At 71.7% G+C, this 56,289-nt stretch carries 52 protein-coding genes (2 of these 52 cut by a window edge); 33 read left to right on the top strand and 19 right to left on the bottom strand.

Annotated elements, in window-relative coordinates; all coding sequences use genetic code 11:
• Window positions 1-112: the end of an SCO2523 family variant P-loop protein gene (locus R6Y94_RS40440; RefSeq protein WP_318402143.1), read on the top strand. The gene continues 806 nt to the left of window position 1, outside the view; the window shows 112 of its 918 coding nt (coding positions 807-918); its start codon lies off the left edge, out of view; the stop codon is at window positions 110-112.
• On the top strand, window positions 112-1,071 hold the full coding sequence (locus R6Y94_RS40435) for an SCO2522 family protein (RefSeq protein ID WP_318402141.1): 960 nt from the start codon (window positions 112-114) through the stop codon (window positions 1,069-1,071). The genes R6Y94_RS40440 and R6Y94_RS40435 overlap by 1 nt, the downstream gene beginning before the upstream one ends.
• Window positions 1,072-1,175: 104 nt before the next feature.
• Here the strand turns inward: R6Y94_RS40435 and R6Y94_RS40430 are convergent, their stop codons facing one another.
• Window positions 1,176-5,537: a HEAT repeat domain-containing protein gene (locus R6Y94_RS40430; protein WP_318402139.1), complete on the bottom strand. Its 4,362-nt coding sequence runs from the start codon at window positions 5,535-5,537 to the stop codon at window positions 1,176-1,178.
• Window positions 5,538-5,778: 241 nt separating this feature from the next.
• Here R6Y94_RS40430 and R6Y94_RS40425 point away from each other — a divergent pair, with 241 nt between their 5' ends.
• Window positions 5,779-6,711 (top strand): SCO2521 family protein, encoded by a 933-nt coding sequence (locus tag R6Y94_RS40425; protein ID WP_318402137.1) that lies wholly within the window; start codon window positions 5,779-5,781, stop codon window positions 6,709-6,711.
• Window positions 6,712-6,739: 28 nt separating this feature from the next.
• On the opposite strand, the gene R6Y94_RS40420 is transcribed toward R6Y94_RS40425, so the two are convergent.
• From R6Y94_RS40420 to R6Y94_RS40410, 3 genes are all read right to left on the bottom strand, one after another.
• Complete coding sequence (locus tag R6Y94_RS40420) at window positions 6,740-6,976, bottom strand: hypothetical protein (RefSeq protein WP_318402136.1); 237 nt, start codon at window positions 6,974-6,976, stop codon at window positions 6,740-6,742.
• Between the two features lie 79 nt (window positions 6,977-7,055).
• On the bottom strand, window positions 7,056-7,517 hold the full coding sequence (mscL, locus tag R6Y94_RS40415) for a large conductance mechanosensitive channel protein MscL (RefSeq protein ID WP_318402134.1): 462 nt from the start codon (window positions 7,515-7,517) through the stop codon (window positions 7,056-7,058).
• Window positions 7,518-7,613: 96 nt separating this feature from the next.
• A complete protein-coding gene (locus R6Y94_RS40410; protein WP_318402132.1) occupies window positions 7,614-7,967 on the bottom strand; it encodes an STAS domain-containing protein in 354 nt (117 codons plus the stop codon).
• A 163-nt stretch (window positions 7,968-8,130) separates the two neighbouring features.
• Here R6Y94_RS40410 and R6Y94_RS40405 point away from each other — a divergent pair, with 163 nt between their 5' ends.
• A complete protein-coding gene (locus R6Y94_RS40405) occupies window positions 8,131-9,123 on the top strand; it encodes an NAD-dependent epimerase/dehydratase family protein (RefSeq protein ID WP_318402131.1) in 993 nt (330 codons plus the stop codon).
• 66 nt (window positions 9,124-9,189) lie between these two features.
• Here the strand turns inward: R6Y94_RS40405 and R6Y94_RS40400 are convergent, their stop codons facing one another.
• Window positions 9,190-10,266, bottom strand: a complete 1,077-nt coding sequence (locus R6Y94_RS40400) for a DUF4352 domain-containing protein (protein WP_318402130.1) — start codon at window positions 10,264-10,266, stop codon at window positions 9,190-9,192.
• Window positions 10,267-10,421: 155 nt separating this feature from the next.
• Between R6Y94_RS40400 and R6Y94_RS40395 the strand changes: the two genes are divergently transcribed.
• From R6Y94_RS40395 to R6Y94_RS40355, 9 genes are all read left to right on the top strand, one after another.
• Window positions 10,422-11,378 (top strand): threonine/serine dehydratase, encoded by a 957-nt coding sequence (locus R6Y94_RS40395; RefSeq protein ID WP_318402129.1) that lies wholly within the window; start codon window positions 10,422-10,424, stop codon window positions 11,376-11,378.
• A gap of 54 nt (window positions 11,379-11,432) precedes the next feature.
• A complete protein-coding gene (locus tag R6Y94_RS40390; protein ID WP_318402128.1) occupies window positions 11,433-12,197 on the top strand; it encodes an IclR family transcriptional regulator in 765 nt (254 codons plus the stop codon).
• Between the two features lie 207 nt (window positions 12,198-12,404).
• Window positions 12,405-12,848 carry a hypothetical protein gene (locus R6Y94_RS40385; RefSeq protein WP_318402126.1) on the top strand — a complete coding sequence of 148 codons (444 nt, stop codon included), beginning with the start codon at window positions 12,405-12,407 and terminating at the stop codon, window positions 12,846-12,848.
• 149 nt (window positions 12,849-12,997) lie between these two features.
• Window positions 12,998-14,254 carry an Ldh family oxidoreductase gene (locus R6Y94_RS40380; protein WP_318402124.1) on the top strand — a complete coding sequence of 419 codons (1,257 nt, stop codon included), beginning with the start codon at window positions 12,998-13,000 and terminating at the stop codon, window positions 14,252-14,254.
• Window positions 14,220-15,647, top strand: a complete 1,428-nt coding sequence (locus R6Y94_RS40375) for an MFS transporter (protein WP_318402122.1) — start codon at window positions 14,220-14,222, stop codon at window positions 15,645-15,647. The genes R6Y94_RS40380 and R6Y94_RS40375 overlap by 35 nt, the downstream gene beginning before the upstream one ends.
• The gene (locus R6Y94_RS40370) at window positions 15,644-16,411 is read left to right on the top strand and encodes an SDR family oxidoreductase (RefSeq protein ID WP_318402121.1); all 768 of its coding nucleotides are present in this window, start codon (window positions 15,644-15,646) and stop codon (window positions 16,409-16,411) included. Before R6Y94_RS40375 ends, R6Y94_RS40370 begins: the two co-directional genes overlap by 4 nt.
• Window positions 16,412-16,510: 99 nt before the next feature.
• Window positions 16,511-17,686, top strand: a complete 1,176-nt coding sequence (locus tag R6Y94_RS40365) for a DUF418 domain-containing protein (protein WP_318402119.1) — start codon at window positions 16,511-16,513, stop codon at window positions 17,684-17,686.
• Between the two features lie 617 nt (window positions 17,687-18,303).
• Window positions 18,304-19,086 carry a helix-turn-helix transcriptional regulator gene (locus R6Y94_RS40360; protein ID WP_318400831.1) on the top strand — a complete coding sequence of 261 codons (783 nt, stop codon included), beginning with the start codon at window positions 18,304-18,306 and terminating at the stop codon, window positions 19,084-19,086.
• Window positions 19,083-19,274 carry a DUF397 domain-containing protein gene (locus R6Y94_RS40355; protein ID WP_318400833.1) on the top strand — a complete coding sequence of 64 codons (192 nt, stop codon included), beginning with the start codon at window positions 19,083-19,085 and terminating at the stop codon, window positions 19,272-19,274. Before R6Y94_RS40360 ends, R6Y94_RS40355 begins: the two co-directional genes overlap by 4 nt.
• Here the strand turns inward: R6Y94_RS40355 and R6Y94_RS40350 are convergent.
• Together R6Y94_RS40350 and R6Y94_RS40345 are read right to left on the bottom strand one after the other, a co-directional pair.
• A complete protein-coding gene (locus tag R6Y94_RS40350) occupies window positions 19,271-19,564 on the bottom strand; it encodes a nuclear transport factor 2 family protein (RefSeq protein WP_318400834.1) in 294 nt (97 codons plus the stop codon). The genes R6Y94_RS40355 and R6Y94_RS40350 overlap by 4 nt on opposite strands.
• Window positions 19,565-19,712: 148 nt before the next feature.
• Window positions 19,713-20,933: a family 16 glycosylhydrolase gene (locus tag R6Y94_RS40345; protein ID WP_318400836.1), complete on the bottom strand. Its 1,221-nt coding sequence runs from the start codon at window positions 20,931-20,933 to the stop codon at window positions 19,713-19,715.
• Window positions 20,934-21,205: 272 nt separating this feature from the next.
• On the opposite strand from R6Y94_RS40345, the gene R6Y94_RS40340 reads away from it, so the two are divergent.
• Window positions 21,206-21,406, top strand: a complete 201-nt coding sequence (locus R6Y94_RS40340) for a hypothetical protein (RefSeq protein ID WP_318400838.1) — start codon at window positions 21,206-21,208, stop codon at window positions 21,404-21,406.
• On the opposite strand, the gene R6Y94_RS40335 is transcribed toward R6Y94_RS40340, so the two are convergent.
• Both R6Y94_RS40335 and R6Y94_RS40330 read right to left on the bottom strand, forming a co-directional pair.
• Window positions 21,384-21,860, bottom strand: a complete 477-nt coding sequence (locus R6Y94_RS40335) for a DUF488 domain-containing protein (RefSeq protein WP_318400840.1) — start codon at window positions 21,858-21,860, stop codon at window positions 21,384-21,386. The two genes, R6Y94_RS40340 and R6Y94_RS40335, sit on opposite strands and share 23 nt — an antisense overlap.
• Before the next feature lie 28 nt (window positions 21,861-21,888).
• Window positions 21,889-23,976, bottom strand: coding sequence for a S9 family peptidase (locus tag R6Y94_RS40330; protein WP_318400842.1), 2,088 nt, complete (start codon window positions 23,974-23,976; stop codon window positions 21,889-21,891).
• Between the two features lie 81 nt (window positions 23,977-24,057).
• On the opposite strand from R6Y94_RS40330, the gene R6Y94_RS40325 reads away from it, so the two are divergent.
• The 3 genes from R6Y94_RS40325 (at window position 24,058) to R6Y94_RS40315 (ending at window position 27,590) form a co-directional block, all read left to right on the top strand.
• A complete protein-coding gene (locus tag R6Y94_RS40325) occupies window positions 24,058-25,599 on the top strand; it encodes an FAD-binding oxidoreductase (RefSeq protein ID WP_318402117.1) in 1,542 nt (513 codons plus the stop codon).
• 102 nt (window positions 25,600-25,701) lie between these two features.
• A complete protein-coding gene (locus R6Y94_RS40320) occupies window positions 25,702-26,391 on the top strand; it encodes a class I SAM-dependent methyltransferase (RefSeq protein ID WP_318400846.1) in 690 nt (229 codons plus the stop codon).
• 44 nt (window positions 26,392-26,435) lie between these two features.
• The gene (locus tag R6Y94_RS40315) at window positions 26,436-27,590 is read left to right on the top strand and encodes a glycosyltransferase (RefSeq protein ID WP_318400848.1); all 1,155 of its coding nucleotides are present in this window, start codon (window positions 26,436-26,438) and stop codon (window positions 27,588-27,590) included.
• 121 nt (window positions 27,591-27,711) lie between these two features.
• Here R6Y94_RS40315 and R6Y94_RS40310 read toward each other — a convergent pair whose 3' ends face one another.
• Window positions 27,712-29,814 carry a SpoIIE family protein phosphatase gene (locus tag R6Y94_RS40310; RefSeq protein WP_318400850.1) on the bottom strand — a complete coding sequence of 701 codons (2,103 nt, stop codon included), beginning with the start codon at window positions 29,812-29,814 and terminating at the stop codon, window positions 27,712-27,714.
• 342 nt (window positions 29,815-30,156) lie between these two features.
• On the opposite strand from R6Y94_RS40310, the gene R6Y94_RS40305 reads away from it, so the two are divergent.
• Entirely contained in the window at window positions 30,157-34,527 is a 4,371-nt protein-coding gene (locus tag R6Y94_RS40305; protein WP_318400851.1) for a HAMP domain-containing protein, read from the top strand.
• Window positions 34,528-34,570: 43 nt separating this feature from the next.
• The gene (locus R6Y94_RS40300; protein ID WP_318400853.1) at window positions 34,571-35,125 is read left to right on the top strand and encodes a two-component system response regulator; all 555 of its coding nucleotides are present in this window, start codon (window positions 34,571-34,573) and stop codon (window positions 35,123-35,125) included.
• Between the two features lie 225 nt (window positions 35,126-35,350).
• Here the strand turns inward: R6Y94_RS40300 and R6Y94_RS40295 are convergent, their stop codons facing one another.
• On the bottom strand, window positions 35,351-35,686 hold the full coding sequence (locus R6Y94_RS40295) for an STAS domain-containing protein (RefSeq protein ID WP_318400855.1): 336 nt from the start codon (window positions 35,684-35,686) through the stop codon (window positions 35,351-35,353).
• A 164-nt stretch (window positions 35,687-35,850) separates the two neighbouring features.
• Here R6Y94_RS40295 and hemL point away from each other — a divergent pair, with 164 nt between their 5' ends.
• The 7 genes from hemL (at window position 35,851) to R6Y94_RS40260 (ending at window position 42,714) form a co-directional block, all read left to right on the top strand.
• The gene (gene hemL, locus R6Y94_RS40290; RefSeq protein ID WP_318400858.1) at window positions 35,851-37,188 is read left to right on the top strand and encodes a glutamate-1-semialdehyde 2,1-aminomutase; all 1,338 of its coding nucleotides are present in this window, start codon (window positions 35,851-35,853) and stop codon (window positions 37,186-37,188) included.
• A gap of 5 nt (window positions 37,189-37,193) precedes the next feature.
• Window positions 37,194-37,844, top strand: coding sequence for a histidine phosphatase family protein (locus R6Y94_RS40285; RefSeq protein WP_318400859.1), 651 nt, complete (start codon window positions 37,194-37,196; stop codon window positions 37,842-37,844).
• 1 nt (window position 37,845) lies between these two features.
• Window positions 37,846-38,442: a TlpA disulfide reductase family protein gene (locus tag R6Y94_RS40280; protein ID WP_318400860.1), complete on the top strand. Its 597-nt coding sequence runs from the start codon at window positions 37,846-37,848 to the stop codon at window positions 38,440-38,442.
• A 94-nt stretch (window positions 38,443-38,536) separates the two neighbouring features.
• Window positions 38,537-39,379 carry a cytochrome c biogenesis CcdA family protein gene (locus R6Y94_RS40275; RefSeq protein ID WP_318400861.1) on the top strand — a complete coding sequence of 281 codons (843 nt, stop codon included), beginning with the start codon at window positions 38,537-38,539 and terminating at the stop codon, window positions 39,377-39,379.
• On the top strand, window positions 39,379-41,112 hold the full coding sequence (locus R6Y94_RS40270) for a cytochrome c biogenesis protein ResB (protein ID WP_412102988.1): 1,734 nt from the start codon (window positions 39,379-39,381) through the stop codon (window positions 41,110-41,112). Before R6Y94_RS40275 ends, R6Y94_RS40270 begins: the two co-directional genes overlap by 1 nt.
• On the top strand, window positions 41,112-42,152 hold the full coding sequence (gene ccsB, locus R6Y94_RS40265) for a c-type cytochrome biogenesis protein CcsB (protein WP_318400862.1): 1,041 nt from the start codon (window positions 41,112-41,114) through the stop codon (window positions 42,150-42,152). The genes R6Y94_RS40270 and ccsB overlap by 1 nt, the downstream gene beginning before the upstream one ends.
• 139 nt (window positions 42,153-42,291) lie before the next feature.
• Window positions 42,292-42,714 (top strand): VOC family protein, encoded by a 423-nt coding sequence (locus R6Y94_RS40260; protein ID WP_318400863.1) that lies wholly within the window; start codon window positions 42,292-42,294, stop codon window positions 42,712-42,714.
• Here R6Y94_RS40260 and R6Y94_RS40255 read toward each other — a convergent pair.
• The 4 genes from R6Y94_RS40255 to R6Y94_RS40240 all read right to left on the bottom strand — a co-directional run bounded on the left by R6Y94_RS40255 (window position 42,680) and on the right by R6Y94_RS40240 (window position 45,534).
• Complete coding sequence (locus R6Y94_RS40255; RefSeq protein ID WP_318400864.1) at window positions 42,680-42,862, bottom strand: hypothetical protein; 183 nt, start codon at window positions 42,860-42,862, stop codon at window positions 42,680-42,682. The genes R6Y94_RS40260 and R6Y94_RS40255 overlap by 35 nt on opposite strands.
• Window positions 42,863-42,964: 102 nt before the next feature.
• Window positions 42,965-44,257, bottom strand: a complete 1,293-nt coding sequence (locus R6Y94_RS40250) for an RNA polymerase sigma factor (protein WP_318400866.1) — start codon at window positions 44,255-44,257, stop codon at window positions 42,965-42,967.
• A 131-nt stretch (window positions 44,258-44,388) separates the two neighbouring features.
• A complete protein-coding gene (locus tag R6Y94_RS40245; RefSeq protein ID WP_318400868.1) occupies window positions 44,389-44,760 on the bottom strand; it encodes a YciI family protein in 372 nt (123 codons plus the stop codon).
• Window positions 44,761-44,790: 30 nt separating this feature from the next.
• Window positions 44,791-45,534: a DUF998 domain-containing protein gene (locus tag R6Y94_RS40240; RefSeq protein ID WP_318400870.1), complete on the bottom strand. Its 744-nt coding sequence runs from the start codon at window positions 45,532-45,534 to the stop codon at window positions 44,791-44,793.
• Between the two features lie 199 nt (window positions 45,535-45,733).
• On the opposite strand from R6Y94_RS40240, the gene R6Y94_RS40235 reads away from it, so the two are divergent.
• The 4 genes from R6Y94_RS40235 (at window position 45,734) to mqnP (ending at window position 49,724) form a co-directional block, all read left to right on the top strand.
• Window positions 45,734-46,084 (top strand): LysE family transporter, encoded by a 351-nt coding sequence (locus R6Y94_RS40235; RefSeq protein ID WP_318400872.1) that lies wholly within the window; start codon window positions 45,734-45,736, stop codon window positions 46,082-46,084.
• Between the two features lie 505 nt (window positions 46,085-46,589).
• The gene (locus R6Y94_RS40230; protein ID WP_318400873.1) at window positions 46,590-46,994 is read left to right on the top strand and encodes a hypothetical protein; all 405 of its coding nucleotides are present in this window, start codon (window positions 46,590-46,592) and stop codon (window positions 46,992-46,994) included.
• Window positions 46,995-47,193: 199 nt separating this feature from the next.
• A complete protein-coding gene (locus R6Y94_RS40225) occupies window positions 47,194-48,657 on the top strand; it encodes a menaquinone biosynthesis decarboxylase (RefSeq protein ID WP_318400875.1) in 1,464 nt (487 codons plus the stop codon).
• A gap of 164 nt (window positions 48,658-48,821) precedes the next feature.
• Complete coding sequence (gene mqnP, locus R6Y94_RS40220) at window positions 48,822-49,724, top strand: menaquinone biosynthesis prenyltransferase MqnP (protein WP_412102957.1); 903 nt, start codon at window positions 48,822-48,824, stop codon at window positions 49,722-49,724.
• A gap of 95 nt (window positions 49,725-49,819) precedes the next feature.
• Here the strand turns inward: mqnP and R6Y94_RS40215 are convergent, their stop codons facing one another.
• Entirely contained in the window at window positions 49,820-51,106 is a 1,287-nt protein-coding gene (locus R6Y94_RS40215) for a terpene synthase family protein (RefSeq protein ID WP_318400879.1), read from the bottom strand.
• A gap of 189 nt (window positions 51,107-51,295) precedes the next feature.
• On the opposite strand from R6Y94_RS40215, the gene R6Y94_RS40210 reads away from it, so the two are divergent.
• Window positions 51,296-51,925 carry a UbiX family flavin prenyltransferase gene (locus tag R6Y94_RS40210; RefSeq protein WP_318400881.1) on the top strand — a complete coding sequence of 210 codons (630 nt, stop codon included), beginning with the start codon at window positions 51,296-51,298 and terminating at the stop codon, window positions 51,923-51,925.
• Window positions 51,926-52,052: 127 nt separating this feature from the next.
• Here R6Y94_RS40210 and R6Y94_RS40205 read toward each other — a convergent pair whose 3' ends face one another.
• A complete protein-coding gene (locus R6Y94_RS40205) occupies window positions 52,053-52,334 on the bottom strand; it encodes a BldC family transcriptional regulator (RefSeq protein WP_318400883.1) in 282 nt (93 codons plus the stop codon).
• A gap of 248 nt (window positions 52,335-52,582) precedes the next feature.
• On the opposite strand from R6Y94_RS40205, the gene R6Y94_RS40200 reads away from it, so the two are divergent.
• The gene (locus tag R6Y94_RS40200) at window positions 52,583-53,035 is read left to right on the top strand and encodes an Lrp/AsnC family transcriptional regulator (RefSeq protein WP_318400885.1); all 453 of its coding nucleotides are present in this window, start codon (window positions 52,583-52,585) and stop codon (window positions 53,033-53,035) included.
• 38 nt (window positions 53,036-53,073) lie between these two features.
• A complete protein-coding gene (locus R6Y94_RS40195) occupies window positions 53,074-54,165 on the top strand; it encodes a PLP-dependent cysteine synthase family protein (RefSeq protein WP_318400887.1) in 1,092 nt (363 codons plus the stop codon).
• 21 nt (window positions 54,166-54,186) lie between these two features.
• On the opposite strand, the gene R6Y94_RS40190 is transcribed toward R6Y94_RS40195, so the two are convergent.
• Both R6Y94_RS40190 and R6Y94_RS40185 read right to left on the bottom strand, forming a co-directional pair.
• Entirely contained in the window at window positions 54,187-54,807 is a 621-nt protein-coding gene (locus tag R6Y94_RS40190) for a putative glycolipid-binding domain-containing protein (RefSeq protein WP_318400889.1), read from the bottom strand.
• A 333-nt stretch (window positions 54,808-55,140) separates the two neighbouring features.
• On the bottom strand, window positions 55,141-56,289 hold the 3' portion of the coding sequence (locus R6Y94_RS40185; RefSeq protein WP_318400891.1) for a DEAD/DEAH box helicase. 798 nt of this gene lie beyond the right edge of the window; the window shows 1,149 of its 1,947 coding nt (coding positions 799-1,947); its start codon lies beyond the right edge, outside the window; the stop codon is at window positions 55,141-55,143.

Genomic DNA, 56,289 nt, shown 5'->3' with positions numbered 1-56,289 from the left:
CATCTCCGACAACGACGTGTACGCGCGCAAGATCGCAAACCTGGAGACCGTGGAGGCCTTCTCGGCTCTGGCAAAACTCATCGTCGACGACGCGGCCTGGGAGATGCTGTGATGAGACCGGATGTGACCTTCGAGGAGACGGCGGCCAGACGCAGCGTCGAGTCCGTTCCGCTCTCGCACCTCTCCGTCGAGCTGGGCCACCTCTACATCGAGGAGTTCGCCGGCGGTATCGACCAGCTCCGCCGGCACTTCGCCCGGGTCGCGCCCTGGGCGGCGGCGGCCCGAGCGGCCTGCGCCGACCGGCTGCCGAGCGGCCGGCCCCGGATCAGCACCTGTTTCCTGATCGACGACTACTTCACCCGGTTCAGCACGCCCCGGGTGGTGATGGAGCAGGTACGCGAGGCCGCGCAGGACACCGGGCTGGTGATCGACTACTTCGCCCGGGAGGCCGGCTGCGCCCAGGCCGACGACATCCCGCTCGCCGAGCTGGTGCTCACCCAACTCGTCTCCGATCCGGTCCCGGAGACCACCGGGGATCGCCCGCCGACCACGGAGACCGGCTGGCTCTGCAACGGCAAGCGGTCGCCGGTCTCCGGCCCCGGGCAGGCGATGAGCGCCGGCCGGGCCTGGCAGCCGCCGGTGCAGAACGCGGCGAACCGGCACTCCATCTTCATGGACGTCGAGCTGTGGGACTACGAGGAGAACGGCCAGCGGCGCTGGTCCTGCCCGTTCCTGGCGGCCGTCTGGCAGCTCATGCGGCTGGGCCTGCTCCGGCACGAGGGCGAGGGCGTGACCAATCCCTACCAGCTCGACGACTGGCCGGACGACTGGGACGAGATGCCGGCGGTGGTTAAGCTCAACCCGCACGCCGCGCCGTTCAGCGCGTACCGGACCTTCTCCGTGCTCGGCTCGCGCTTCCTGCCGATCGAGCATGCCGTCCGGACGATCCTGAGCCAGGTCTCGATCAGCCCTGCGGTGCTGGACCAGATACAGACCCGCAGCCGCAACGAGCACATCGACCTGCCCAAGGACCTGGTCGAGCGGACGGAGTACGTCTTCGTCGGCGACTGAACCTTTTTCAATCTCCCCTTGCGGTCGGGAGGACCGCAAGGTTGGACGCGGTGCGAGGGCGCCGCGCGGTTCAGGTTGAAAAAGGTTCACTGACCTCACGCCGCTCACCGCCGTACGTCCGGCAGATGGTCGGGGTCCGCGTCCGGCAGCCAGGTGAGCACCTGACCGGCCCGGCGCCGGAAGCCCGGATCCGGGTCGTCCCGGGCCAGTTCGGTCAGCAGTTCCCGGGTCTGGTGGTCGTCGCCGAAGTGGGTGCCGAGGGCCTGCACGGTGGCGGCGCGCACCGACCAGTCCTGGTCACGCAGCCGCTCCACGAAGAGGGTACGCACCTCCGGATGCTCGGCGAGGCGTTCACCCAGCACCCGCAGCACCTCCCGGCGTACCTGCACGTCCTTGTCGTGGCCGGCCCGCTCGATCAGCAGCTCGCGTACCGCCCGGTCGGCGCCGTAGTGCTCGCCGAGGATGCGTACCGCCACGGTGCGGATCTGCGGATCCTCTCCGGTGGCCCGGGCCATCAGCACCTCGCACTGCTCCACGTCGGTGCCGAGCCGGGTGGCGAGTTCGACGGCGGCCTCGTGCACGAGTTCGGCGTCGGGGTCGTGCCGGATCCGTTCCAGCAGTGCCTCCCGGACGTCGGCGTCGACGCCGACCCGCTGCACCAGCAGGCGTACGGCGGCGAGCCGGACCCGGGCGTTGCTGTCCCCGTGCACCCGCCCGGCGAGCAGGTCGTGCACGTCGTCCCGGGAGGCGCCCCGCTCCACCACCGCCGTGGCGGCGAGCGCGAAGACGCCGGCGTCCGGATCATGGTGCGCCCGGTCGACCAGCACCTGGTAGACCTGTTCGGACAGTTGCGGCTCCCGGGTCAGCGCCCGGAGCGCGGCGAGCCGCACCTCCGCGTCGGAGTCGTCCCGGGCCCGGTCGAGCACCACCTCCCGGGTGGCCGGATCCCGGCGTACGGTGTCGGCGAGGGCGTTGACGGCGGCGAGCCGGACGGCCGCGTCGGAGTCGTCCCGGGCGAGCCCGGCGAGCACCTCGGAGACGGCGGAATCCATCCCGACCCGCTCGATCAGGGCCCGGGCGGCGACCAGCCGGATCCGGGCGTCCCGGTCCCGCAGCGCCAGTTCGCCGAGCGCCGCCCCGACCGAGGCCTCGGCGCCGATCTCGTCGGTCAGCGCCCGGGCGGCGAGCAGCCGTACGTCGGCGTCCCGGTCGTGCCGGGCGGCGGTGACCAGCAGCTCGATCAGTGCGGTGTCCCGCTCGAAGTGCTCGACCAGCATCCGCAGCGCGACCAGCCGGATCGTCTCGTCGGTGTCCCCGCCGGTGCGGCTGACCAGCAGGTCCCGGGTGGCGGTGTCCGGGCCATGCTGGTCGATCAGGGCGCGGGCGGCGGCCCGGAGCACCCCCGGGTCACGGTCTACCCGGACCCGGTCGATCAGCACCGCCCGGACCTTGGCGTCGCCGGCCAGCCGCTCGCCGAGGACCCGCACGCTGGTGCGCCGGGTCACCGGGTCGGTGTCGTCGCGGGCACGATCGATCAGCAGGTCCCGGACGTGCCGGGTGGCGGCGAACCGCTCGACCAGGACGTGCGCGGCGGTACGGGTCACCTCGGCGTCGGTGTCGGTGCGTAGGCACTCGACGAGCACGTCCCGGAGTTCGTCGTCGCCGCCGTACCGGTCGCCGAGGGTCTGGATCGCGGTACGCCGTACGCTGGCGTGCTCGTCGGCGTGCGCGCGTTCCCGGAGCAGGTCGCGGACGTTCGGCTCGTCCCGGAACCGCTCGCCGAGCGCCTGCACCGCGGCGAGCCGCACCCCGGCGTACCCGTCGGCCCGGACCCGTTCGATGAGCAGGTCGCGCGCCTCGGGGTCGGTGCCGAACCGCTCCCCGAGAGCCTGCACGGCGGCCAGCCGCACCCCGGCGTGGTTGTCGGCCCGGGCGCGCTTGATCAGCCGGGTCCGGGCCCGCGCGGCGGCGGCCTGGTGGGCGGGGCTGTCCACGGCGGTGGTGGCGAGCTGGGCCAGCTCGGCCAGGCCGGCGACGGAGGCGTAGGAGGCGGGGCTGTCGTCCATGGTGGCGAGCACGTCGTCGAAGAGGTCGTCGATCCGCTCGGCCGGGGTGGAGAGCATCGCGGCCAGCCGGGCGGCGTGGGTGGAGACCGGGTTCCAGACGACCCGGACACCCCGGCGCCGGTACCAGGAGAGGTAGATCTTGCGGCCGGGCCAGTTCGCCCCGATCGCCTTGGCAGCCGGCAGGATCTCCTCGTCGATCAGCCGGGCGGTCTCCCGGTCGTCGATCGAGACGCAGTGCTCCAGCAGCAGGATGAGCTGCCGCAGCAGCGTCTCCGCCGGCTTGGCGGCGGCGCTGTGCAGGTTGCGCACCTCGGCCAGGCACTGCACGGCCAGCGCCAGGTTCCACGGCGGCGGGGCGAAGTCGGCCGGCGGCCAGGGCTGGTTGACCTCGGTGGTGAGCAACTGGATGAGCTGCGCGGTGTGGTTCTGGTGCAGTGCGCCGGCGAGCAGCCGGAGCACCTCCCGCCAGGACAGGTCGGCCCAGTGCTGCCGGAAGAGCTCCTTGAGCTGCTCGAAGGAGAGCACCTGGTCGTGCTGGAACTTGGCCAGGATGGCATCGGCGCAGAAGAACTCCAGGAAGGTGCGGTGCACGAAGCCGTAGACCTGCGGGCCGTACCGGCTGAGGATGAAGTTCCGCTCCCGGAACTGGTCGATCATCGCCAGTGCGATGGTCCGGGCGGTGGCGGCGTCCCGCCGGTAGCGCTCGACGAGGTATTGCTCGAAGACGTCGCTGAGTTCCGTCCGGTCGATGTAGTTGACCGTCAGCCCACGGTCGGCCGACTGCATCCGGTACGCCAGCCGGCGCAGCAGTTCCTTCTTGTCCTCCGGGTCCAGGAAGCCGGCGGCCGGAGACTCCTCCCGCAGGTGCCGGTCGGTGTCCCACTGCGCCACCAGCACGGTGGCGGCGTGGTCGTAGAGCTTCCACCGCTCCCGGGGCAGCGGCTGGTGCTTGCCGATGATCGCCAGGATGGTCAGCAGCAGCGGGTTGCCGGCGAGTTCCCGGATGGCGTGCGAGTGCCGCATCGCGTCCAGCAGCCGGGCCCGCTGGGCGTGCGCGTCCTCCGGCCGGTCCCGGATCGCCAGCCGGTACCAGCTCGACAGGAAGTCGCCGGTCTGCTGCTCGTCCAGGTCCTGCAACGTGTAGTGCACGAACCCCACGCTGGTCAGGATGCGGCGCGAGTAGCCGATGATCCGGGACGTGACGATCATGCGTACCTGCGGGTGGTTGGCGGCGAACCCGGCGATCTGCCGGGCCACCTCCTCCCGGCGGTGCCGGTCGAAGACCTCGTCCAGGCCGTCCAGGATCATCACCGCCCGGCCGCCGACCCCGAGGTGCCGCAGCAGCGCGGCCCGCTCGATGCCGAGCCCGTCGGTGCCGGCCCGGTGGTCGAGGTAGTCGACGAAGTTGTCGCACTTGCCCTCGGCGGCCAGGGTGATGAACGAGCGCAGCTCGATCAGCAGCGGCAGGTGGTCGGCGAGCGCGGTCAGCCGGTCGTCGACCGGCCCGCCGGTGAGGCTGAGCGTGACGTACCGGGCTGCGGTCGACTTGCCCGAGCCGGGGTCGCCGAGCAGCACGATCGCCCGCTGGTCCGGCGCGCCGAGTACGTCGAAGAGGCGCTGCAACGGCTTCGCCCGGTACGACTCGTGCAACTGCACCAGCTCCCGGGGATCCACCTCCTCCGGCACGTCCTCGGTGCCGATCCGCCCCTCGGACTGCATCCGGCGCAGCCACTCCCGGGGCAGCTCGGCCGGGGGCGGGTCCTCGCGTACCCACTGCTCGACGAAGACCGACATCAACTGGATCCGGAGATAGTCCTCGGTCTGCTCCGGGGTCAACGCGTCCAGGTCCAGCACCCCGTAGTGCTGGCGCAGCCGCAGCATGTACTGCTTGAGGGTGTCCCGGCTCAGCGTGTGCATGCCACCGCCGGCCGGCACCCCGGCGTCGGTGAGACAGTTCGCCACCGCCGCGGTCACCATCGCGGCCAGGTCGGCCGGGTCGCGGAAGGTGCTGCACATGTGCCGGTCGGCCAACTCCGCCCGGAGCGCCTCGATCCGCTCCGCGTCCCGGCCCCGGTCGACGAAGCTGCGCGGCCAGGGCGCCTCCTCGTCCAACAGGAAGATCAGGCAGGGCTTGCCGCCGGTCAGCGCCTCCCGGTATTCGAGTTCGGTGATCGAGCGGTCGTAGCCGGCCGGGATGAAGCCGTACCGCCAGGCGAAGATGCCGACGTAGACGTCACACTCGGCGACGTCGGCCAGGCAGCGTTCGAGCGGGCGCCGGTCCTCGGCCACGTACGACTCCATGGCCATGTCCTCGACCCGTAGCCGGCGCAGCGCCAGTTGGACGGCGGCCCGGCACTCCTGGAGATCCCGGAAAGTAGCCGAGACGTAGACCTTGGTCACGGCGGCTCCTAGGGGGCGGCTGAGCGGCGCGTAACGCAACCGTATCAATAGGACGCAAGGACGTGGTTTCCGCTGGTGGAAGGGGCCGATCGTCGCGTACCCGACGGGCCCGGCGTACCATCGCGAATTGCCGGTCGCCGATCACCGTTCCCGTCGCGGACATCGGTTACGGTGACGCTGTCACGGCGACGCGGCCCCGGTGATGCCGGTCACGGTGCCCAAGAGGTTGCGGAGGAGCGCAATGCTGACCCTGGGCGAGGTCCACACCGGACTCCTACAGAACTCCAGCTCGCTCTCGCTGGAGAACACCGCCCAACTCCTCGACTTCCTGGTCGGCCAGCGGGTCCGCCGGTCCGAGCGCCCGATCGCGTACGCGGTCTCGCCGGACCAGCTCACCGGGGTGGACTGCCGGCTGCCGACCCGCTCCGGAAGCCGTACCCGGGGCGTCGGGACGGTGGTCTCGCACGCGGCGGTGACCGGCGGGCACGTGTTGCAGGGCTCCACATACACCCGGCTGGACCGGGCCGCCAGCAACCGCCGGCTGATCTGGTCGCACTACCTGTCCCGGCCCGGCTGGGTGGAGACGATCGGCAAGGTCGACATCCGGGACGTGGCCCAGGGCTTCCTCGGGCCCACCTACCAGTCGCAGACGCTCAACCTGGGTGCGATCAGCGCCCGGCTGATCGACACGGTGCAGAGCTCGTCCCGGCTGGACCGCCGCCCGCCGTTCCGGACCAAGCGCACCCGGCTGCGCTGGGCGGTGCTGCCGGCCGCCGACCCGGGGACCGAGGCGCACGGGAAGTTCCGGATCGAGTCCGACACGCTGCGCACCCTGGAACTGACCGCGCCGCAGGAGACCGTACCGGCGCTGGTGGAGTTCTGCGAGGACCTGGCGCTGCACGACTGGCTGCTCACCACGCTGCTGTCGCTGATCGAGTTCAGCCTCACCGGGCCCGGCACCCGGACGCAGAAGATCGACCGGCTCCGCCCGGCGATCGACTGCCTGCTGCACCTCTGGATGCCGGCCGCCCGGCTGGACGAGTCGGTGCTGCCGGTCTGGCGGGACCTCGAACACCGGCCGGGGTTCACTCGGCAGTGGCAGACCTCGGTGACCCGGATCCGCGACCAGGTCACGCTCAGCACCATCGCCCTGCTGGAGGCTTCGCCCCGCTGACCGCCGGCGCCGCCTGCCGCCCGGTCGGTCAGTCGGCGCCGGGCGGCCGGGCGGAGAGTTCCCGCCAGGTGTCCGGCCCGGCCAGCAGGGTCCGGACCACGTCGTACGCCGCGTCCTCGCTGTCGAACTCGTAGAACCGGGAGATCCCCTCGGCCCCGCCGGCGCGCTGCTCCACGTGCCACTGGTCGGCATCCGCCCGGAGGTAGACATCGCGCCGTGCCAGGCGCCCCCACTTGCCGTTCCACCAGTGCTTTCGTTGTTCCATGCCGGGACCTTATCGAACGTACGTTCGAGAAGATCGCCGGGTGTCGGACCCGTCACCCGGGCAGGTGACGCCGCCGGGCTCAGGGGCGACGCGGCGCCGGCGGGTACTGCTGGCCGAAGCGCTCGTCCGGGCCCTCGAGGTGCCGGTTCGGCGCCCGGCCGGCGGCGACCAGCGCGTCACGGATCTCGGTGAGCAGCTTGATCTCCTCGCTCGGCGCGGCCGGCGCCGGCTCCTCGCCCCGCTGACGCCGCTCGGCGAGCTTGTTCATCGGGAAGACCACCAGGAAGTAGAGCACGGCGGCGGTCATCAGGAAGGTGATGACGCCGTTGATGAAGGCCGCCCAGTCGATCACGGCGTCGTTGGGCAGCTCCCAGGTGCCCGCCTCGATGCCTTTGCCGTCGCCGAACATGCTGATCAGCGGCTTCAGGAACGAGTTGGTGAACTGGTTGACCAGGCCGGTGAAGGCCGCACCGATGACCACGCCGACGGCGAGGTCGACGACGTTGCCCCGCATGATGAAGTCTTTGAAGCCCTTGAGCATTGGCGTCTCCAGGTTGCCGGATTCGTGTCGGTCGACAACCTAGTGCCCAGTGCGGGGCGGGCGGAAAGCGGTGGCGGACGCCGGCCGGCGGAGCGCTCAGTCAGTGCGGGCGGGGCCGCCGGCCACCGCCTCGTCCACCGTGGCGTGCGTCTGGAGTACCTCCACCAGGCCACTCACCTCAAGGATGCGCAGCACCCCCCGGCGCGGCGCGGCCAGCCGGACCATGCCGCCGGCCTCGTCGGCGCTGTTGCGGGCGCGGACGAAGACGGAGAGCCCGGTGGAGTCGCAGAACGTCAGTTCGGCCAGGTTGAAGACCAGCCGGGTGTGCCCCTTCTCCAGCAGGTCCGTGATCTGGTCCTGAAGTTTCGGCGCGGTGGCCATGTCGAGTTCGCCCGCGACCGACACGACGACGACGTCGGCCCGCTCCTCGGTGTGCACCGTCAGGGACATTCGCGACCTCCTGGGATATCGGTCGAACCGTACTCCACAACCGGCCCGGTACGCATGACGGGCGGCGGAAGTCAGCCGTCGGCCCGATGCCCGGGCGGCGGAGATGGTCCGCTCTGCGCGAACAGGGGTTACCGGACGCCCCCGATCCGGGCACCATCGCCGGATGCGAACCCTCGTCCTCGGCGGCACCGTGTTCCTCGGCCGGGCCGTCGCCCGGCAGGCCCTCGCCGCCGGCCACGACGTCACCTGCGCCGCCCGGGGCTCGTCCGGGGACCCGGTGGACGGCGTCCGCTTCGTCCGGGTGGACCGTACCGACCCGGCCGGGCTGGCCGCGCTCACCGGCGAGTTCGACGCGGTCGTCGACGTGGCCCGGCACCCCGACCAGGTCCGGCACGCGGCGACCGCGCTTGCCGGCCGGGTGGGGCACTTCACGTTCGTCTCGACCGGCTCGGTGTACGCGGACACCGCCACCGTCGGCCAGCGGGTCGACAGCGCCCCGGTACTGGCACCCGCGCCCCGGGACGCGGAGGACCCGGAGCTGTCCGCGGAGTCGTACGGCGCCTGCAAGGTGAGCTGTGAGCAGATCGTGACGGAGGCGTTCGGCGCCGACCGGGTCTTCGTCTGCCGGGCCGGGCTGATCGTCGGGCCGGAGGATCCGAGCGGGCGCTTCGAGTACTGGGTCCGGCGGGCGGCCCGGGGTGGCGAGGTCCTCGCGCCCGGCTCGCCGGACGACGCGGTGCAGCTCGTGGACGTACGCGACCTGGCCGCCTGGATCGTCGCGGCCGGTGAACGCGGACTCACCGGCACGTACGACGGCACCGGCGCGCCGATGACCCGGGCCGGCTTCCTGGCCGACGTACTCCCCGACGGCGCCGCCCTGAGCTGGGTGGCCCAGGAGTTCCTGGCGGAGCAGGGGGTGGAGCCCTGGTCCGGCCCGCGGTCGCTGCCGCTCTGGCTGCCGGTGCCCGAGTACGCCGGCTTCCTGACCCGGGACGTGACTCCCAGCCTGGCGGCCGGGCTGCGGCCGCGGCCACTTGCCGAGACGGCTCGGGACACCGCCGCCTGGCTCGCCACGGCCGGCCCGGAGGCGGGCCGGCGGATCGGCCTCACCGAGGCCGAGGAGGCCGAGGTCCTCGCCGCGTGGCACGCCCGCTGACCCGGCCCGGTTCACCACTCCGGCACGCCCGCTGACCGGTCGGCCCGCCACGCCGGTCGCCCCGGACTATCCGGTGCGAACCTGGATTCCGGGTGAGGTGGCGGAGGCACGGAGCCGGAGCCGGACGATCCGGGCGTCGGGCGGGATGTCGTAGACGACCGCCCCGGTGACGCGGTTGCCGGGGTTGATCTCGCTGAGGAAGCCGAGCTGGTCGGCGTTGGCGAGCAGCCCGGCCGAACTGTCCACCCCGAACCGCTGCCCCGCCGGCCCGTACGCGATCTGCAGGCTGTCCTGGAACGTCACCGGTCGCAGGCCCAGGTTGCGCACCGCCAGGTCGGCCACGCAGAACTGCCCGATCGCGAGTTGGCTGACCAGCGGGTCGCCGATCTCGGTGAGCCCGCAGCGCACCTCCTGCACCTGGAACTCGAGATCGCCGTCCCGGGCCGGCTGGTTGAGGCCGACGACCCGGGATTCCCGGTCGCGCAGCCCGGTGTAGAAGTCCGGCCCCCAGGTCAGCGCGACCACGGCAGCGGCCACGCAGCAGCAGGAGAGGACGGCGGCGACGAGGCCGAGTAGGAACCACCACCGCCGGTCGGTCGGGCGCAGGAACTCGGGAACCTTTGCGGTGCCGCCCGGCGATGGGCGGCCCGGCTCCGGCCCGGCCCCGCCCTCCGGCCCGGTCGGTCGGGGCGCCCAGATCGGCGACTGCGGTGGCGGGTAACCGCTCAGGGGCGGTGTGCTGACCCGCGTCTCCGGCGTGGACCAGTCCGGCGCCGGTGCCGCCGTAGTCCCGGTCGGCCCCGTCCCGGCGGGCGGCTCGGCAGGCGGCGGCTCGGCAGGCGGCGAGGACTGCGCTGCGGCGGGCCGTTCAAGGGGTGGCGGGGAGGGCGGGCCCGCGCCGGGCGCGACGGTGTCCGGGAAGCGGCCGGTCAACGGGAGCGGATCCGGTACCTCGTCGATGGTCGGTCCGGCCGCCGGATCCGGGGTCGGCTCCCGGGTCGGCCCTTCCGGCGGCGGTGGGTCGATCGCCCAGTCCCACGACTGGGGGACCGGCTCGGTCGGCCGGTCCCCGCCGGTCGGCGGGTCGCCGAAACCGGCGTCGGGCCGGTACGGCTGCTCGCCGGGCGGGTCGGCGCTGGTCATCACGATCCTCATATCGTCCGGGGCCTCTGGAAAATAGTAGGCTTTAGCCGTATTCATCCCGGTGGGATCGTCATCTTCGTACCCGACGGCGAGGCGGGGAGGGTCCGACCGCACCGCTCCGGACCGGCGGGTGAGCGCAGTGGCAGGATGATCCGGTGGATCTCGTTACCGTCGACGACGTACGGGCCGCGGCGGGGGACCTGACCGGTGTGGTGCTGCGTACGCCCCTGCTGCCCTGCCGCTGGGACGACCGGCTCTGGCTGAAGCCGGAGAGCCTGCAACCGGTCGGCTCGTTCAAGCTGCGTGGTGCGATGCACGCGGTGGCCCGGCTCGACGCCGACCGGCGGGCCCGAGGCGTGGTCACGCACTCCTCCGGCAACCATGGGCAGGCGCTTGCCTATGCCGCCCGGGCCCGGGGCGTGCCGTGCACCGTGGTGATTCCCGAGGGTGCTCCGGCGGCAAAGGTCGACCGGGTACGCGCTCTCGGCGCCGAGGTACGCATGGTCGCCCCGGCCGATCGGCTGGCGGTCGCCGAGTCGATCGCCGCCGAGCAGGGGCGGACCCTGATCCCGCCCTTCGACGACCGGCGGATCATCGCCGGCCAGGGCACCATCGGACTGGAGGTGCTCGACGACCTGCCCGAGCTGGACGTGCTGCTGGTGCCGGTCGGCGGGGGCGGACTCGCCTCCGGAGTCGCCACCGCGGTCAAGGCGCTGCGTCCGGGTGCCCGGGTCATCGGGGTCGAGCCGGCACTCGCCGCCGACGCCGCCGAGTCGTTGCGCGGCGGCGAGCTGCGCCAGTGGGAACCGGCCCGCACCTATCGGACCAGCGCGGACGGGCTGCGGACCAACCTCTCCGCGCTGACCTTCGCACACCTGCGCGCCCGGCTGGACGGCATCGTGACGGTCAGTGAGGAGGAGATCGCCGCCGCGACGACCCGGTTGGTCCGGGACGCCCGGCTGGTGGTGGAGCCGAGCGGCGCGGTGGCCACCGCCGCCCGGATGTTCCACGCTGCCGAGCTGCCCGCCGGGCGTACGGTGGCGGTGGTCAGCGGCGGCAACGTCGACCCGGCGGTACTGGTGGCCGCCGCCGGCCGCCCCGACGCGGGCTGACGCCGCGGATGCGGCCCGAGCGAGCCGACCGGCGGCATTCCCTACATTGGAACCATGGCTGACCGGACCGGTGCGAGCGCTTCGGACAAGACGTTCGCGGTGTTGGAGGCACTGGTCGAGCACAGCCGGCTGACCGACATCGCGGCGGCGACGAACCTGCCGAAGGCGACCGTGCACCGGATTCTCCAGGTGATGGTCGAGCGCGGGCTGGCCCGGCCCACCGGCAACGGGGACTACTTCACCGGCCCCCGGATGCTCGCGCTGGCCGGCCGGGTGATGCACCGGCTGGACCTGCCCGCCCGGGTACGCCCCGAGTTGGAGGAGCTGCAACGGCGCACCGGCCGTACGGTGCACCTGGCGCTGCTGCACGGTGACGAGGCGGTCTACGTGGCCAAGGTGGAGGCGGGCAAGCCGTACCAGCTCGCTTCCCGGGTCGGGATGAGCCTCGACCTGCACAGTACGTCGATCGGCAAGGCGGTCCTGGCGACCCTGGACGACGACCGGGTGGTGGCGCTCGCCGAGCGGACCGGGCTGCGCCGGCACACGCCGGGCACGATCGTCGAGGTCGGACCGCTGCTCGCCGAGCTCGCCACGGTCCGGTCCCGGGGCTGGGCCGAGGACCACGAGGAGAACGAGTCCGGGGTCTCCGCGACCGGCGCGGCGGTGTACGACCACGCCGGGCACGTGATCGGCGGGGTGAGCGCGGCGACGCTCAGCTACGAGGCGGCGGACCAGTCGGCGGACGAGGTGGGCCGGCAGGTGGTCGAGGCCGCCGGACAGGTCTCCCGGGCCCTCGGCGCCCGCACCGTCCCGAGCTGACCTGGCCGATCGGGCCCGGCCCCTGTCCCTGGCCGATCGGCCCGGCGCCCGCCTCTGGTGATTCGGCGCCCCGGGGCCTGTCCCGGGTCGATCGGCTGTCGGGCCGAGCAGGAGCACCGCCATCGGCCGGGCCACCCGCGTCGACCGGCCGGAGTAGAGTGCACGGACGGCTCGAACGCGCTGACGGACATCCTTCCGGAGGAGACGTTGAGCGATCATCCAGCGGACCGGTTCTCCGCCCGGCAGAACGATCGGCGGCTGCCCCGGGCTCTGGTCTTCGCGCTGTTGGGGCTGGCGTCGATCGTCGCGGTGGTCGTGATCTACCAGAGCTCCGACCTCGACCGCTCCGGGGTGTACTCGGCGGCCCGGAACACCGCGTACGAGTTGGAGCGCACGCCGGTGCACGGTCTGGTCGTCGACGTCCACGAGGCGGCCTCGGCGGGCAACCGTGGCGGTAGCGGCAAATACTCCCGGAACATCCTCTCCGAACTGCGGATCGAGGACGCCGGGGAGGACTCCCGGGGGGACCTCTACGAGTTCACCAACGCGGACGGTGACCACCCGGTCTGCCTGGCGGTGCGGCTCGAACGCAACTTCTCCGACCAGTCGCCCTCGTATCCCACCGTCACGGTGACGGAAGGCGCCTGCTGACTCCAACCCCCGGCCCCGTCCGATCCTGTTGAGTACCGAATTGTTTCCGTCCGGTTGCGCTGCTCGGCGTTACGGGCCAGACTGTGACGAAGGTAACTGTGGAACACCGTTCCGCAGGGCGGAACGGTGTGCTCCGGAGGTGACCCCAGATGGCGCGCGGCGAGGACCGGAACCGGGTCGACGACAGCGCGGCGCATCGTCCGCCGTCCTGGTCGACCGTGCCGAGCGGCCACGCGCCGGACCATCCCGGCCGGCCGGCCGACGACGAGATGCCGCCGGTCGCCGTACCGGCGGACGAACTGGTGGAGATCGCCGCCCGGATCCTCACCACCGCCGGCAGCCCGGAGCCGCCCGCCCGGGCCGTCGCCACCTCGCTGGTCGAGTCCGACCTGGTCGGGCACGACTCGCACGGGGTACGCCGGCTGGTTCCGTACGTCGACGCGGTACGTGGCCGCATGATCGATCCGTCGGCCGACCCCGTCATCCGCCGCCGGCACCGGGCTACCGCGGTCGTCGACGGCCGGCGCGGGTTCGGCCAGCTCGCCGCCCGGCTGGCCGTGACCGAGGCCCGCGAACTCGCCCGGGAGTACGGCGTCGGCGTGGTGACGATCGGCAACTGCAACCACATCGGCCGGCTCGGCGAGTACGTGCAACTGCTCGCCGAGACGGACGCGATCGGGCTGGCCTTCTGCAACATCGACCCGACCGTCGCCCCGTACGGCGGCCGGCAGCGCCGGCTCGGCACCAACCCGCTCGCCTGGTCGGCGCCCCGGGCCGAGGGGCGGCCACCGGTGGTGGTCGACTTCGCCACCTCGGCGATCGCCGAGGGCAAGCTCGCGCTCTCGCTGGTCCGGCAGGAACGGGTCGGCGCCGGCCTGCTGGTCGACGCGGAGGGCCGTGACTCCACCGACCCGTCCGACTTCTACTCCGGAGGCGCGCTGCTGCCGTTCGGCCAGCACAAGGGCTACGGCCTCAGCGTGATGATCGAGATCGTCGGCGGGCTGCTGTCCGGCGCCGGAATCTCCAGTCTGCCCGGCTACGACAACACCAACGGCACCGTACTGATCGCCATCGACATCGGGACCTTCCTGCCGGTGTCCGGGTTCCGGACCCAGTCGGAGGGGTTCTGCCGGCTGCTCGGCGACACCGCGCCCGCCGTCGCGCGCGACCCCGGCCCGGACGGCGTGCTGGTCCCCGGCGAGAAGGAGGCGCGCACCCGCGCCAGCCGGATCTCCGACGGGATCCCCCTGGCCCCGTCCACCTGGCGCGAACTGGCCGAACTGCCGGGCGGGCCCGAACTGCCCGGCGTACCCGTACCCCACCCCCGAAGCCGCGCGGACCGCGCGGCCCCCTCGCCCGAGGAGGATCGTGATGACATCGCCGGTGGACCCCGCGCCCCCGCCTGAGCCCGAGACCGCCTCCGCGCCGTCCGACCAGGAGACCACCCCGCCCGCCGAGCTGCGCCGGGTCGTCTCGGCCTCGCTGGTCGGCACCGCCCTGGAGTGGTACGACTTCTTCATCTACGGCACCGCCGCCGCACTGGTCTTCAACGACATCTTCTTCCCGGACGCCGAGCCGGCGGTCGGCACGCTCGTCGCGTTCGCCACCTTCGGGGTGGCGTTCCTGTTCCGCCCGGTCGGCGGCTTCTTCTTCGGCCGGCTCGGTGACCGGATCGGCCGGCGCTCCACACTGATCATCACCACCCTGGTGATGGGCATCGCGACCGGGCTGATCGGCCTGCTGCCGACGTACGACCAGATCGGGGTATGGGCGCCGATCCTGTTGGTGCTGATGCGGATCTGCCAGGGCCTCGGCGCCGGAGCCGAGTTCGGCGGCGCGTCGACGCTGCTCGCCGAGCACGCCCCACCGGACCGGCGGGGCTACTACGCCTCGTACGCCCAGACCGGGGTGCAGATCGGTCTGGTGCTCGGTACCGTCTCGTTCCTGCTGGTCGGGATGCTCCCCGACGACCAGCTCGAATCCTGGGGCTGGCGGATCCCGTTCCTGGCCAGCTTCCTGATGATCTTCGTGACCATCTACGTACGGCTCCGGGTCACCGAGTCGCCGGTGTTCCGCCGGATGGAGCGCAGCCGGACGGTGGTGCAGACGCCGATCCTGGACACCCTGAAGATGTATCCCCGCAACTTCCTGGTCGGGATCGGGGCGCACATCTGCGACACCGCGATCGTCTACATCTTCGCCACCTTCAGCGTCGCCTACCTGACCAACGAACTCGACCAGCCGCGCTGGGTGGCGCTGACCGGCGTGATCCTGATGGGCCTGGTGGTGATCGCGGTCCAACCGGTCTACGGCGCGCTGTCGGACCGGATCGGCCGCAAGCCGCTGAACGTGTTCAGCGTGGTCTTCACCGCCGCCTTCGCCTTCCCGTACTTCTGGCTGCTCGACACCGAGGTGCCGGTGCTGATCTGGCTGGCCCTGATCATCGCCGGTGGCATCGGCTTCGCACCGATGATCGCCGTACAGCCGGCGTTCTACGCGGAGCTGTTCGGCGCCGGGGTCCGGTACACCGGGTTCGCCGCCTCCCGGGAGATCGGCGCCGCCATCTCCGGCTTCTCCCCGCTGGTCGCGGCGGCACTGCTCAGCACCGCTGACGGCTCGCCCTGGCTGGTCGCGCTCTGGATCATCTTCACGGCGGTCGTCTCGCTGGTGGCGTTCCTGGTCGCCCGGGAGACCCGGACGATGGACATCGGCGCCGTGCACGCGTACCAGGAGGAACCGGGCGGGAAGGCGGCGGACGGGCCGCCGACGGCCTCGACTCCGATGGAGACCGCGCGATGAAGCTGGAGAAGACCGTCGCGGTGGTCACCGGCGGTGGCACCGGGATCGGCCGGGCGGTGAGCCTGGCGCTGGCCCGGGCCGGCGCGGACGCCGTGGTGGTCAACTTCAGCCGGTCGCGGGCGGAGGCCGAGGAGACCGCGGCGCAGGCCCGGGAGTGGGCCGGCCGGTCCTGCGCGGTCGCCGCCGACGTCACGCACGACACCCAGGTTCGCACCATGGCCGAGCAGGTGCTCGGCACCTTCGGCCGGGTCGACGTGCTGGTCAACAACGCCGGCGGCACCCGGGCGGTGGAGCACCCCGACCTGGACGGCCTGACCGACGAGATCTGGCGGGATGTGCTCGACGTCAACCTGCTCGGTGCGTTCCGCTGCGCCCGCGCCTTCGCCCCCGCGCTGCGCTCCTCCGGCGGCGCGATCGTCAACATCTCGTCCATCTCCGGCTACCGGGCCGGCGGCTCCTCGATCGCCTACGGGGTGAGCAAGGCGGCGATGCTCCAGCTCACCCGCAACCTGGCGGTGGCGCTCGCCCCGGAGGTACGGGTCAACGCGGTGGCACCCGGCACGGTGCAGCACACCCGCTGGCAGCCCGGCCTGCACGGCGAACAGGGCTTCGCGCAGCGCAGTGCCCGGGAGCGCGAGATGGTGCCGCTGCGCCGCACCGCCGACCCGGAACACGTGGCGCAGGCGGTGCTCGGGCTGCTCGGCATGGACATGGTCACCGGTGAGACGGTCATCGTCGACGGCGGCAAGCACGTCGTCTACTGACCGGTTCCGGACCGTTACGGGGCGGGGTGGCGTTAGCTCCACCCCGCCCCGGGACCTGGCGCTCCTGACCGGCCGGCCCGCCGCTGGTGTGCTCGACTGGTGAGCACAGCGACCGCCGCAACGGCCTCCCGGACCCGCATCCCCGACCTCGACGCACTACGTGCCTTCGCGCTGCTCGGCATCCTGGTCGTAAACATCACCTTCGCCGCCACCGGCTACAGCATGACCATCACCGACCCGGCGTACGACTCGTGGCTGGACGACGCGGTGCGCTGGCTCAACTCCAGCTTCTTCGGGATGAAGTTCTACCTGCTCTTCTCGTTCATGTTCGGCTACAGCTTCGTGCTCCAGGCGGAGGCGGCGGCGCGGGCCGGGGCGGCGTTCCGGCCCCGGATGGTACGCCGGCTGCTCGGCCTGCTCGTCCTCGGCGCGGTGAACATGGTGTTCCTGATCAGCGGGGACATCCTCACCGTCTACGCGCTGCTCGGCGCGGTCCTGCTGGCGATGCGCGGGGTACGGGACCGCACGGCGCTGATCGTCGCCGCCGCGCTCTACGGCTATCTGCTGCTGGGCACGGGGTCGAGCATCCTGTTCCTGGACACGTCGAGCTACTTCGAGCACGCCAGTCAGGTCGCCGCCGCCCAGGAGTCGGCCGCGAACCTGGCCGGCGGATTCGGCTCGGTGGTCCACGAGCACATCGCGATCCTGCCGCTCTACGGCCTCTCCCAGTTGACCGTGCAGGGTCCGACCACTCTGGCGATGTTCCTGCTCGGCATGGTCGCCGCCCGCCGAGGGCTGCTTGTCGGGCTCACCGGCCGGGAGCGGTGGCTGCGGATCGTCCAACTCGTCGGTTTTCCGGTGGGGATCGTGGGTGGCGCGGTCTACGCCTCGCTCGGTGGCAACGGCGACACCCTCGGCGTACTCGTGAGTGCGATGACCGCGCCGCTGCTGGCCGCCGCGTACGCCGCCACGCTGGTCCGGGTGGTGCACAGCGATCGTGGCCGGTGGCTCGGCACGGCGTTGGCCCCGGCCGGCCGGATGGCGCTGTCGAACTACCTCGGCCAGTCCGTCGCCACGCTGCTGATCTTCACCGGTGTCGGCCTCGGCCTGGTGGGTCAGGTGTCACCGCCGGAGATGATGCTTTTCGCGGTCGCCATCTTCGCCGGCCAGGTGGTGGTCAGCCGATGGTGGCTCGCGCGGCACGGGCAGGGCCCGGCCGAGTGGCTGCTGCGCTGGTTCACCAACGCGGAACGCCCCGCCTGGTCCGTCCGCTGACCTCTGTCTGGTACGGGCCAGCCTCGGCCTCGCGGCTGGCCTGTTCCCGTTGGGGCGACACCGGTTGCCGTTGACGGGTCAGATGCGACGGGTCGGGAGGCGGGGGCAGCGTCCGGAGCCGGGCCGGCCGCTGCTCCCGTCCGGAGCCGGACCGGTTGGCGCCGTCCATGCCGCGAATCTGGTGTTGCTGCCCCGGGGCGGGGTACGGGCGGGTGTCGGTCGACCCCCGGCCGTCGGGCCGGACGCGTCGGGGCAGCGCCAGCGGAGTCCGCACCGGCAGTAGCGCCAGAGCCGCCGCCAGTCGGGGCGGTGTCGAGGCGCCAGTGGTACCGGTCGAGGTGCGCGTCGTGGCCAGTTCATGGCTCGGTCTCCAATCGCCGCTGCTGTCCTGGCTGGAAGCGGGGACCGTCCCCGAGGCGGGGGAGGCGTTCCGGGGACGGTCCCCGCGCGGTTCCGCCCGAGCCGGGCCAGCATCGAACGGTTCCGCTGCCGACACTCTGGACGGATGGTGCCTACGTTCGGTAGACATTGCGGGACACTGGGCGACCGTCCGACTTGTCGGGTGTGGTCGGGTAGCCCCGAGCCGGATGTGGAGGGAGCGTGGGCAGGTCATGGGCATGCTGGCAGACTTCTTGATCGCGGAGCTTCGGGCGGCTCGGGCGACCCGGAAGATGAACCAGGACGAGTTCGGCAAGATCGCGAACTACTCCGGCTCGCACGTGAGCGCGGTCGAGACCGGTGGCCGGCCACCGACCGAGGACTACGTCGCGGCGGTCGACGAAGGGCTCCAGACCGGCGGCATCTACACCCGGCTGCTCGCCAAGGTCACCGCCTTCGACGACGCACCCGTCTGGCTCCGCCCCTGGCTGGAGTACGAGCGCGAGGCGGTCGCCCTGCGCGCCTGCAACCCGCTGCTCGTCCCCGGCCTGCTCCAGACCGAGGCGTACGCGCGGGCCGTCATGTCCACCGGCCTGCACACCATCGAGGAGGTGGAGCGGATCGTCACAGGTCGGCTGGAGCGGCAGCGGGCGATCCTGGACCGCGACGACCCGCCACTGGCCACCTTCGTCATCCCCGAGGCAGTGCTCCGCAGCGGCGAGTCGAAGATGCTCCGGGAACAACTCGAAAATCTGCTCAACCTGAGTGAGCGTCCCCGGCTCTTCATACACGTGGTCCCGGCAACGGCCGGACTGTGGCTCGGCCAGTCAGGTCCGTTCATCATTGCCTCGTTCGACGGCAGCGACGACGTGGCATTCATGGACGACCAGTTGCAGGGGCGGGTCGTGACGGACCCGACGCAGGTTGCTCGGCTCAACCGGATATGGGAGGTTGTGAGGGCGGTTGCGCTGCCGCGTGACCTCTCGCGTGACCTGATTCTGAAGCTGGTGAACGAGTTGTGAGCACCGAGCCGCGCTGGAAGAAGTCGAGCCGAAGCAACGCTGGCTCGGCCGAGTGCGTGGAGGTTGCCGACGATCTGGGCGGGGCGGTCGGCGTACGGGACTCGAAGGATCCGGGCGGTCCGGTGCTGGCCTTCGCGCCTGAGGCGTGGCGCGCGTTCGTCGCTCAGGTACCGGACCGGCGGCCCTAGCTCCGTCCCGAGCCGGTACCTCGGCCGCGCAGGTGGTGGCTGGCGTCGCCGAGGAAGTCCGTGCTGACCCACCGCTCCACGAAGCGCCATCCGGCGTCGCGCCGCTCGAATCGGTCCCGGCACCGCCCACTCGCCACCGCCTGGAGCGGAAATTCGGGCAGCGCCTGGAAAACGGTGACGTAGCAGCGGGATTCGGCGGTACCGGCCGCCTCGTCGACCTCGACGGCGAGGTTGCTGGTGACATGCCTGGTACGCGGAGCCGGCGGTCCGGGTGGGACGGACCGGGCCATGCCTGCGGGCTAGCCATGCCTGCGAGCTGGCAATACCTGTGGACCGGGTCATGCCGGTGGACCGGGCGTACCAGCGACCGGCCCCGCACCGGGTTCGGTGCGGGGCCGGTGTCGCGGCGGGTCGGCGTGCCGCCGCGCGTCCGCCGGGTCAGGCGCGCCGCCACTTCTGGTTCGCGCCGCCCGTGCACTCCCAGAGCTGGAGTTTCGCGCCGTTGGCCGTGCTCCGGTCGCGTACGTCGACGCACTTGTTCGCCTGCGGGTTCACCAGGTCGCCGGCCGCACTCAGCACGAACTGCTGGGCCGGATTGCCGTTGCAGCCGACGATCTGGATATTGGCGCCGTTGGCCGTCGAGCCGTTCGCCACGTCCATGCACTTGCCCATCGCCCGGACCGTGCCGCCGGTGAAGGCCCAGCTCTGCGCGGCGGTACCGTTGCAGTCCCAGATCTGCAACTGGGTGCCGTCGGCCGGGTTCGCGCCCGGCACGTCGATGCACTTGTTGCCGATCCCGACGATCTGGTTGCCGGTGCCGGGGTTGCCGCCGCCACCGGTGTTCCAACCCCAGACCCGGACGTAGTCGACCAGCATCTGCTGCGGGAACGTGGTGCTGGCGTCGGGGTAGCCCGGCCAGTGGCCGCCGACCGCGATGTTCATGATCATGAAGAACGGGTGGTCGTAGACCCAGCGGTTGCCGTTCAGGTCCGCCGGGGTCTTGCGGCCGTACTGGATGCCGTCGACGTACCAGGTGATCGAGTCCGGCGCCCAGTCCACGGCGAAGGTGTGGAAGGCGTCGGCGAACGCCTGGCCGCCGGGGAGGGTGTAGCGGGAGCTGATCGCGCTGCCGCCGGAGTAGCCGGGGCCGTGCAGCGTGCCGTACAGGTTGCCGGGCTCGCGGCCGATGTTCTCCATGATGTCGATCTCGCCCATGTCCGGCCAGGGCATGCCGCCGAGCATCCAGAATGCCGGCCAGATGCCCTGGCCGCGCGGCAGCTTCATCCGGGCCTCGAACCGGCCGTACGTCTGGGTGAAGCGGTCCGCGGTGAGCAGCCGGGCCGAGGTGTACTGGCAGCGGCCGTAGTGGCACTGGTAGTTGGCCGGGTTCTCCCGGCGGGCGGTGATCACCAGGTTGCCGTTGCCGTCGTGCGCGGCGTTGCTGGTGCTGTTGGTGTAGTACTGCTGCTCGTTGTTGCCCCAGCCGCCGCCGCCGATGTCGTGCTTCCACTTGGTGCCGTCGGGGGCGGTGCCGGCTGGCGCGTTGAACTCGTCGCTCCAGGTGAGCGCGCCCGGCTCAGCGACGGCCGGGCTGGGTGGGGTGACCACCAGCGTTGCGGCCAGCAGGGCCAGGACGAGGGTGGCTCGGCGTGTACGCATGTCAATGTTTCTACGCCAGAGAGCGCTTTCTTGCAAGGTTGTTAACTAAAAAGAAAGTTGCGGAGCCGCAGTCTGTCGAGAGGATCGCCCCTGGATCGAATCGCCCTGCTGTGCGAGCGGGGTCCGTCGTAGACGGTGGCGCGCTTGTGGGGCATCGGCGATCGAAGCGTACGTCAGCCAACTCGACCTGCTCGATAGCCGCGACCGGACGCCACTTGAGGCACCCCGATTTCGAGCGGCCTACCACTACCACTGCCACGAACCGGGCTGCGGTGGGCACCGGCAAGGGCATCCTGGACTGGGAACTCGTCGCCCTGCAACGCAATCTGCGGGGCCGCTACGACGACGAGGTGCGGCGAGCCGTGGAACAGAAGTTCCTGCACGAACTCTGCGGGCCTGGTCGCGATGTCGCCTTCTACGTCGGCAACCAGGCCAAGCGGGTCAATACGTTCAGCGTCCTCGGGGTCTACTGACCGCCCCACCGATAGGACGCCGCTCGTGTGCCGCTTGGAGCACCAGGTCCCGGTGACACTGCCGCTGGTCAGCCTCGAAACAGAGCAGCGCGACGAGTTTCCGCTGGCTCGCGGCGGCGAGCGCGTCGAGTGCGTCGACGGCCTCCGGCCGGGCGAGCAGTCCGGCGTAGATCGCCCGGGCCTGGGCGATCGTTTCCGGAGAGCCGGTGAATCCAGGCCGGTTGTCCTTCGGATTTCCCAGCTCACGTCGGTGTTCGTAGGCGATCCCCGCGTCGCCGAGCGCCTGCCCGAGCGCTGACTTGCTGAACCCCCGCTTCCGGGAGATCGGGGTGAGCCGTACGTCCACCAGACGTGACACGCCCATCGTGACCAGGTCTGCCACGAAGTCCCCGATGTCCCGGCCCTCGTAACCCACGCCGACCAGTCCGGAGCGGTCGTCCGTCAGGACCGTCATGCGAGTCACCCTTCCACAACCTTGCGCTCTACGCGGCCACGCCCAGCCGGTCGAGGATCCAGGCGGCGACGAACGCCTCCTCCTTCCAGGAGTCGTAGCGCCCGCTCGGGCCGCCGTGCCCGGCACCCATCTCCGTCTTGAGCAGGTACGACCCCTGCGGTGCGACGGCCCGGAGCCGGGCGACCCACTTCGCCGGCTCGTGGTAGAGCACCCGGGTGTCGTTCAGGCTGGTGACGGCGAGGATCGGCGGGTAGTCCTGCGCGGTGACGTTCTCGTACGGCGAGTACGACTTCATGTACGCGTACACCTCGGGGTCGGCCAGCGGGTTGCCCCACTCCTCCCACTCGGTGACGGTGAGCGGCAGCGACGGGTCGAGGATCGAGTTGAGCGGGTCGACGAACGGCACCTGCGCGACGATCCCGGCGAAGGCGTCCGGGGCGATGTTCGCCACGGCGCCCATCAGCAGCCCACCGGCCGAGCCACCCCGGGCGACCAGCCGGTCCGCCGAGGTCCAACCGGTCTTGACCAGGTGCCGGGCGGTGGCCACGAAGTCGGTGAAGGTGTTCTTCTTGCTCAGCAGCTTGCCGGTCTCGTACCACCGGCGGCCCAGCTCGCCGCCGCCGCGCACGTGCGCCACGGCGAAGACGACGCCCCGGTCCAGCAGGGAGAGCCGAGGGATGGAGAACCACGGGTCCATGCTGGCCTCGTAGGAGCCGTAGCCGTAGAGCACGCACGGCGCCGAGCCGTCCCGGGGCGTGCCGGCCCGGCAGACCAGCGAGATCGGCACCCGGGTCCCGTCGTCAGCCAGCGCCCAGTCCCGGTGCTGCTCGTAGCCGGCCGGGTCGAAGTCGCCGAGCACCGGCTTCCGCTTGCGCAGCACCATCTCCCGGGTGACCAGGTCGTAGTCGTAGACCGAGTCGGGGGTGGTCAGCGAGGCGTAGTGCAGCCGGACGCTGGTGGTCTGGTATTCGGGGTTGCTGTCCAGCCCGACGTTGTAGAGCGGCTCCGGGAAGTCGATGTCGTACGACTCGGTGCTACCCACCGGCAGCACCCGGATCCCGGTCAGCCCGGCCGTACGCAGCGACACCACGAGGTGGTTGGCGAAGGCGTCGACCGCCTCCAGCCGGGTGCCGGGAGTGTGCTCGATCATCGGCACCCAGTCCCCGGGCGCGTCCGCCGAGGTGTACGCGAGCGCGAAGTCCTCCGCGCCGTCGTTGTGCAGGATCAGGAAGCGGTGCCCGTGGTGCTCGATGGAGTATTCGACGCCCTGCCGTCGGGGCGCGATCACCGCCGGGGCGCCGCTGGGATTGCTGGCCGGGATGACCCGTACCTCGCTGGTCACCTTGCTGTGCGAGTCGATGACGACGAAGTTCTCCGAGCGGGTCAGCCCGACGCCGACCCAGAACCGCTCGTCGTCCTCCTGGTAGACGATCTCGTCGGCGCCCGCCGCCGTGCCGACGGTGTGCCGCCACACCCGGTAGGGCCGCCAGCTCTCGTCCACGGTCAGGTAGAACAGCGTGGAGCCGTCGGCCGACCAGGCGCTGCCGTAGAAGGTGTCCGGTACCTCGTCGGCGAGCACCTCTCCGGTGGAGAGGTCCTTGACTCGCAGGGTGAACCGCTCGTCGCCGGCGAAGTCGGTGGAGTAGGCGAGCCAGCGCCCGTCCGGGCTGACGTCGAAGGTGCCGAGTGAGAAGAAGTCGTGCCCCTGCGCCAGCGCGTTGCCGTCGAGCAGGATCTCCTCGCCGTCGAGTGGTGCGCCGTCCTCCGGCATCGGCGGGGCCGTCCCGCCGTCCCGCACCGATCGGCGGCAGTGGATGCCGTACTGCTCGCCTTCGACCGTCCGGGTGTAGTACCAGTGGCCGTTCTTGCGGGTCGGCACTGATAGATCGGTTTCCTTCGTCCGCCGCTTCGTCTCGTTGAACAGCGTCTCCCGCAGCAGGCCGAGCCGGGCCGTGGTCTGCTCGGTGTAGGCGTTCTCGGCGGTCAGGTAGCCGATCGTGTCCGGGTCGTCCTTGTCGGCGAGCCAGGCGTACTCGTCGATCACCGTGTCGCCGTGGTGGGTGCGCTCGGTCGGCACCCGCTTGGCGACGGGGGCGGCGGTCGTCTCAGTGGTCACCCGGTCACGTTACCTGTCCGGCTGGCCGGTGGGCCGTCCGGTGCGGTCCGGGGCGTTGCCGAAAATTAGCACATGTGTACGATGACCAAGGTGGGGGAGATTTCGATAGAACGACGCGGGGGCGCTGACATCGCACGGCGACTGGCGGGCATCTGCGGTGCCCACTTCGCCCGGGCCGCGGGGGCGGCCGACGGGGTGGCCGGCGCGGCGGCCCGCTGGGTCGCGGCGCCGGGCAGTCCGGAGGCGGTCACCGAGGTGGTCCGGCTCGCCGCCGAACACGACCTCTCGGTGGTCGCCCGGGGGGCCGGCACCAAACTCGACTGGGGCATGCCCCCGTCGCAGGTCGACATCGTGCTGGACACCGGGCGGCTCGCCGGGGTCTGGCAGCAGCCGGAGGGCGAGCTGGTCGCCGAGATCGGGGCCGGGACACCGGTCCGGGCCGCCGAGGCGATCCTGGAACGGACCGGGCGCAGGCTGCCGATCGACGTGCCCTCGGTCGGCGCCACCGTCGGGGGCGTGGTCGCGGCCGACGAGAGCGGTCCGCTGCGGCACCTGCACGGCCGGCCCTGCGACCAGCTCGTCGGGGTGAGCTACGTGGACGCCTCGGGGGTGCTCGCGCACGCCCGGGCCGGCGCGACCGGCCGTCCCGGGGAGCGGCCCGATGCGGTGCCGGCCCATCCCGACGTCGCCCGGCTGCTCTGCGGGTCGCAGGGTGCGCTCGGCGTGCTGGTCTCGGCGACCCTGCGGGTGCAGCCGATTCCGGCGAGCCGGAGTTGGGTGGTCCGTTCGGTCTGGACCCCGCTGGAGGTGCACGACCTGGTCCTTGCCGTCCTCGACGCCGAGCTGCGGCCGACCGCGATCGAGGTCGACCTGCCCGGCGGTCGGGCGCCGACGACCGACCGCGGCGTCCGGCGCCTCGGCTCCGGTGGGCACCTTCCGCCGGCCCGACCGGGTGCCCCGGGGGCACCCGGCCCGTCCGGCCGGGCCGGTGGGCGAGGCTGGTTCGAGTCACCGGGCCGGCCCGGTGTGCCGAGCCGATCCGCGGGCGCAGGCGGATCCGGTGACCGGGGACAGCCCGGGCTCGGCGGTGGTCCCGGGTCGCGCGGCCGGTTCGGCGAGCCCGGTTCCGGCAGCCTGGCCGTGCTGCTCGAAGGCGGGCCGACCGAGGTGGCGCAACGGGCGGCCCGGTTGACCGCGCTGCTCGGCGGCGACGCCCAGGTGGTCGGGGCGGCACCGGGGTGGTGGCGCCGCTATCCGTTCCAGCCCGACCAGGTGGCGCTGCGCATCGAGGTGCCGATCGGTGACCTGCACGCCGCCGTCTACGCGCTGCGGGACGCGGCCGGGGCGCCGGTGCCGGTACGCGGCTCGGCCGGGCTCGGTGTCGTGCACGCCGCGCTGTCGGCCGACTCGTCACCGGAGCGGGTCGGCACCATCCTGAACGGGGTACGCGCGGTGCTGCGCGCCCGCTCCGGCCGCTGCGTGGTGGTCGCCGCTCCGGCCCGGATCCGGGAAGCCGTGGATGTCTGGGGCGAACTGCCCGACCTGCCGATGCTGCGCCGGGTCAAGGAGCACTTCGATCCGGCCCGACGACTCGCCCCCGGGCGCTATCCGGGCGGCATCTGACCCGACAGGAGAACCCGCACGTCAACGGTGTGCGGCGCGGACGCCGCCACGAGACGGTAAGTAGCCCTCGGCCGCGCCCCCTTGTGGTTACTATGCGTGCTTATGGGGCTAACCAACCTTTCAGTGATTCATGAGACGTTCTTCGGAAAACAGGCAGATATTCGCCTCAACCTGGGCTGCGGACTACGGGCTCCCGCCGGCTGGGTCAACATCGACAGGTCGCCAAGTTTGACTCTGGCCCGCGTACCGGGTGCCAGATCGCTCCTCCGCCGAGCCGGGGTGCTGAGCAAGGAACACATGGTCCCCTGGCCACGGTCCATCAAGCAGTTCGACGTAACCAAGTCGCTGCCGTATCCAAACAGCTCGGTCACCGCGATCTACTCGTCGCACACGTTGGAACATCTCTATTACGACCAGGCCCTCCTGCTCCTGCGTGAGTGCCATCGGACGCTGCGTCCGGGCGGGACGATCCGGCTCGCTCTGCCGGACGCCCAGGTACTGGCCCGCCGACTTCTCTCCGCCGCAGGCGACGAAGCCGCCGCTGCCGGCCTGGAGTTCACCAAGAACCTGCTGATGGGTCCACTCTCCCGGCCGACCCGCAGAGAGCGAGTGGTCACCCGGTTCTCCAGCTCGTCCCATCGTTGGCAGCCGACGCCAGCACTGGTGCACGAGATGCTGCGCCAGGCCGGCTTCCCGAACCCACAACCACGCGAGTACCTGGTCGGCGCCCTACCCGGGCTGGCCGAGGTGGAGCATCGACCGGACAGCCTGTTCGTGGAGGCCATCCGCTGATCCCGAAGACCCTGGCCGAGAAGGAACGGGGGAAAGGTCCGATCATGATCGTCTTCGTCGTCGAGTGTCCCAGCCCATACCACACGCCTGTGCTGAACCGGCTACAGGAGGAGCTGGGCGACCAGCTCTGCGTGTTCTACCTCTACGGCGCCGACACCTCCCACGGCTGGGGCCATGTCGTGGCGACGCACCGCTACATCGTGCTCGGCCACCTCCGCGGCCGGGTCGCACTCGCCAAGGCTCTCCTGTCGCCGAGGCTGCGGGCGGTAGGCGTGTACGGATACCGCGGCCTGGCCAGGCTGGTCTCGGCGAACGTCGCCCGGCTGCGCGGTCTCCCGCTCGTGTTGCGGGGTGCGGCCAACGTCCGCGACGAATCGTCTCGCCCGGCGTTCCGCCGACTACTCAAACGCTGGTACCTCAGGATGCTGGTGGGGCAACCGGAGGTGTGGACGAACGGGTCGGCCAACACCGCATACTGGCGGCTGTTGGGCCTGCGACGGCACCATCTGATCCCCTACGCGCTGCAACAACTGCCGGGGAACGAGTCAGGAGCCGCGGCGCTACGAGCCGGGCTGGGGCTCACCGAGCGTTTCGTCTTCACCTTTGTGGGCAGGCTTGAATCGATCAAGGGCGTCAGCGACCTTCTGCAGGCGTACGACGTCGTACGCCAGGCGGTGCCCGCCGGCACCACCGCTCTCGTCATCGTCGGCAGCGGGTCGCTGGAGCCGCAGGTCCGCCAGTACGTCGACGCCCACGACGACTGCCGCTACCTTGGCACGATTCCCCAGCAGCGGCTGGGCGCCGTGTACGCCGCGGCAGACGTCTTCGTGGCTCCGTCCCACCGCGAGCCGTGGGGTTGGGTGATCAACGAGGCGTTGGGCTTCGGCACGCGGGTCATCGCGTCGGTCGAAATGGCCTCCGCCGACGATCTGTGCACCGAGGAGACGGGCCGCCGCTGCCCGGTGGCGGACCCGTCCGCGCTCGCCTCCGCGATGCTCGCCGAATACCGGGCCGGTCCGCGACGCGCTCGACGGCTGGAGTGCCAGGACACCGCCCGGATCATGGCGGACCGACTGCGCGAGCTGACCGGACACCGGATCTCCGTACGGTTGCAGCGGCTTCCCGAAAGCGACTCTGCCCCGGACGCCGCAACCGGTCCGGACCTGTCACCACCCCCGCAGGGTGCCCGCCAGCTCTGACCACAGTGGAGTTCGTGGGGACCGCCCAACGCGCCGGCGGGCGTTGTCGGTGCGGGTGGTGCCGGCGGCGAGGGGGTGGCGACGGGTTGGGTCGCGCTGAGCCGGACGGCTCCGGTGGAGGTCAGCCGGTCGAGTCGTTGCGCAGTACCAGGATGGCGATGTCGTCCCGGGGCGACTCGACCGAGAAGTTGATCGCGGCCGCGCGCAGCCGGGCGGCCACCACCTCCGCCGAGTAGCCGGCCAGCGGCGCCGCCGCGTCCCGAAGCCGCTCGATGCCGAAGAGCTCCCGGCCGCGCCGCCGCTCGGTCACCCCGTCGGTGTAGAAGACCAGCGCGTCGCCGGGGCCGAGCCGTACCTCCGCGGCCGGCGAGGTGATCGAGTCGAGCAGGCCGAGCGCCGTACCCCCGGAACCCACGAACGACGCGCGCCCGTCGGCGCGGACCAGTACCGGCCGGTCGTGACCGGCCAGGTAGAGCGAGACGGTGAGCCGGCCGGTCCGGTCCCGGTCCACGGCGGCCAGCGCCAGCGTGCAGTACCGACCGCCACCCCGCTCCACCAGCGTGCCGTTGAGCCGGGCCAACGCCTCCGGCAGCGGCTTGCCGTCGCCGACCAGGACCCGGATCACGTCCCGGACCAGCCCGGTCACCGCCGCCGCCTGCACGCCCTTGCCGGAGACGTCCCCGACCACCACCAGCCAGCGGTCCTCGGACAGCGGTACGACGTCGTAGAAGTCGCCGCCGACCTCGGCCGCGTCCCCGGTCGGCACGTACTCGGCGGCGAACCCGATCCCCTCCACCACCGGCAGCACGGGCGGCAGCAGCGACTGCTGAAGGGTGTGCGCGACCTTCCGCCGTTCGTCATGGATCCGGGCGTTCTCGATCGCCAGCGCCGCCCGCCGGGCCACGTCCTCCAGTACGGCGATCTCGTCCGGGTCGTGCCGGTGCCGCTGGTGCCGGCCGACCGCCAGGGTGCCGAGCCGCTGCCCCCGGGCGACCAGCGGGATGGCGAAGCCGTCCATCGGGGCGCCGATCGGCACCTGGCCCTGGCTGCGGGACGCCTCGCGCAACCGGGACTGCACCGACTCGGGACCGTCCTCCTTGAGCATCTTGTGCAGTTGCGGCAGCACCGCCTCGTCGGCGTGGGTGGCCGCGGCCAGCTTCAACCGTCCCCACTCGTCGGTGACGTGCACCGCGCACCACTGGCCGAGCCGGGGGACCACGAGCTGCGGGATCAGCGCCATCGTCAACTCGACGTCGAGCGACTGGGCGAGCAGTTCACTCGCCTCGGCGAGGAAGGTCAGCCAGGTCTGCCGGCGTACGTCGGCCCGGCGCAGCCGGTCGTTCTCCAGGTGCAGGGAGAGCCGCTCGGCGACCAGCGCGGCGAGCGGGCGGGCGTACCCCGACGGCGCGGCGTCGAGTTCCAGCTCCCCGGCGTACGGCCGGTGCACGGTCAACGGCACCCGGAGCAGCTCGTCACCGGGGCGGGGCTGCCGGCCGTACCGGGCCAGCAGTTGCGAGCCGGCGCCGTCGCCCCGGTCGAGGCGTACCGCCCCGCCGGCCGCGCCGACCATGTCGCCGACCCGGACCAGCAGGTCGGCGGCGAAGGTGGGCAGCGGATCGTCGGCGTACGGATCGGGGGCGGTCTGCATCAGCGCGCTCATCGCCCCGGCGCTCGGCGCGGACGGGCCGGGCGGGCCGGGCGGGCTGCCGGCGCCGCCGACGGACACCGCGTGCCCCGCCTCCAGCGGATGCTGCCCCGAGCCGGCCGGGTCCTTGCGGTTCAGCCGGAACCAGACGCCCTTGCCGGTGGCCTGGTGCGTGGTGCCCCACCGGCTGGCGAAGTGGTCGACCAGGAGCAGCCCCCGGCCCCGCTCGGAAACCTGCGAGATGTCCGTCAGGTCGTTTCTGGGCCGGGCCGTCACGTCGTCGATCGGTCCGGCCGCGAAGTCGGAGACCGTCACGGTCAGGCCCGAGGAGTCCGCGACGACCTCGATGTCCAGTTCGGTGCGGGCGTGCTCGACCGCGTTGGTGGAGAGTTCGGTGGTGAGCAGCAGCGCCTCGTTGAGCAGTTCCTCCAGGCCGACCTCGGCGAGTACCGACCGGACCAGGGCGCGGGCAGCCGCCGGAGTACGTCGGTCGGCGGGTAGCCGTACCCGGCGCAGTTGATCGCCGGTGCCCCCGGTGGCCGCTCCGCCGGTGCCCGTGCCGCCCGCCTCCGCTGACACCTTCCGTATCCTCCACCGATCCGAGACCCAGGCCACCCTATCCGGGCCGGGCACGTCTGCGCCGCGCTCGTGCCCGGCAGGCGGTCGGAGCGGGGCCGCGCTACGCTGAACCGTGCCCCACTTGACCGTTCTGCCCGCTTTACCTCCTGGCTGGTCCCGCCGACTGCCACTACCGACTCCGGTGTGCGCCGAGGGTGGCATTGGATGGACGAAAGGCACAATGATGGGTGTGGCCGCCGCTCGCGCGGAACCGCGCGGGCGCGGCAGAGCGGATTCGCCGACCACCTGGCGGCGCGGGCCGGCCGGGCTGGCCCACCTCCTTCGAAACCTGAGCGAGGAACGATGACCACGGCGAAACAGATCTCTGCCGAGGAGCGGTCCGCCGGCGAGGACGCGGTGCTGCTCAGTGAACTCGCCGACGCGTTGCGCCGGGTCCGGCGCGGCGATCTGAAGGTACGGCTGCCCCGCCGGGCCGGCGTCGCGGGCGAGGTGGCCGACGCCTTCAACGAGGTGGTCTCCCTCCAGGAACGACAGCACCTCGACCTGCGCCGGATCAGCCGGATCGTCGGTCGGGACGGCCGGCTCACCGAGCGGCTGGACGAGGAGGGGCTGGACGGCGCCTGGGCCGAGGGGCAGCGGGCGATCAACCAGCTCATCGACGACCTGGGCCGGCCGACGACCGAGATCGCCCGGGTCATCGTGGCGGTCGCCGACGGCGACCTCTCCCAGCACATGGCGCTGGAGATCGACGGCCGGCCGCTGCGCGGTGAATACCTGCGGATCGGCCGCACCGTCAACACGATGGTCGACCAGCTCTCGTCCTTCTCCAACGAGGTAACCCGGGTGGCCCGGGAGGTGGGCACCGAGGGCGAGCTGGGCGGCCAGGCCGACGTACGCGGCGTCGCCGGCACCTGGAAGGACCTCACCGACTCGGTGAACACCATGGCGTCGAACCTGACCTACCAGGTGCGGTCGATCTCGCAGGTGACCACGGCGATGGCCCGGGGCGACCTGTCGCAGAAGATCACGGTCTCGGCCAAGGGCGAGGTCGCCGAGCTGGCGCACACCATCAACGGGCTGACCGACACGCTGCGGCTCTTCGCCGAGCAGGTGACCCGGGTGGCCCGGGAGGTGGGCACCGAGGGCAAACTCGGCGGCCAGGCCGAGGTGCCCAACGTCGCCGGGACCTGGAAGGACCTCACCGACAGCGTCAACTCGATGGCGTCGAACCTCACCGCCCAGGTCCGGAACATCGCCCAGGTCTCGACGGCGGTCGCCCGGGGCGACCTGAGCCAGAAGATCACGGTGGCCGCGCAGGGCGAAATCCTGGAGCTGAAGGACACCGTCAACACGATGGTGGACCAGCTCTCGTCGTTCGCCGACGAGGTGACCCGGGTGGCCCGGGAGGTCGGCATCGAGGGCAAGCTCGGCGGTCAGGCGCAGGTACGCGGCGTCTCGGGCACCTGGCGGGCGCTGACCGAGAACGTCAACCAGCTCGCCGGCAACCTCACCTCGCAGGTGCGGAACATCTCCCAGGTCTCCACGGCGGTGGCCAGGGGTGACCTGTCGCAGAAGATCACTGTCGACGCGCAGGGCGAGATCCTGGAGCTGAAGTCGACGGTGAACACGATGGTGGACCAGCTCTCGTCGTTCGCCGACGAGGTGACCCGGGTGGCCCGGGAGGTCGGCACCGAGGGCAAGCTCGGCGGCCAGGCCGAGGTGAAGGGGGTCTCCGGCACCTGGCGGGATCTCACCGACAACGTGAACTCGATGGCGTCGAACCTGACCGCCCAGGTCCGGAACATCGCCTCGGTCACCACCGCGGTGGCGAAGGGCGACCTGTCGCAGAAGATCACCGTCGACGCCCGGGGCGAGATCCTGGAGCTGAAGTCGACGGTGAACACGATGGTGGACCAGCTCTCGTCGTTCGCCGACGAGGTGACCCGGGTGGCCCGGGAGGTCGGCACCGAGGGCAAGCTCGGCGGTCAGGCCCAGGTACGTGGCGTCGCTGGCACCTGGCGGGACCTGACCGACAACGTGAACTCGATGGCGTCCAACCTGACCGCCCAGGTCCGGAACATCGCCCAGGTCTCGACGGCGGTCGCCCGGGGTGACCTGAGCCAGAAGATCACTGTCGACGCGCAGGGCGAGATCCTGGAGCTCAAGCAGACGGTGAACACGATGGTGGACCAGCTCTCGTCGTTCGCCGACGAGGTGACCCGGGTGGCCCGGGAGGTCGGCACCGAGGGCAAGCTCGGCGGTCAGGCCCAGGTGAAGGGGGTCTCCGGCACCTGGCGGGACCTGACCGACAACGTGAACTCGATGGGCTCGAACCTGACCGCCCAGGTCCGGAACATCGCCTCGGTCACCACCGCGGTGGCCCGGGGCGACCTGTCGCAGAAGATCACCGTCGACGCGCAGGGCGAGATCCTGGAGCTGAAGGACACCGTCAACACGATGGTGGACCAGCTCTCCTCGTTCGCCCAGGAGCTGACCCGGGTCGGCCGCGAGGTCGGCGTCGAGGGCAAGCTCGGCGGTCAGGCTCAGGTGAAGGGGGTCTCCGGCACCTGGCGGGACATCACCGAGAACGTCAACCAGCTCGCCTCCACGCTGACCACCCAGCTCCGGGCGATCGCCCAGGTCTCCACGGCGGTGACCACCGGCGACCTGACCCAGAGGATCGCCGTACAGGCGCAGGGCGAGGTCGCCGAGCTGAAGGACAACATCAACCAGATGATCGTCACGCTCCGGGAGACCACCAAGAAGAACGCCGAGCAGGGCTGGCTCGACTCCAACCTGGCCCGGATCGGCGGTCTGCTCCAGGGGCAGCGGGATCTCGGCGAGGTCTGCCGCATGATCATGACCGAGGTGACCCCGCTGGTCGACGCGCAGCTCGGCGCGTTCTTCCTGGCCGACACCGACGAGGCGGTGATGCGGCTGCGGCTCACCGCGTCGTACGGCTACGTGGCCCGGCACCACGACGTCACGTTCGGCCCCGGCGAGGGGCTGGTCGGGCAGGCCGCGTTGTCCCGGCGGACGATCCGGGTCGGCGCCCCGCCCAACGGCAGCCTCACGGTCCGCTCCGGACTCGCCGCCACGCCCCCGGCCGACCTGGTGGTGCTGCCGGTGCTCTTCGAGGGGGAACTGCTCGGCGTCATCGAGTTCGCCAGCGTCTCGCCCTTCTCCGACCTGCACCTGGCCTTCCTGGAGCGGCTGGTCTCGACCATCGGCATCGCGCTGAACACCATCCAGGCCAACCGGCGTACCGAGGAACTGCTCTCCCAGTCCCAGCGGCTCGCCCACGAGCTCCAGGAACAGTCCGCCGAACTCCAGCGCACCAACGCCGAACTGGAGGACAAGGCGCAACTGCTCTCCGAGCAGAAGGGCAACATCGAGACCAAGAACCGGGAGATCGAACTGGCCCGGATCGGTCTGGAGGACAAGGCGCAGCAGTTGGCCCGCGCCTCGGCGTACAAGTCGGAGTTCCTGGCCAACATGAGCCACGAACTGCGTACGCCGCTCAACTCGCTGCTGCTGCTGGCCCGGTTGCTGGCGGACAACTCGGAGGACAACCTGACCGAGAAGCAGATCGAGTTCGCCCGCACCATCCACAGCGCCGGCTCCGACCTGCTCTCGCTGATCGACGACATCCTCGACCTGTCCAAGATCGAGGCGGGCCGGATGGACGTCGAGCCGACCGAGGTGCGGTTCTCCGAAATCCGCAGCTACGTCGAGCAGGCGTTCGCACCGCAGGCCGAGGAGCAGGGCCTGGACTTCCAGGTACGCATCTCCAAGGAGCTGCCGCCGACCCTGGTCACCGACGCACAGCGGTTGCAGCAGATCCTCCGCAACCTGCTCTCCAACGCGGTCAAGTTCACCGACAACGGGGCGGTGACGCTGCGGATCGGTCCGGCGCCGGAGGGAGCGTTCTTCGACGTACCGGCGCTGGCGACCGCGAACCAGGTGGTGGCGTTCACCGTCATCGACACCGGCATCGGCATCTCGGACGACAAGCTCGGACTTATCTTCGAGGCGTTCCAGCAGGCCGACGGCACCACCAGCCGGCGGTACGGCGGCACCGGGCTCGGGCTGTCGATCAGCCGCGACCTGGCCCGCCTGATCGGCGGCACCATCACGGTGTCGTCGGCGCCGGGCCAGGGCTCGACGTTCACCCTCTTCGTACCGGACGTACTGGCCCCCGACGCGGTGGTCGCCCCGGTGCCGGTACCGCCGATGCAGACGCCCCGGGGCGGGCTGCCCGCCATGCTGCGTACCCAGAACGAGCCGGACCGGCCGATCACCCCGGCGGCCCGGCAGCTCGACGGCGCCACCGTGCTGATCATCGACGACGACGTCCGCAACGTCTTCGCCCTGACCAGCGCGTTGGAGCTGCACGGCATGACCGTGCTCTACTCGGACAACGGGGTGGACGGGGTGCGCCTGCTCGCCGAACATCCGGAGGTGGACATCGTCCTGATGGACGCGATGATGCCCGACCAGGACGGCTACGAGACAACCCGGGCGATCCGCCGCAACCACCGCTTCACCGACCTGCCGGTGGTGTTCCTGACCGCCAAGGCGATGCCGGGGGACCGCGAGTCGGCACTCGGCGCCGGTGCGAGCGACTACATCACCAAGCCGGTGGACCTGGACGAGTTGATCGAGCTGATGGCCTCCTGGGTCAACGGGAGCGGACGGGAGGTCGAGGGGTGAGCGCGGACGACACGGGCACGATCCGAGGCGGGGGGACGTTCGAGTGAGCGAGCTGGCCAAAGCCCTGCTGGTCGACGACCGGCGGGAGAACCTGATGGCGCTCGAGGCGATCCTCCAGGGGCTGCCCGTCCAGTCGGTCGCGGTGGAGAGCGGCGAGGCGGCGCTGAAGCAGCTCCTGGTGGAGGACTTCGCGGTCATTTTGCTGGACGCCCAGATGCCGGAGATGGACGGTTTCGAGACCGCCAGTCACATCAAGCGGCGGGAGCGTACCCGGCACGTGCCGATCATCTTCCTCACCGCCGCTGACCGGGACGCCCAGCTCGCCCTGCGCGGGTACGCCGTCGGTGCCGTCGACTACCTGACCAAGCCGTTCGACCCGTGGGTGCTCCGGGCCAAGGTCTCGGTCTTCGTCGAACTGTGGGTGAAGACCCGGCAACTCGCCGCTCAGTCCGAGCTGGTCCGGGAGCGGGACAACCAGTGGCGGACGATGGCCGAGGCGGTGGACGACGCGGTGGCGCTGCTGCGCTCGGACGACCCGGAGGGGCGGGAGCGGGCGGTGGAGGTGCTGGAGCAGGCGCGTTGGGGTGCGGCGGCCTGAAAGGGGTGCGGTGGCCTGAAAGGGCTGTCGGGCGGTGGTCCTGGGTCGTCGGGCTTGAAGAGGCGGTGGCTTGACGAGGCGGTGGGGTGGCTTCCGCGCCGTCGGGCGGGGGTTGGTGGCCGGATCGTCCGCTCTGGGCGGTCAGGCTTGATCCCGACGCGGGCGATCCGGCCCCCAACCCCGACCTGGTCGGGGTGGTCGCGTCGCCGTCGGTCGTGAGTGGCGTCAGCCGGTGGCCTGTTCGTTGCGGATCATCAGGGCGGAGCGCAGGCCGGTGATGTCCAGCACCCGGAGCAGGAAGTCGCCGACGTTGGTCAGCATCAGCAGGCTCTGCGCGTGGCTGGCCTTGCGACTGAGTACGACCAGGGTGCCGAGGCCTTGCGAGTCGCAGAACGTGACATCGGTGAGATCCAGCACGATTCGGGACGGTGCGTCGCCGAGCACCTCGTTGACGACGCTGGACAGCCTGGCGGCGGTGAGCATGTCGATCTCGCCGGCGAGGATGAGTGTCACCTCGTCGGTGCCGCGCTGCACGCCGATGGTCAGGTCCGCCCGGTTCACCCGTTCAGCCTATCGCGACCTAGCCGAACCGGCCTCTGATGGCCGTTCGCCCCGCCGGTCGGCGAGGGGACCGGCCCGGGGTGATCGGCTGTCGGCGTGACGTGGGCGACGGCCCGAGGGGTGGGTGCCGGGCGCACAGGTACCGCTGACAGAATGGCGGCACCGTGAGTGAGACGTACCCCGCCGGCCCCGGTCGCTATCCGGCTGCGGCACCGGCCTCCCAGGCCCTGTTCGACCGCGCCCGCACCCTCGTGCCGGGCGGGGTGAATTCTCCCGTGCGCGCGTTTCTGGCCGTCGGCGGTACGCCCCGGTTCATGGCCCGGGGCGAGGGCGCGTGGCTCTTCGACGCGGACGGGCGACGCTACGTCGACCTGGTCTGCTCGTGGGGCCCGCTGATCCACGGGCATGCCCATCCCGAGGTGGTGGCGGCGGTGCAGGCAGCCGCCGCCGACGGGACCAGTTTCGGCGCACCGACCGAGGCCGAGGTCGAGTTGGCCGCCGAGATCGTCGCGCGTACCCCGGTCGAGCAGGTCCGCCTGGTCAACTCGGGGACCGAGGCGACCATGTCGGCCATCCGGCTGGCCCGGGGCTTCACCGGCCGAGGCAGGATCGTCAAGTTCGCCGGCTGCTACCACGGGCACGTCGACGCGCTGCTCGCCTCGGCGGGGTCCGGGGTCGCCACGCTCGGCCTGCCGGACTCGCCCGGGGTCACCGGCGCGGCGGCGAGCGAGACGATCGTGCTGCCGTACAACGACGTGGCGGCGGTGGAGGCGGTCTTCGCGGCCCAGGGGTCGGAGATCGCCGCGGTCATCACCGAGGCCGCTCCGGGCAACATGGGCGTGGTGGCACCCCGGGACGGCTTCAACCAGGCGCTGGCCCGGATCGCCCACGCACACGGCGCGCTGCTGATCCTCGACGAGGTGATGACCGGCTTCCGGGTCTCGGCGGGCGGCTGGGCCGGGCTCGACCCGGTCGACGCCGACCTCTACACCTTCGGCAAGGTGATGGGCGGCGGGCTGCCGGCGGCGGCGTTCGGCGGCCGGGCCGAGGTGATGGGGCGGCTCGCGCCGGCCGGCCCGGTCTACCAGGCCGGCACGCTCTCCGGTAACCCGCTGGCCACGGCGGCCGGGCTGGCCTCGCTGCGGCTGGCCGACGTGGCGACGTACCGGCGGCTCGACGAGGTGGCCGCCACCGTGGGCAAGCTGGCGAGCGACGCGCTGGCCGCCGCCGGGGTGCCGCACCGGCTCTCGTACGCCGGGAACATGTTCTCGGTCTTCTTCACCGACGCGGACGTCTACGACTACGACACCGCGCGGACCCAGGACGTCGCGGCGTTCCGGGCGTTCTTCCACGCGATGCTGGCCGGCGGGGTCTACCTGCCGCCCAGCTCCTTCGAATCGTGGTTCGTGTCGACGGCGCTGGACGACGCCGCGCTGGAGCAGGTCGCGGCCGTGTTGCCGGTCGCGGCGGAGGCTGCGGCGGCGGCCGGTCACGGGGGGTAGGGAACGTGGGCAGCACAACGGTCGTGCACGTGCTCCGGCACGGTGAGGTGTACAACCCGGAGAAGATCCTCTACGGCCGGCTGCCCGGCTACCGCCTCTCCGAGCTGGGTGTGCAGATGGCGAAGGCGGCCGCCCAGGCGCTCGCCGAGCGCAACGTCACGCATGTGGTGGCGAGTCCGCTGGAGCGGGCCCAGCAGACGGCGGAGCCGATCGCGGCACAGTTCGGGCTGCCGGTCGGGGTCGACGAGCGGCTGATCGAGAGCGCCAACTGGTTCGAGGGGAAGCGGGTCTCGCCCGGCGACGGTTCGTTCCGGGACCCGCGCAACTGGTGGGTGCTACGCGACCCGGTCACCCCGTCCTGGGGCGAGGCGTACACGCTGATCGCCGAGCGGATGTTCGCGGCCCTGCACGCGGCCCGGATCGCCGCCGAGGGGCGGGAGGCGGTCTGCGTTTCGCACCAGCTTCCGATCTGGACCCTGCGCCGGTACGTCGAGCACAAGCGGCTCTGGCACGACCCGCGCAAGCGGCAGTGCGGGCTGGCCAGCCTGACCTCGTTCCACTTCGACGGTGCCAGGATCGTCGGGATCGGCTACACCGAACCGGCCGCGCACCTGGTCGCCATGTCGCCGACCGCTCGGACGGCCAAGGGGGCATGAGGTGAGTCTCCCCCGGTGGTCCGCCGGCATCGGCGCGCTGCTCGCCGTCGCCGTGGCGCTGGCCGTGGCCGGCTGCTCGGGCGGCGACGGGGGCGGGAACGACTGGAAGGACGACTGCGCGACCACGGACGGCATCGTCGAGTGCGCGCCGGAGCACCGCCCGGCGGCTCCGCCGGTCTCCGGTGAACTGCTGACCGGCGGGACGTACGACCTGGCGGGGGAGCGCGGCCGGGTGGTGGTGGTCAACTTCTGGGGTTCCTGGTGCGCGCCGTGCCGGGCCGAGGCCGACGATCTGGAGGCGACCTACCAGGCGACCAAGGACCGGGACGTCCGCTTCCTCGGCATCAACATCCAGGACGGGCGGGACAAGGCGAAGGCGTTCGAGGCGGCCTACAAGGTGAGCTATCCCAGCCTCTTCGACCCGCCGAGCCGGCTGGCGCTGGCCTTCGACATCCCACCGAACTCGATCCCGGCCACCATCGTCCTCGACCGGGAGAACCGGATCGCGGTGGTGATCCGGGCCGGCACCACCCGGGACAGGCTGGAGCCGATCGTCGCCCGGGTGGCCGACGAGAAGCCGCCGGGCGGGCCCAACTGATGGCCGGGCGGGCCGAGTTGACGGCTGGGCCGGGTGCGGATCGGCGGCCGGCGCGGACGGGCCGGAGCTGCACGGTGCCGGGCGGGGCGGGCTGATGGGCGAGACCTTCGCCGAGCTGGCCGAGAGCGGGCCGGTGCTGCTGGCGATCGGGGCGGCCGCGCTGGCGGGCCTGGTCAGCTTCCTCTCTCCGTGCGTGCTGCCGCTGGTGCCCGGCTACCTGTCGTACGTGACCGGGCTGGCCGGCAGCGACCTGGAACAGCGCCGGGCCGCGACCGACCGCGCTCCGGACGGGCCGGGCGGGGAGTCGGCCGGTGGCGGGGTGGCGGTGGCCACCCGGCCGGTCCGGACGCCCCGGGCGGTCCGGGGTCGGGTGCTCGCCGGCACGCTGCTCTTCATCGCCGGCTTCACCGTCGTCTTCACCCTGACCGCGGTGCTGGTCACCGCCGTCGGGCAGGCGCTGTTCGCGCAGCGGCGACCGCTGGAGATCGGCATCGGCATCGTGATCATGGTGTTGGGGCTCTCCTACCTCGGACTGGTCCCCGGGATGCAGCGGGAGTTCCGGATCCGCCGGCTGCCCTCGGCCGGCCTGCTCGGTGCGCCGGTCTTCGGGGCGGTCTTCGCGCTCTCCTGGGTACCCTGCGTCGGCCCGACCCTCGGTGCGGTGGTCGGGATGGGCACGGCGAGCGGGCAGGCGGACCGGGCCGCGCTGCTCGCCGTCGCGTACTGCCTGGGGCTGGGGTTGCCGTTCGTGGTGTTCGGGCTCGGCTTTTCCCGGCTGCTCGGACTGTTCCGGGCGGTGCGCCGGAACAGTCGCTGGGTCACCCGGGTCGGCGGCGCACTGCTGATCGCGATCGGGCTGGCCCTGGTCACCGGCGGCTGGCAGGACCTGGTCATCTGGTTGCAGACCACGTTCGGGGTCGGCGAGGTGAGCATCTGATGTCGACCGGGGAGCGGGAGACGGTGACCGGGTCGGGTGGCGCGCCGGCCGGCATCGCCGAGGCCGAGCCGTCGGCGGCCGGCGGCCCGACCGGTGGTGCGCAACCGTCCCGGGTACGCCGTACGCCGCTGCCGCTGGCCCTGCTGCGCAACTCGTGGCGGCAGCTCACCAGCATGCGTACCGCGCTGATCCTGCTCTTCCTGCTGGCCGTGGCCGCGATCCCCGGCTCGGTACTGCCGCAGCGCAACATCAACATCGAGAACGTCAACCGGTACGCCGCCGAGCATCCCGACCTCTTCCCGATCCTGGACCGGGTCGGCGGCTTCGACGTGTACGCCTCGCCGTGGTTCTCGGCGATCTACGTACTCCTGTTCACCTCGCTGGTCGGCTGCATCGTTCCCCGGCTGCGCGACCACGTCCGGGCGCTGCGCGCCGCCCCGCCGCCCGCGCCGAAGCGGCTGGACCGGCTGCCCCGGCACGCGGTGCTGACCGACTCCGACGGTGACCTGGTCCGGATCGCGGCGGTGCTGCGCAAGCGGCGGTGGCGGGTGGTGGTGCGCGGCGACACCGTGTCGGCGGAGAAGGGCTATCTCAAGGAGACCGGCAACCTGCTCTTCCACTTCTCGCTGATCGGGGTGCTGCTCGGCATCGGCCTCGGCTCCTGGTACGGCTGGCACGGCAACCGGCTGCTGGTCGCCGGCCCGGACAACGCGCTCTGCAACACGCTCCAGCAGTACGCGGAGTCCAAGCTCGGGCACCGGGTGGACGGGAGTGATCTGCCGCCGTTCTGCCTGGAGTTGACCGACTTCACGGCGAGCTTCCTGCCGACCGGGCAGCCGTCGTCGTTCCGGGCGACAACACTCGTGGAGCAGGGTGACCGGGCACCGTACCGGGCGAGCTTCTCGGTCAACGACCCGTTGCGGCTGGACGGAGCGAGCGTCTACCTGCTCGGGCACGGTTATGCGCCGATCCTGAGCTACACCGACCGCAACGGCGAGTCGCTGGAGAGCGACGAGGCCTTCCTGACCATCGACGGCAACCTGACCAGTGAGGGCGTGGCGGCGTTCCCGGACGTCAACCTCGATCCGGTGACCGGGGCGCGTAACCCCGATCTTCAGGTCGCCTTCGAGGGGCTCTACTTCCCGACCGCGCCGGACGCGCCGCCGTTCGTCCGCTCGACGTACCCGGCGGAGCGGTCCCCGGCGGTGATGCTCTTCGCGTACCGGGGCAACCTCGGGCTGGACGCCGGGATCCCGGGTTCGATCTACCGGCTCGACCAGCGGCAGGTGAGCAGCGGCAAGCTCAAGCAGCTCGGCGACGGGAAGCTGCTGCGGCCGGGTGAGAAGTGGACGCTCGACGACGGCACGTCGGTGGAGTTCCTCGGCACCCGCCCGTACGTCACCATCTCGGTCCGGTACGACCCCGGCGAACGGATCGTGCTGATCAGCTCGGTACTACTGCTGGTCGGACTGATGTCGTCGCTGTTCGGGCGGCGGCGCCGGGTCTGGTTCCGGCTTTCTCCGGCACCGGCCGATGCGACCACGACAGGTCGTAGTAGTTTGGTGGAGGTCGGTGGCCTGCCGCGTACCGAGTACGCGGGGTTCGCCGAGGAGTTCGACCGGCTCGTCGCCGCGACGCGACCCGACGGGGCACGGGACGACGGGGCACGGGACGACGGGACGCACCCCGAGCGGGCGCGAACCGACGGTGCGACGGAAGAGGGGACCGACTGATGGCCGCGCTGTCCGACCAACTCCTGGTGGTCGCGATCCTGGGCTACCTGCTGGCGATGATCTGCCACGCCGTCGAGTACGCCTTCGGCAGCCGCAGCGTCATCGGTCGGGCGGCGGCGCGACCCGAGCGCGAGCGGGTGCTGGTCGGGGCCGGGGTAGGGGCGGCCGGCGGATCCGGCCCGGCCGAGGAGACCGGACCGGTCGACGAAGCCGGACCGGTCGGCGGGACCAAGCTGCCCGGTACCGACGCGCCGGTCCCGTCCGGCGGGTCGAGGTCGTCCCGCGCGGTGCTGGCCGGGCGGGCCGCCGTCGCGCTCACCGTGCTCGCCGCCGTGGTCCACCTCGCCGTGCTGACCACCCGGGGCATCGCCGCCGAGCGCATGCCGTGGGGCAACATGTACGAGTACCTGCTCTCGGTCACCTTTGTCGGGGTGGTCGGCTGGCTGGTACTGCTCTACCGGCGTGCGACGCTGCGGCACCTCGGGCTCTTCGTCGCGCTCGCCATGGTGCTGCTGCTGGCCGTGGCCGGGCTGGTGCTCTACGTGCCGATCGTGCCGCTGGTGCCGGCGCTCGACTCGTACTGGTTCGTCGTGCATGTGGCGACCATCGCCACCTCGTCCGGCATCCTGCTGCTCGGTGCGGTGCCGGCGGTGATGTACCTGATCCGGCACGGCTACGACCAGGGCAAGCGCAGCTTCCCGTACAGCCTGGGCGCGCGGGTGCCGGCCGCCGACACGCTGGAGCGGCTGACCTTCCGGCTGCACGCGTTCGCCTTCCCGATCTTCACCTTCGCGGTGATGGCCGGTGCGGTCTGGGCCGAGGCGGCCTGGGGGCGGTACTGGGGCTGGGACCCGAAGGAGATCTGGGCCTTCATCTCCTGGGTGGTCTACGCCGGCTACCTGCACGCCCGCGCGACGCCGAGCGTGAAGCGCCCGGTGGCGACCTGGATCGCCGTACTCGGCTTCCTGACCATGCAGATGAACCTGTACGGCGTGAACATCTTCTTCGAGGGTCTGCACTCGTACGGCGGCCTCGACTGATCCTGCTGGCTCCTCCGGTGAGCGACGATTTTCAGTCTTGACTTATATAAGCGAGGCGCCAAAGATTGGGTTGCGCGCGGTCGAATCGCGTGCCCACCCTGCCGCCTGTACCGCGAAGGAGTTCCGCGAAGTGTCTGGGATGGCGCCCCCGAAGGTCACCACGTTCCTGATGTTCCAGGACGGCAGGGCCGAGCAGGCGATGAGCTTCTACACGTCGCTCTTCGACGACGGCGAGGTGCTCGCCGTCGACCGGTACGGCCCCGGCGAGGACGGCGCCGAGGGGACGGTGCGGCACGCCACCTTCCGGCTCGGCGGCCAGCAGTACATGTGCATCGACAGCAGCGTCCCGCACGGGTTCGGATTCACCCCGGCGATCTCGCTCTTCGTGACCTGCGAGTCGGAGAAGGAGATCGACCACCTCTACGGCGCGCTGGTCGAGGGTGGCCAACCGTTGATGCCGCTCGGCTCGTACGGCTTCAGCGCCAAGTTCGGCTGGGTCAACGACCGCTTCGGCGTCTCCTGGCAGCTCACCCTGCCGACCGAGGCGGCTGCCGCGCAGTAGCGGCGGCTCCCTCGGCGGGTGTCGGGGGCAGCCAGCCGAGCAGGCGTACGGCCAGGGTGACGGCGTCGCTCTGCGGCTGGTCGGCCAGCGCGGTCAGCAGTTTGCGGCCCAGATGCAGGCGCAGGCCCTGCGGATCGTCCCGGTACATGAACAGCGGCCCTGGGCCGTGGTGTCCAGCCCGAGGCGCGGGGTGAGGAAGAGCTGCGCGCCGGCCATCGCTGCGCCGAAGTAGCCGTAGTCCGGACTGGAGTCAGCGCTGCTGACTGCCGGACCGGCTCGCCGCCTCGGCGGCCCGGTCGAGGAAGAGCGCCCGTTCCCGGGCGTTCCGGGTCAGCTCGGCGGCCCGGGCGAACTCGCGCCGCGCCTCGTCGTGCCGGCCCAGCCGGGACAGCAGGTCGCCCCGGACGGCCGGTAGCTGCGGATATGTCGCCAGGAGGGGCTCGGTGACCAGAGTGTCGACAATGGCCAGACCGTCGGCCGGGCCGGTGGCGTTCCCGACCGCGACCGCCCGGTTCAGCTCGATGATCGGCGACGGCGACACGTGCGCCAGCACCCGGTAGAGCGCGGCGATGCGTACCCAGTCGGTCTCGGCGGCGGTCCGGGCCCGCGCGTGGCAGGCCGCGATCGCCGCTTGCAGGGTGTACGGGCCGATGCCCAGCGACTCGGCCCGGTCCAGAGCGGCCAGCCCGCGCCGGACCAGCAGCCGGTCCCAGCGTCGGCGGTCCTGGTCGGGCAGCAGGACCGGCTCGCCGTCCGGCCCGGTCCGGGCCGGGATCCGGGACGCCTGCAGCTCCAGCAGCGCCACCAGGCCGTACACCTCGGACTGCTCCGGCATCAGCCCGGCCAGGATCCGGCCGAGCCGCAGCGCCTCGGCGCAGAGCGCCGGTCGCGTCCAGTCGTCACCGGCGGTCGCCGAGTAGCCCTCGTTGAAGACGAGGTAGACCACCTCCAGCACCGAGCCGAGCCGGTCGGCCAGCTCGTCCCGGGGCGGGAGCTCGAACGGTACGCGTTTCGCGGCGAGGGTACGTTTCGCCCGGGTGATCCGCTGCCCGATCGTCGGCTCCGGCACCAGGAACGCCCGGGCGATTTCGTCGGTACGCAGCCCGCCGAGCAGCCGCAGCGTCAGCGCCACCCGCCCCTCGGTGGGCAGCACCGGATGGCAGGCAGTGAAGACCAACCGGAGCAGGTCGTCGTCGATGCGCTCGGAGTCCAGCACGGCGGCCAGTTCCGCCTCGGTCGGGTCCGGCCGGCTCTCCACCTCCCGCCCCAGCTCCGGGAGCTTCCGCTGGTACGTCGTACGTCGCCGGATCAGGTCGACCGCCCGGTGTTTGGCGGTCGACATCAACCAGCCACCCGGATTCGGCGGTACCCCCTGCCGGGGCCACTGCTCCAGCGCGACGACCAGCGCGTCCTGGGCGAGTTCCTCGGCGAGCCCGATGTCCTGCACCAGCCGGGCGAGCCCGGCGACGATCCGGGCGGACTCGATCCGCCACACCGCCTCGACCGCCTCCCGGCTCGCCCGCCCCGGTCCTCCCACCCTCATGCCTCCCGATCCAAGCACGCCGGGCCGGCGAGCGTCTCAGCTTGTAGATCTTGACGATTTGTCGTCGCCGCAACGACAACAAGTCGTCAAGATCTACTGGGAATCGGGTGTGCGGAAGGAGAGTGAGCGGGTCAGGCGGGTGGTGGGAAGTCCTCCGGGCCGAAGACCCGGAGCACCTCACCCTCGCCCTCCCAGCCGGGCCACATCTCGCGGTGCAGCTCCAGGAACCGGGAGACCCACTCGACGGCCTCCTCCTTCGAGCGCACCTCGTACAGTGCGTAGCTGATCGTCTCCTTCGCCTCGGCGAACGGCCCGTCGGTCACGCTGAGCTTGCCGGTGGCGACCTGCATCCGTGCCCCCTCCGCGCTCGGGGCCAGCCCGCCCTGGTCGAGCAGGGCGCCGGCCGCGGTCGCCTCCTCGCCGAGCTGCATGATCGCCTCCATCAGTCCGGGCGGTGGCGGGGTCGTGGTCCGGGTCGCCCGCAACAGTGCCAGGTAACGCATCTCTTCTCCTCCGATTGGTTGTCCGCTCTGCTACGCCGTCTGCCGCCGGTCGGATCGGTCGGCCCGGGCGGGGGTGGCCCGGCGGTACAGGTGCGCGGCCAGGGCCGAGAGCCAGGCCCAGGCCAGCATGATCGCCCCGGTGAAGGCGAGGTTGGACCAGACGGCTCCGGCACCGGCGGCCATCGCCAGGAAGCCGGCGAGGAACAGCACGCCGGTCAGCCGGGAGAAGGCCGCCCAACCCCGTCGTCCCTCGGTCGAGAACCGCCGGCCGAGGACCAGACATGCCGCGATCAGGCAGCCGAAACCGATGGCGCCGGCCACGAAGTGCAGCGTGCCGTGCCACGTTACCGCCGTGCCGGTCTCCGGAGTGCCGATCGGAAAGCCCAGAGCGGGGTCCGCCCGGAACGCCCCGGCGGCGAGGAGGCTGATCCCGTACGCCCCGATCAGTCGCGGCGCCCAGCCGGCCCCGGTGACCGGGGAGGGGCTACGGCGCAGTCCGACCGCGAGTGCGCAGGTCATCAGCCCGGTCAGCACCAGGTTGGTGATCTGGATCCAGCCGAGTGCGCCGTTGGCCAGCAGGCTCCAGGCGTGCCGGGTCAGGTCGAATCCGTCCCGGGTCAGCGCCTGGGCCAGCGACACCAGGACGTAGAACGGCCCGGCGAGCACGCCGTACGCCAGCAGGGTCCTGGTGACGCTGGTCGCCGGGTCGCACGGCTGTCCGCCCGGCCGGGCAGCCGCCCCGGAAACGGTGCTGTGCTGGCTCATCGTCTTCATCGTCGTCCTCCTTCGGTTCCACCGGTCCGGTTCGGTGCTCGGACCGGCCGCTACCTCTGCCTCGAACGGGCGACGGCGGATCCGACAGGTGGGCCGAACTTTTTCGGGGAATTTTCCGCGAGCCGGCTGGTGCGGCTCTGACCTGGTCGGATCCGTCCGTCGCGTGCCGCCGAGGGAGAGCGGTCGTAGGCTCGGAACCATGTCCTGGACGACCTATGGCAGCTCCCTGGCCTTCGCGGTGGTGCTGATCGTGGTGCCCGGCCCGGACTTCGCGGTGGTCACCAGGAACACCCTCGCCGCCGGTCGCGGGCGGGGCTGGTGGAGCGCGCTCGGCATCGCCTGCTCCAACGCCGTACAGGGCAGTGCGGCCGCGGCCGGGCTGGGCGCGGTGATCGTACGGTCCCAGCCGCTGTACCTGCTGACGCTGGTCGGGCTGCCGCACCGGGCACGCCGGGTGCTCCCCCTGCGCCGGGCACGCCGGGCGATGGATGCCGGTACCGGTGTCGCGATGCTCGGCTTCAGCGTCCGGCTCGCCACCGAGCGGGCCTGACCCCCGCGCCAGCCCCGGCCCGGACCCGGCCGGCCTGTCCGGCTGCCTCTAGGGGTATCCATCAGTGGCGGATCAGGGAGCTTTCCGGGTCGGCACCCCGGTGTGTGTCCCGGCGTGTCGCCCGGCTAATTCCGGCACTCGTGGGTGTTCGGCAAGTTCGCCATCACCATCGTCCAGCTCAACCTCGGCATCTTCGTACTCAGCCCGTAGCTTGAGGCGGCGACGCCGGGCAGGTCGGGATCGTCGGTCGTCGCGTCGCTGCTGATCGCGCGCGGCTTCCCGTTCTGGCGCCGGGCCAGACGGCACCGGGCCCGGATACCGGTCGGCCAGCAGGCCACATAGCGGAGACGGGCCGCCCTTGGCGGAGAACAGCGGGTAGGCCACCTCCACGGCCGGTGGCTCCGAGCCGGATGGAGAGCAGTCTTGCTGTTGACAAGATACTGTGCCGGGGGGCAATCTTGACGGCGCCAAGTTCGGTCCGCCGTACCGCCTCGGGAGCCCTGTGATGTCGTCCGCCACCCAGAACACCGCCGCCATCCTGCTGATCACCGTCTCGACCGTCGCCTTCGGCGGGTTGTCCCTGCTCATGCACCTGGTCCGGCGGATACCCGGCTATCTCGACAACCCCGTCCGGCGGGCGCTCTGGACCGCCGGGCACGCCCACGCGGGCGTACTCGTGCTGTTCGCCCTCGTCGCACTCCTCTACCTGGACCGGGCCGACTACGGCGACGGCATGCGGATGCTGATCCGAGTCCTGCTGGTCGCCGCGCCGATCCTGATGCCGATCGGCTTCTTCCTCTCTGTCGTACGCCCCTCGGACACCCGACCCAACAAGCTGATCTGGCTGGTGGGAGTCGGTGGGGCGGGCCTGATGGCCGGCACCCTGCTGCTCGGCGTCGGCCTGCTCTGAGGTGCCGGGCTCGGCCTTTGCTGAGACGCCGGGCTCGGCCTGCGCTGAGGTGCCGGGCTTGGCCTGCTCCGAGCTGTCGACCGACGCTGTTCCGGGGCGCCGCACCGGGCCGTGCCGGTGGGACCCATCGACGGGAGCCCGGTCACGGCGGGGGACCCGGCCGTGCCGCCCCGACCGGCGGTGCGACAGACTAGCGGCCATGGCGGCTCGTGGCTTCCCGTACACCGACCTCCGGGAGTACCTCACCGCGCTGGAGGGCGCCGGCGAGTTGCGCCGGGTCCCGGTGCCCGTCGACCCCACGCTGGAGATCAGCGAGGTGGTCACCCGTACCGTCCGGGCGCACGGGCCGGCCCTGCTCTTCGAGCGCCCCACCCGGGGTGAGATGCCGGTCGCGATCAACCTGTTCGGCACCGAGCGGCGGATGGCGATGGCGCTCGGCGTCGACCGGCTGGACGAGATCGGCGAACGGATCGGCGCGCTGGTCAAGCCGGAGTTGCCGGTCGGCTGGTCCGGCATCCGCGAGGGCCTGGGCAAGGTGATGCAGCTCAAGTCCGTACCGCCGAAGAAGGTCAAGACCGCCCCCTGTCAGCAGGTGGTCTACCGGGGCGCCGACGTCGACCTGAACCGACTGCCCGGCCTCCAGGTCTGGCCCGGCGACGGCGGGATCTTCCACAACTACGGGCTGACCCACACCAAGCACCCGGAGACCGGCAAGCGCAACCTCGGGCTCTACCGGTTGCAGCAGCACTCGCACAACACCCTCGGCATGCACTGGCAGATCCACAAGGACTCCACCGCGCACCACGCGGTCGCGGAACGCCTCGGCCAGCGGCTACCGGTGGCGATCGCGATCGGGTGTGACCCGGTGGTCAGCTACGCCGCCTCGGCTCCGCTCCCCGGCGACATCGACGAATACCTTTTCGCCGGCTTCCTGCGCGGCGAGCGGGTCGAGATGGTCGACTGCCTGACCGTGCCGCTCCAGGTGCCGGCGCATGCCCAGATCGTGCTGGAGGGCTACATCGAGCCCGGCGAACGACTGCCCGAGGGGCCGTTCGGCGACCACACCGGCTTCTACACCCCGGTCGAGCCGTTCCCGGTGCTGCACGTCGAGGCGATGACCACCCAGCGGGAGCCGGTCTACCACTCGATCATCACCTCGAAGCCGCCGCAGGAGGACCACGGGCTCGGCAAGGCCACCGAGCGGATCTTCCAGCCCCTGCTCAAGCTGCTGATCCCGGACATCGTGGACTACGACCTGCCGGCCGCCGGGGTATTCCACAACTGCGCGATCATCTCGATCCGGAAGCGCTATCCGAAGCATGCCCAGAAGGTGATGAACGCGATCTGGGGCGCCCACCTGATGTCGCTGACCAAGCTGATCGTGGTGGTCGACGAGGACTGCGACGTGCACGACTACGCCGAGGTGGCCTGGCGGGCCTTCGGCAACGTCGACTACGCCCGGGACCTGCTGCTCACCGAGGGCCCGGTGGACCACCTGGACCATTCGTCGTACCAGCAGTTCTGGGGCGGCAAGGCCGGGGTGGACGCTACCCGCAAGCTGCCGACCGAGGGCTACACCCGGGGTTGGCCGGAGGAGATGACCATGTCGCCGGAGATCCGGTCGCTGGTGGACAAGCGCTGGAAGGAGTACGGCATCTCGTGAGCGCGAGGAGTGAGCTTGCGAGCCCCGCAGTCGTGAACGGAGGGTGGCGCAGGTGAGCGCGAGGAGTGAGCTTGCGAGCCCCGCAGTCGTGAACGGAGGGTGGCGCAGGTGAGCGCGAGGAGTGAGCTTGCGAGCCCCGCAGTCGCGAACGGGAGGTGGCGCAGGTGACGGCTGTGGCGGAGTCGCCGGGGCGGGTCAAGTCCTTCCTCCGGCTGGTGACGATCGAGCACTCGGTCTTCGCGCTGCCGATCGCGTACCTCTCCGCGCTGACCGCGATGCAGCGGCACGGCGGGCAGGTGCGCTGGCTCGAGCTGCTGCTGATCACCATCGCCATGGTCGGGGCGCGGACCTTCGCCATGGCGGCGAACCGGATCATCGACCGGCGTATCGACGCGCGCAATCCGCGTACCGCCGGGCGGGAACTGGTGACCGGGGCGGTGAGCGTCCGGACGGCCTGGACCGGCGCGATCGTCGCACTGCTGGTCTTCCTCGGTGCCGCCGCGGCGCTCAACCCGCTCTGTCTGGCCCTCGCCCCGTTCGCCGCGATCCCGCTGGTGGTCTATCCGTACGGCAAGCGGTTCACCGACTGGCCGCACGCGATCCTGGCCCTGGCCCAGGCGGTCGGCCCGGTCGGCGCCTGGCTCGCGGTGACCGGCACCTTCGACGGCTCCGGCCCGGCCTGGCTGCTCGGTGCGGCGGTCGGGCTCTGGATCGGCGGCTTCGACCTGATCTACGCCTGCCAGGACATCGAGGTCGACCGCCAGATCGGGGTACGCAGCGTCCCCGCCCGCTACGGCCTCCGGTTCGCCCTGCACGCGTCGATCGTCGCCCATGTGGTGACCTTCGGCCTCCTCTTCTGGTACGGCGAACTTGTCGGGCTGGGCTGGCTCTGGTGGGTCGGGCTGGCGCTGACCGCGCTCGCCTTCGGCTACCAGCACGTGGTGGTCACCCCGACCGACCTGTCCCGGGTCAACCGGGCCTTCTTCACCGCCAACGGTTTCGTCGGGATCGCGCTGTTCGTCTTCGCCCTGCTCGACCTGGTGATCCGGCTCCACCTCGCCGGTTAGCGGTGAGCGGCTCCGGTTAGCGGAAAGCTGCCCGGTTAGCGATGAGCGGCTCCGGTTAGCGGAAAGCTGCTCCGGTTAGCGGAGCGCGGCCTCGGCTAGCCGGACGGCTCGGCCCGGGCGCCGATGCCGTTCGGCGGCCGGTCGGGGCGGCGGCGCGGCTCGGCCTGGCCGAGCGGTCCCGCCGGGCGCGGGGCGGCCACGACGTCCCGGTAACGGGCACTCTCCATGGACCAGTCCATGGTGCCGCGCACCGAGTTGCCGAGCCCGTCCAGGTACTCCCGCAGCGGCCTGTCCATGGCCGGCCCGAACGACGGCACGGCGTCGCGCAGTTCGACGAACCGTCGCATGCTGCGCTGCCAGCGCCGGACCACCGCCTCGATCGCCGCCTCGACCGGGATCCCTTCTTCCCGGGCCACCGCCAGCACCAGGTTGTGCCCGCCGGAGGTGGCCGCGTCCCGCTCCAGGGAGAGCAGGTCGTTGAACCAGCTGAGTAGGTCGTTGGCGGTGTCGGCGACCTTGCGTACCACCGGGTGGTGGTAGATCGCGTCCGGCACCGGCTGGCCGGTGGCGAACTCGATCAGGGCGTACGAGACGTACGCGGCGGAGGTCGCCCGGCGCAGCGGGATGTACTCGGCGACGCCGGGCAGCCGCCCGCTCGCCTTGTTGGTGGCCTCGGTGACCACGCCGACGAGGTGGTGCGCCACCGCGTCGACGAAGCGGTCCCGCCAGGCCGCCGACATCCGCTGGTACGGGGTACGCCAGGCGTCGGCCAGCATCCGCCGGAGCGGCCCGTCGAACGCCTCCGGCCTCGCCGCCGGCTTGTTGGCCGCCCGGCTCTGCGGCGGGGTGGTGAGCCGGGCCGCAGGCTGGTTGGTCGACCGGGCACCCGTCCCGGCCGCCGGGTGGTGGGCGGGCCGGGACTGCGCCGCCGACGGGTGTCCGGTCCAGGGACCCGGACCGGCGGCGGGGGACGGGCGACCGGGGGTGACCGCGGGTGTGGGCTGCCCCGCGCGGGGCGGCGACCCGGGTGGTGGCGGCCCGGCCGGCGTGGACCGGAGCAGCCGCAGCACCCCGTCGCAGAGCGCGGAGACCTCGGCCGGCCGGGGGCGCCGGGTCGCGTCGCAGGCGTCGTCAAGCAGGAAGAACCAGGTGAAGAGGGCGGCGATGACCCGCAGGTCCGCCTCGCTGGCGTCCGGATACAGCCGGCCGGCGTACCGGGCGACGCCGCTGCGGGTGAGCCGGTCCCGGGCCGTCGCGTCGAGTGGGCCGATGATCAGGTCTGCCCAGTCGACCAGCCACTCCTGCACGGCGTCGGCGTGCGGGCAGAGGCGTGCCGGTATCGGACAGCTCAGCTCGGCCGCCCACGAGCTGATCCCGTACATGCCCCGCCCCCTTCGTCGTTGCCGCGGGCAGACGTGAGCAGCATTGCAGTTTCCGGCCGGTCTGTGATCGCCGTCGGGTACGCCCTATTTCGCAGTAAGTGATGATCTGGTCACACCATGGGCCGGCGCCGCAGGTCGCGGCCGGGGCCGGTCGGCGCCGGCTTCGACGCTTGCGGCAGGCTGGTGGGCATGAGAAGGCCGTGGGTGGTCGGCGTCTCCGGGGCATCGGGTACGCCGTATCCGGCCGCCGTGCTCGGCGGGCTGTTCGACGCGGGTGAACCGGTGGACCTGGTCGTCTCCCGGGCGGCCCGGCTGACGATCCTCGACGAGACCGGCCGTCCGTTCCGGGACGCGCACTGGAAGGACGACCTCGCCGCCTGGCTGGGCCGGGACCTGGACGGTGCCGACCTGGCGTACTGGCCGGCCGGAGATCTCGCGGCCGGGCCCAGCAGCGGGTCGTACCCGACCCGGGGCATGGTGGTGGTGCCGGCGAGTACGGCGGCCTGCGCCGGAATCGCGATCGGCCTCTCCAAGGACCTGCTGCAACGGGCCGCTGAGGTGAACCTCAAGGAGCATCGGCCGGTGGTGGTGGTGCCCCGGGAGACTCCGATCACCCGCAGCCACCTCGAGCACCTGATCACCCTGCACGACGCCGGAGCGGTGGTGTTGCCGGCGAGCCCCGGCTTCTACGGTGCCGGGGCCGCCGCCTCCGCGCGACAGCTCGTCGACTTCGTGGCCGGAAAGGTGCTCGACGCGCTCGACGTGCCGCACTCCCTGTTCCGGCGCTGGTCCGGCGAGCTGGGGGCCGATCGGGGCTGAGCGCCCCCGGTGCCGACCCCCTGCCCGGTGTCGGTCAGTGAACCCTGTCGACCCTCACCGTGCGGTCGTGGTGGCCGCAGGTGGACGTCGGGGCGCAGGCGCCGCGCTGTCCAGGCCGGAAGAAGGTTCAGTGCAGGCCGACGTTTCCGGCGCCGGCCGGGCCGGGACCACTCGGCGTGGCGGGTCCGGCGTTGCGCGGCCGGTTCGCGAGGCCCTCGTCCACCTCGTCGAGCATGCCCTCACCCTCGAGCAGTGCGCGTACCTCCGACTCGCGGAAGCGGCGATGTCCACCCGGTGTTCGGATGCTGCCGATACGCCCGGCCGCGGCCCAGCGTGTGACGGTCTTCGGATCGACGCGGAAGAGCGCTGCCACCTCGCCCGGCGTCAGCAGACGATCTCCAGTGTCCACAGCCCCCTCCTCGCGTCTACGAAGCCCCCGGACTGGTAGGACCGCCCCCAGAACACATGCTTGCCAGAGCCTTCGTTTAAGGGACGTACGGCAATTACAACACCGCCGGAGTGCCGTGTCCGGCAAACGCGAAAACGTACCGTGTGTGAGGTTAGCCGGGACGATTCACGGCATTTACGCGTTATGTCAGCAACAATGCTGCCGACCCCGGGCGGCCCGTTCACCCGCCCGGACTAGGGTCTCAGAACGTGGACGCGATCGACCTGAGCCTCGTCGAGCTGCTGCGCGGCAATGCCCGCCTTTCGTACGCCGAGCTGGCCCGGCAGGTCGGCCTCTCCGCGCCGGCGGTGCACGAGCGGGTGGGCAAACTGGAGTCCGGCGGCGTCATCCGGGGCTACCGGGCGGACGTCGAGCCGGAGGCGATCGGGCTCGGCGTAACGGCGTTGATCGGCATCGTGCAGGACTCCGGCGGCGACACCGACGACGTACTCGAGGCGATCCGGGGCATGCCGGAAATCGAATCCTGTTACTTCATGGCCGGAGTGGAATCGTTCCTGCTCAAGGCGCGAGTTGGCACAATTGCCGAGTTGGAGCAGCTCATCCTGCGGCTGAACCGGACCGCCGGAGTCGCCTCGACCCGGACGGCCGTCGCACTCTCGACGAAATGGGAGAACCGCCCCCAGCCGGTCGGCCCGTCCTGACCCGGCCGGCCGCCGGGCGGCTTGCTACGTTCCTGGTCATGGAACAGCTCGACCGGTGCGACGACGCCGAACGCACCTGGGTCACCGAGGCGATCGCGGCGGTGGAGGCGGACGCGAACCGATCCGCCGACACCCACCTGCTCTGCTTTCCGCTGCCCCGCCAGTGGGGGATCGACCTCTATCTCAAGGACGAGTCGGTGCACCCGACCGGGTCGTTGAAGCACCGGCTGGCCCGGTCGCTGTTCCTCTACGGGCTCTGCAACGGCTGGATCGGACCGCGTACCACCATCGTGGAGGCGTCGTCGGGCTCGACCGCCGTCTCGGAGGCGTACTTCGCCCGGATGCTGGGGGTGCAGTTCATCGCCGTGATGCCCGCCGCCACCTCGCCGGAGAAGATCGCCCTGATCGAGTTCCAGGGCGGCAAGTGCCATCTGGTGGAAGATCCGGCCGCCGTCGTGGTCGAGGCCCGCTGGCTCGCCGAGGACCTGGGCGGGCACTTCATGGACCAGTTCACGTACGCCGAACGCGCCACCGACTGGCGGGGCAACAACAACATCGCCGAGTCGATCTACGCGCAGCTCGCCCTGGAACGGCACCCCGTGCCGGACTGGATCGTGGTCGGCGCCGGTACCGGCGGCACCAGCGCCACCATCGGGCGCTACCTCCGCTATCGGCGGCTGGCGAGCCGGCTCTGCGTGGTCGACCCGGAGAACTCCGCGTTCTATCCCGCGTGGACCTCGGGCGACTGGTCGGCCACCACCGACGCCGGCTCCCGGGTCGAGGGGATCGGCCGACCCCGGGTCGAGGCGTCCTTCCAGCCGAGCGTCGTCGACCGGATGGTGCGGGTGCCGGACGCGGCCTCGCTGGCCGCCATGCGCGTCGCGTCGACGGTGCTGGGCCGGCGGGTCGGCGGATCGACCGGCACCAACCTGTGGGGCGCGTTCGGCCTGATCGCCGGGATGCGGGCCGCCGGCCGGACCGGGTCGGTCGTCACACTGCTCTGCGACGGCGGCGAACGCTACACCGACACGTACTATTCGGACGAGTGGGTGGCCGACCGGGGCCTCGACCTGGCGCCGCACCGGTCCGCGGTGGAACGTTTCCTGATGACCGGCGAGTGGTCCGGATGACGGACATCTGGCCGGCTCGGGTCAGTGCCGGTGCGCCAGCCCTGGATAGTGCAGCACGTAGCCGTCGGCGTCGAGGGTCAGGTCGGCGGTGAAACTCTCGCTGGTGAACCGGACGTTGCCGCCCTCCAGCACCGTGTAGGTCTGCTCGGCCGGCACCACCTGGAGGCTGGGCACCAGCACCCAGACCGCGACGACCCGGTGTGAGCTGCCCGGCGCGGCCTCGCGCAGCCGGAGGCGGCGTACCGGAAGGGTGTTGAACAGCGGCGAGGCGCTCAGGTCGACGTCGACCGCCTCGGCGAGCCGCTCCGGCTCCTCGGTGCCGGGCAGCCCGGCCCCCGGCTGGCCGGCGGCGGCCAGCGCCGCGTCCAGGTCGCCCTGCTCGGCCGTGCTCGCCCGCCAGCGGCCGGCCGCCCGCTCCAACCGCAGTGTGCGCAGCCAGCCGGCGCCCTCGCAGCTCACCTCCAGCCCCTCCGTCGCCCAGTGCTCGTCGGTGCGCAGAGCGTAGCGGCAGGTGAAGGCGATCGGGTCGACGGCGACTGCGGTGCCCCGGGCGGTCAGCCCACGGTGGTCGGTGACGAGCGTGTGATCGGCACCGGGCACGTCGGTGCGGCTCCAGAACAACGTCTTCGGCATGCTCGGCATGTCCATGGACGTTACCGCCGCCGACCGACAGGAATGCCCGGGCGCGGCAATTCCATGCCGGCCGCCGGCCCGGCGGCCCGACCGGGGCCCGCGCCGTTCGACGGCGGCGGGCCCTGGTCGGCGGCCTTGTTACCGGCAAGCGTCCCAATCCGCGACGCGCGGTGGGCGATCTCCGTGCGCCGGGCCCGACGGCAGCCCGTCAGGCTCCCGTTGCCCGACCCGACAGTGGGACCGGCCGGCACCGAGCGACGATGCCGGACCGTTCGGCGGGTCGGGTCGGGCAGCGATGCCGGACCGTTCAGCGGGTCGGGTCGGGCGGCGATGCCGGACCGTTCAGCGGGTCGGGGTCGGACGCCGGCCGTCGAACCGGTGGTCGCGGCGGCCCCGCCGGTCGTCCGGCCGGTCCCCGGCGGCCCGGTCGTCGCGCGGGCGCTCGTCCCGGGACCGGTCCCAGACCGGCCGGTCGGTGTGCGGCCGGCCCTCGTGCCGGAAGCCGCCCTGCCGCCCCCCGCCGGAGCGCCACTCGCCGCCCCGCTCGGCACGGCCGCCCTGCGGGGTACCACCGCCGTCGCCGTAGCGGCGGTCGCCGTAGCGGCGGTCGGACTGCGGCCGGTCGCCGTAGCGGCGCTCGCCCTGGAAGCGGTCGCCGTAGCGGCGCTCACCCTGCGGACCGTCGCTGTGCCGGCGCTCCTCCTGCGGCCGGTCACCGTAACGGCGGTCAGCCCGGGGCCGGTCGCCGTACCGGCGGTCGGAACGGGGACGGTCCGGGCGCGTACCGGACCCACGGCGCGGTGCCGGCTCGTCCACCACCGGTACGCCACTCGGCTCTCGGGCACCCGTCACCTCGGCCAGCGCGGCGTCGCCGGAGCGTACCCGGGTCTGCTCCGGCTCGACACCGGCCTTCTGCAACATCGCCAGGGTGGACCGGCGCTGCTTCGGCAGTACCAGCGTGGCGACCGCACCCGACTCGCCGGCCCGGGCCGTACGGCCGGCCCGGTGCAGGTAGTCCTTCGGGTCCTTCGGCGGGTCCACGTGTACCACCAGCGAGACGCCGTCGACGTGGATGCCCCGGGCCGCCACGTCGGTGGCGACCAGCACGTTCGTCCGGCCCTCCTTGAACTCGGCCAGGGTGCGGGTGCGTACCCGCTGGGTCTTGCCGCCGTGCAGCGCGCCGGCCCGGACGCCGACCGCCGCCAACTGCTCGACCAGCCGGTCGACGCCCATCTGGGTCCGGGCGAACATCATGGTCCGGCCCTGCCGGGCCGCGATCGAGGCCGCCACCGCGAACTTGTCGTGCGGCGGAATCAGCAGCATGTGATGGTCCATCGTGGACACGGCGGCGGTCGGCGGCGCCGTCGAGTGGGTGACCGGATCGGTCATGAAACGCCTGACGAGCGAGTCGACGTCGTTGTCCAGAGTGGCGGAGAAGAGCAGCCGCTGGGCATCCGCCGGCGTCTTGGCGAGCAGTTCGGTGACGTCCGG

This window comes from Plantactinospora sp. KLBMP9567, assembly GCF_033446045.1.
Lineage (GTDB): Bacteria > Actinomycetota > Actinomycetes > Mycobacteriales > Micromonosporaceae > Plantactinospora.
The sequence above is the reverse complement of the archived record's forward strand: the minus strand, read 5'-3'. Positions and strand labels throughout refer to the sequence as shown.

Excerpts from the sequence above, each read along its gene's own strand:
- R6Y94_RS40405 (WP_318402131.1), top strand. The coding sequence starts at position 8,131 with ATGCGAACCCTCGTCCTCGGCGGCACCGTGTTCCTCGGCCGGGCCGTC.
- R6Y94_RS40315 (WP_318400848.1), top strand. The coding sequence starts at position 26,436 with ATGATCGTCTTCGTCGTCGAGTGTCCCAGCCCATACCACACGCCTGTG.
- R6Y94_RS40335 (WP_318400840.1), bottom strand. The coding sequence starts at position 21,860 with ATGACGGTCCTGACGGACGACCGCTCCGGACTGGTCGGCGTGGGTTAC.
- R6Y94_RS40320 (WP_318400846.1), top strand. The coding sequence starts at position 25,702 with ATGGGGCTAACCAACCTTTCAGTGATTCATGAGACGTTCTTCGGAAAA.
- R6Y94_RS40270 (WP_412102988.1), top strand. The coding sequence starts at position 39,379 with ATGTCGACCGGGGAGCGGGAGACGGTGACCGGGTCGGGTGGCGCGCCG.
- R6Y94_RS40245 (WP_318400868.1), bottom strand. The coding sequence starts at position 44,760 with ATGCGTTACCTGGCACTGTTGCGGGCGACCCGGACCACGACCCCGCCA.
- R6Y94_RS40370 (WP_318402121.1), top strand. The coding sequence starts at position 15,644 with ATGAAGCTGGAGAAGACCGTCGCGGTGGTCACCGGCGGTGGCACCGGG.
- R6Y94_RS40260 (WP_318400863.1), top strand. The coding sequence starts at position 42,292 with ATGGCGCCCCCGAAGGTCACCACGTTCCTGATGTTCCAGGACGGCAGG.
- R6Y94_RS40345 (WP_318400836.1), bottom strand. The coding sequence starts at position 20,933 with ATGCGTACACGCCGAGCCACCCTCGTCCTGGCCCTGCTGGCCGCAACG.
- R6Y94_RS40425 (WP_318402137.1), top strand. The coding sequence starts at position 5,779 with ATGCTGACCCTGGGCGAGGTCCACACCGGACTCCTACAGAACTCCAGC.
- R6Y94_RS40420 (WP_318402136.1), bottom strand. The coding sequence starts at position 6,976 with ATGGAACAACGAAAGCACTGGTGGAACGGCAAGTGGGGGCGCCTGGCA.
- R6Y94_RS40190 (WP_318400889.1), bottom strand. The coding sequence starts at position 54,807 with ATGCCGAGCATGCCGAAGACGTTGTTCTGGAGCCGCACCGACGTGCCC.
- R6Y94_RS40275 (WP_318400861.1), top strand. The coding sequence starts at position 38,537 with ATGGGCGAGACCTTCGCCGAGCTGGCCGAGAGCGGGCCGGTGCTGCTG.
- R6Y94_RS40210 (WP_318400881.1), top strand. The coding sequence starts at position 51,296 with ATGAGAAGGCCGTGGGTGGTCGGCGTCTCCGGGGCATCGGGTACGCCG.
- mscL (WP_318402134.1), bottom strand. The coding sequence starts at position 7,517 with ATGCTCAAGGGCTTCAAAGACTTCATCATGCGGGGCAACGTCGTCGAC.
- R6Y94_RS40360 (WP_318400831.1), top strand. The coding sequence starts at position 18,304 with ATGCTGGCAGACTTCTTGATCGCGGAGCTTCGGGCGGCTCGGGCGACC.
- R6Y94_RS40390 (WP_318402128.1), top strand. The coding sequence starts at position 11,433 with ATGGCTGACCGGACCGGTGCGAGCGCTTCGGACAAGACGTTCGCGGTG.
- R6Y94_RS40235 (WP_318400872.1), top strand. The coding sequence starts at position 45,734 with ATGTCCTGGACGACCTATGGCAGCTCCCTGGCCTTCGCGGTGGTGCTG.
- R6Y94_RS40325 (WP_318402117.1), top strand. The coding sequence starts at position 24,058 with ATGACCAAGGTGGGGGAGATTTCGATAGAACGACGCGGGGGCGCTGAC.
- R6Y94_RS40410 (WP_318402132.1), bottom strand. The coding sequence starts at position 7,967 with ATGTCCCTGACGGTGCACACCGAGGAGCGGGCCGACGTCGTCGTCGTG.
- R6Y94_RS40250 (WP_318400866.1), bottom strand. The coding sequence starts at position 44,257 with ATGAGGGTGGGAGGACCGGGGCGGGCGAGCCGGGAGGCGGTCGAGGCG.
- R6Y94_RS40230 (WP_318400873.1), top strand. The coding sequence starts at position 46,590 with ATGTCGTCCGCCACCCAGAACACCGCCGCCATCCTGCTGATCACCGTC.
- R6Y94_RS40380 (WP_318402124.1), top strand. The coding sequence starts at position 12,998 with ATGGCGCGCGGCGAGGACCGGAACCGGGTCGACGACAGCGCGGCGCAT.
- R6Y94_RS40305 (WP_318400851.1), top strand. The coding sequence starts at position 30,157 with ATGACCACGGCGAAACAGATCTCTGCCGAGGAGCGGTCCGCCGGCGAG.
- R6Y94_RS40435 (WP_318402141.1), top strand. The coding sequence starts at position 112 with ATGAGACCGGATGTGACCTTCGAGGAGACGGCGGCCAGACGCAGCGTC.
- R6Y94_RS40400 (WP_318402130.1), bottom strand. The coding sequence starts at position 10,266 with ATGACCAGCGCCGACCCGCCCGGCGAGCAGCCGTACCGGCCCGACGCC.
- R6Y94_RS40215 (WP_318400879.1), bottom strand. The coding sequence starts at position 51,106 with ATGTACGGGATCAGCTCGTGGGCGGCCGAGCTGAGCTGTCCGATACCG.
- R6Y94_RS40225 (WP_318400875.1), top strand. The coding sequence starts at position 47,194 with ATGGCGGCTCGTGGCTTCCCGTACACCGACCTCCGGGAGTACCTCACC.
- R6Y94_RS40255 (WP_318400864.1), bottom strand. The coding sequence starts at position 42,862 with ATGTACCGGGACGATCCGCAGGGCCTGCGCCTGCATCTGGGCCGCAAA.
- R6Y94_RS40375 (WP_318402122.1), top strand. The coding sequence starts at position 14,220 with ATGACATCGCCGGTGGACCCCGCGCCCCCGCCTGAGCCCGAGACCGCC.
- ccsB (WP_318400862.1), top strand. The coding sequence starts at position 41,112 with ATGGCCGCGCTGTCCGACCAACTCCTGGTGGTCGCGATCCTGGGCTAC.
- R6Y94_RS40195 (WP_318400887.1), top strand. The coding sequence starts at position 53,074 with ATGGAACAGCTCGACCGGTGCGACGACGCCGAACGCACCTGGGTCACC.
- R6Y94_RS40350 (WP_318400834.1), bottom strand. The coding sequence starts at position 19,564 with ATGGCCCGGTCCGTCCCACCCGGACCGCCGGCTCCGCGTACCAGGCAT.
- R6Y94_RS40240 (WP_318400870.1), bottom strand. The coding sequence starts at position 45,534 with ATGAAGACGATGAGCCAGCACAGCACCGTTTCCGGGGCGGCTGCCCGG.